The organism is Ruegeria lacuscaerulensis, assembly GCF_013031245.1.
GTDB classification, from domain to species: Bacteria; Pseudomonadota; Alphaproteobacteria; order Rhodobacterales; family Rhodobacteraceae; genus Ruegeria; species Ruegeria lacuscaerulensis_C.
In genome coordinates this window covers 1-54,665 of sequence record NZ_WPZL01000026.1, presented here as the reverse complement: position 1 = coordinate 54,665, position 54,665 = coordinate 1, and the positions used below count along the sequence as shown (strand labels likewise).

General features: G+C 57.2%; 66 protein-coding genes, 1 tRNA gene and 1 pseudogene. 13 read left to right on the top strand and 55 right to left on the bottom strand.

The genetic code is table 11. The features are described 5' to 3' along the window. From GOX66_RS20525 to GOX66_RS20505, 5 genes are all read right to left on the bottom strand, one after another. On the bottom strand, positions 1-1,034 hold a 1,034-nt coding region (locus GOX66_RS20525), incomplete at its 3' end, for a Shedu immune nuclease family protein (protein ID WP_170765022.1). A gap of 181 nt (positions 1,035-1,215) precedes the next feature. Next, positions 1,216-1,292 (bottom strand) — tRNA-Arg (locus GOX66_RS20520). A gap of 64 nt (positions 1,293-1,356) precedes the next feature. Then, positions 1,357-2,742, bottom strand: a complete 1,386-nt coding sequence (locus GOX66_RS20515) for an ATP-binding protein (protein ID WP_170765028.1) — start codon at positions 2,740-2,742, stop codon at positions 1,357-1,359. A gap of 15 nt (positions 2,743-2,757) precedes the next feature. Further along, positions 2,758-4,176 carry a dihydrolipoyl dehydrogenase family protein gene (locus tag GOX66_RS20510; protein ID WP_170765020.1) on the bottom strand — a complete coding sequence of 473 codons (1,419 nt, stop codon included), beginning with the start codon at positions 4,174-4,176 and terminating at the stop codon, positions 2,758-2,760. A 3-nt stretch (positions 4,177-4,179) separates the two neighbouring features. Beyond that, a complete protein-coding gene (locus GOX66_RS20505; protein ID WP_170765017.1) occupies positions 4,180-4,911 on the bottom strand; it encodes a TVP38/TMEM64 family protein in 732 nt (243 codons plus the stop codon). 296 nt (positions 4,912-5,207) lie between these two features. Between GOX66_RS20505 and rpmH the strand changes: the two genes are divergently transcribed. From rpmH to GOX66_RS20445, 12 genes are all read left to right on the top strand, one after another. Next, positions 5,208-5,342 (top strand): 50S ribosomal protein L34, encoded by a 135-nt coding sequence (gene rpmH / locus GOX66_RS20500; RefSeq protein ID WP_005980833.1) that lies wholly within the window; start codon positions 5,208-5,210, stop codon positions 5,340-5,342. A 25-nt stretch (positions 5,343-5,367) separates the two neighbouring features. Continuing rightward, entirely contained in the window at positions 5,368-5,793 is a 426-nt protein-coding gene (gene rnpA / locus GOX66_RS20495) for a ribonuclease P protein component (protein ID WP_170765015.1), read from the top strand. Next, a complete protein-coding gene (yidD, locus tag GOX66_RS20490; RefSeq protein ID WP_170765013.1) occupies positions 5,790-6,035 on the top strand; it encodes a membrane protein insertion efficiency factor YidD in 246 nt (81 codons plus the stop codon). The genes rnpA and yidD overlap by 4 nt, the downstream gene beginning before the upstream one ends. A gap of 66 nt (positions 6,036-6,101) precedes the next feature. Then, positions 6,102-7,718: an acyl-CoA dehydrogenase family protein gene (locus GOX66_RS20485; RefSeq protein WP_170765011.1), complete on the top strand. Its 1,617-nt coding sequence runs from the start codon at positions 6,102-6,104 to the stop codon at positions 7,716-7,718. 43 nt (positions 7,719-7,761) lie between these two features. Further along, positions 7,762-8,655 carry a tRNA 2-thiocytidine(32) synthetase TtcA gene (gene ttcA, locus GOX66_RS20480; RefSeq protein WP_170765009.1) on the top strand — a complete coding sequence of 298 codons (894 nt, stop codon included), beginning with the start codon at positions 7,762-7,764 and terminating at the stop codon, positions 8,653-8,655. 71 nt (positions 8,656-8,726) lie between these two features. Continuing rightward, positions 8,727-10,271, top strand: a complete 1,545-nt coding sequence (locus GOX66_RS20475) for a GGDEF domain-containing phosphodiesterase (RefSeq protein ID WP_170765007.1) — start codon at positions 8,727-8,729, stop codon at positions 10,269-10,271. A 123-nt stretch (positions 10,272-10,394) separates the two neighbouring features. Further along, positions 10,395-12,224 (top strand): membrane protein insertase YidC, encoded by a 1,830-nt coding sequence (gene yidC, locus GOX66_RS20470; protein ID WP_170765005.1) that lies wholly within the window; start codon positions 10,395-10,397, stop codon positions 12,222-12,224. Then, entirely contained in the window at positions 12,221-12,958 is a 738-nt protein-coding gene (locus GOX66_RS20465) for an MOSC domain-containing protein (protein ID WP_170765003.1), read from the top strand. The genes yidC and GOX66_RS20465 overlap by 4 nt, the downstream gene beginning before the upstream one ends. After that, entirely contained in the window at positions 12,955-13,608 is a 654-nt protein-coding gene (gene yihA / locus GOX66_RS20460; protein ID WP_170765001.1) for a ribosome biogenesis GTP-binding protein YihA/YsxC, read from the top strand. The genes GOX66_RS20465 and yihA overlap by 4 nt, the downstream gene beginning before the upstream one ends. Positions 13,609-13,815: 207 nt before the next feature. Beyond that, on the top strand, positions 13,816-14,679 hold the full coding sequence (gene argB, locus GOX66_RS20455) for an acetylglutamate kinase (protein WP_170764999.1): 864 nt from the start codon (positions 13,816-13,818) through the stop codon (positions 14,677-14,679). A 22-nt stretch (positions 14,680-14,701) separates the two neighbouring features. Next, positions 14,702-15,388: a ferredoxin gene (locus tag GOX66_RS20450; RefSeq protein ID WP_170764997.1), complete on the top strand. Its 687-nt coding sequence runs from the start codon at positions 14,702-14,704 to the stop codon at positions 15,386-15,388. Then, positions 15,385-15,882, top strand: a complete 498-nt coding sequence (locus tag GOX66_RS20445) for a SixA phosphatase family protein (protein WP_170764995.1) — start codon at positions 15,385-15,387, stop codon at positions 15,880-15,882. The genes GOX66_RS20450 and GOX66_RS20445 overlap by 4 nt, the downstream gene beginning before the upstream one ends. Before the next feature lie 46 nt (positions 15,883-15,928). On the opposite strand, the gene GOX66_RS20440 is transcribed toward GOX66_RS20445, so the two are convergent. The 44 genes and pseudogenes from GOX66_RS20440 to GOX66_RS20225 all read right to left on the bottom strand — a co-directional run bounded on the left by GOX66_RS20440 (position 15,929) and on the right by GOX66_RS20225 (position 49,534). After that, the gene (locus GOX66_RS20440; RefSeq protein ID WP_039537380.1) at positions 15,929-16,720 is read right to left on the bottom strand and encodes an amino acid ABC transporter ATP-binding protein; all 792 of its coding nucleotides are present in this window, start codon (positions 16,718-16,720) and stop codon (positions 15,929-15,931) included. A gap of 12 nt (positions 16,721-16,732) precedes the next feature. Beyond that, entirely contained in the window at positions 16,733-18,037 is a 1,305-nt protein-coding gene (locus GOX66_RS20435) for an amino acid ABC transporter permease (protein WP_170764993.1), read from the bottom strand. Position 18,038: 1 nt separating this feature from the next. After that, the gene (locus GOX66_RS20430; protein WP_170764991.1) at positions 18,039-19,307 is read right to left on the bottom strand and encodes an amino acid ABC transporter permease; all 1,269 of its coding nucleotides are present in this window, start codon (positions 19,305-19,307) and stop codon (positions 18,039-18,041) included. Between the two features lie 127 nt (positions 19,308-19,434). Then, positions 19,435-20,451 (bottom strand): amino acid ABC transporter substrate-binding protein, encoded by a 1,017-nt coding sequence (locus tag GOX66_RS20425; RefSeq protein ID WP_170764989.1) that lies wholly within the window; start codon positions 20,449-20,451, stop codon positions 19,435-19,437. 209 nt (positions 20,452-20,660) lie between these two features. After that, a complete protein-coding gene (locus GOX66_RS20420; protein ID WP_170764986.1) occupies positions 20,661-21,368 on the bottom strand; it encodes an ATP12 family chaperone protein in 708 nt (235 codons plus the stop codon). Between the two features lie 4 nt (positions 21,369-21,372). Further along, positions 21,373-22,044 carry an HAD-IA family hydrolase gene (locus GOX66_RS20415; RefSeq protein WP_170764984.1) on the bottom strand — a complete coding sequence of 224 codons (672 nt, stop codon included), beginning with the start codon at positions 22,042-22,044 and terminating at the stop codon, positions 21,373-21,375. Further along, the gene (locus GOX66_RS20410; protein WP_170764983.1) at positions 22,041-23,084 is read right to left on the bottom strand and encodes an RluA family pseudouridine synthase; all 1,044 of its coding nucleotides are present in this window, start codon (positions 23,082-23,084) and stop codon (positions 22,041-22,043) included. Before GOX66_RS20410 ends, GOX66_RS20415 begins: the two co-directional genes overlap by 4 nt. A 129-nt stretch (positions 23,085-23,213) precedes the next feature. Beyond that, positions 23,214-24,020 (bottom strand): crotonase/enoyl-CoA hydratase family protein, encoded by an 807-nt coding sequence (locus tag GOX66_RS20405; RefSeq protein WP_170764980.1) that lies wholly within the window; start codon positions 24,018-24,020, stop codon positions 23,214-23,216. 75 nt (positions 24,021-24,095) lie between these two features. Beyond that, positions 24,096-25,406 carry a replication-associated recombination protein A gene (locus GOX66_RS20400; RefSeq protein WP_170764979.1) on the bottom strand — a complete coding sequence of 437 codons (1,311 nt, stop codon included), beginning with the start codon at positions 25,404-25,406 and terminating at the stop codon, positions 24,096-24,098. Between the two features lie 4 nt (positions 25,407-25,410). Further along, positions 25,411-26,796 carry a trypsin-like peptidase domain-containing protein gene (locus GOX66_RS20395; RefSeq protein ID WP_170764978.1) on the bottom strand — a complete coding sequence of 462 codons (1,386 nt, stop codon included), beginning with the start codon at positions 26,794-26,796 and terminating at the stop codon, positions 25,411-25,413. Positions 26,797-26,867: 71 nt separating this feature from the next. Beyond that, on the bottom strand, positions 26,868-27,923 hold the full coding sequence (locus tag GOX66_RS20390) for a TauD/TfdA family dioxygenase (protein ID WP_170764977.1): 1,056 nt from the start codon (positions 27,921-27,923) through the stop codon (positions 26,868-26,870). A gap of 144 nt (positions 27,924-28,067) precedes the next feature. After that, entirely contained in the window at positions 28,068-28,958 is an 891-nt protein-coding gene (locus GOX66_RS20385) for a DUF2950 family protein (RefSeq protein WP_170764976.1), read from the bottom strand. 1 nt (position 28,959) lies between these two features. Further along, positions 28,960-30,312: a DUF3300 domain-containing protein gene (locus tag GOX66_RS20380; RefSeq protein ID WP_170764975.1), complete on the bottom strand. Its 1,353-nt coding sequence runs from the start codon at positions 30,310-30,312 to the stop codon at positions 28,960-28,962. A gap of 140 nt (positions 30,313-30,452) precedes the next feature. Further along, positions 30,453-30,875, bottom strand: a complete 423-nt coding sequence (gene rplQ, locus GOX66_RS20375) for a 50S ribosomal protein L17 (RefSeq protein WP_170764974.1) — start codon at positions 30,873-30,875, stop codon at positions 30,453-30,455. A gap of 130 nt (positions 30,876-31,005) precedes the next feature. Beyond that, entirely contained in the window at positions 31,006-32,022 is a 1,017-nt protein-coding gene (locus GOX66_RS20370; RefSeq protein ID WP_113791474.1) for a DNA-directed RNA polymerase subunit alpha, read from the bottom strand. 115 nt (positions 32,023-32,137) lie between these two features. Then, a complete protein-coding gene (gene rpsK / locus GOX66_RS20365; RefSeq protein ID WP_093965380.1) occupies positions 32,138-32,527 on the bottom strand; it encodes a 30S ribosomal protein S11 in 390 nt (129 codons plus the stop codon). Positions 32,528-32,542: 15 nt separating this feature from the next. After that, positions 32,543-32,911, bottom strand: a complete 369-nt coding sequence (gene rpsM, locus GOX66_RS20360; RefSeq protein WP_008757392.1) for a 30S ribosomal protein S13 — start codon at positions 32,909-32,911, stop codon at positions 32,543-32,545. 202 nt (positions 32,912-33,113) lie between these two features. Further along, positions 33,114-33,758: an adenylate kinase gene (locus tag GOX66_RS20355; RefSeq protein ID WP_170764973.1), complete on the bottom strand. Its 645-nt coding sequence runs from the start codon at positions 33,756-33,758 to the stop codon at positions 33,114-33,116. Further along, positions 33,755-35,119 carry a preprotein translocase subunit SecY gene (gene secY / locus GOX66_RS20350; RefSeq protein ID WP_170764971.1) on the bottom strand — a complete coding sequence of 455 codons (1,365 nt, stop codon included), beginning with the start codon at positions 35,117-35,119 and terminating at the stop codon, positions 33,755-33,757. The genes GOX66_RS20355 and secY overlap by 4 nt, the downstream gene beginning before the upstream one ends. A 109-nt stretch (positions 35,120-35,228) precedes the next feature. Continuing rightward, on the bottom strand, positions 35,229-35,702 hold the full coding sequence (gene rplO, locus GOX66_RS20345; RefSeq protein ID WP_170764969.1) for a 50S ribosomal protein L15: 474 nt from the start codon (positions 35,700-35,702) through the stop codon (positions 35,229-35,231). A 145-nt stretch (positions 35,703-35,847) separates the two neighbouring features. Further along, a complete protein-coding gene (locus tag GOX66_RS20340; RefSeq protein ID WP_237212700.1) occupies positions 35,848-36,762 on the bottom strand; it encodes a hypothetical protein in 915 nt (304 codons plus the stop codon). A gap of 120 nt (positions 36,763-36,882) precedes the next feature. Continuing rightward, positions 36,883-37,089, bottom strand: a complete 207-nt coding sequence (locus GOX66_RS20335; RefSeq protein ID WP_336509508.1) for a DUF1127 domain-containing protein — start codon at positions 37,087-37,089, stop codon at positions 36,883-36,885. A gap of 269 nt (positions 37,090-37,358) precedes the next feature. Then, positions 37,359-38,024: a hypothetical protein gene (locus GOX66_RS20330; protein ID WP_170764965.1), complete on the bottom strand. Its 666-nt coding sequence runs from the start codon at positions 38,022-38,024 to the stop codon at positions 37,359-37,361. A gap of 136 nt (positions 38,025-38,160) precedes the next feature. Beyond that, complete coding sequence (gene rpmD, locus GOX66_RS20325; RefSeq protein WP_170764963.1) at positions 38,161-38,349, bottom strand: 50S ribosomal protein L30; 189 nt, start codon at positions 38,347-38,349, stop codon at positions 38,161-38,163. A gap of 12 nt (positions 38,350-38,361) precedes the next feature. Further along, positions 38,362-38,931: a 30S ribosomal protein S5 gene (rpsE, locus tag GOX66_RS20320; protein WP_058283505.1), complete on the bottom strand. Its 570-nt coding sequence runs from the start codon at positions 38,929-38,931 to the stop codon at positions 38,362-38,364. Between the two features lie 116 nt (positions 38,932-39,047). Then, positions 39,048-39,407, bottom strand: coding sequence for a 50S ribosomal protein L18 (rplR, locus tag GOX66_RS20315; protein WP_010437103.1), 360 nt, complete (start codon positions 39,405-39,407; stop codon positions 39,048-39,050). A gap of 11 nt (positions 39,408-39,418) precedes the next feature. Further along, on the bottom strand, positions 39,419-39,952 hold the full coding sequence (gene rplF, locus GOX66_RS20310; protein WP_170392896.1) for a 50S ribosomal protein L6: 534 nt from the start codon (positions 39,950-39,952) through the stop codon (positions 39,419-39,421). Positions 39,953-39,963: 11 nt separating this feature from the next. Beyond that, entirely contained in the window at positions 39,964-40,356 is a 393-nt protein-coding gene (rpsH, locus tag GOX66_RS20305; RefSeq protein WP_039523381.1) for a 30S ribosomal protein S8, read from the bottom strand. Between the two features lie 13 nt (positions 40,357-40,369). Next, complete coding sequence (gene rpsN, locus GOX66_RS20300; protein WP_010437098.1) at positions 40,370-40,675, bottom strand: 30S ribosomal protein S14; 306 nt, start codon at positions 40,673-40,675, stop codon at positions 40,370-40,372. 19 nt (positions 40,676-40,694) lie between these two features. After that, complete coding sequence (gene rplE, locus GOX66_RS20295) at positions 40,695-41,255, bottom strand: 50S ribosomal protein L5 (RefSeq protein WP_170764961.1); 561 nt, start codon at positions 41,253-41,255, stop codon at positions 40,695-40,697. Next, positions 41,248-41,559: a 50S ribosomal protein L24 gene (rplX, locus tag GOX66_RS20290; RefSeq protein ID WP_170440482.1), complete on the bottom strand. Its 312-nt coding sequence runs from the start codon at positions 41,557-41,559 to the stop codon at positions 41,248-41,250. The genes rplE and rplX overlap by 8 nt, the downstream gene beginning before the upstream one ends. 2 nt (positions 41,560-41,561) lie before the next feature. Beyond that, positions 41,562-41,930: a 50S ribosomal protein L14 gene (rplN, locus tag GOX66_RS20285; RefSeq protein ID WP_008757934.1), complete on the bottom strand. Its 369-nt coding sequence runs from the start codon at positions 41,928-41,930 to the stop codon at positions 41,562-41,564. A 75-nt stretch (positions 41,931-42,005) separates the two neighbouring features. Continuing rightward, positions 42,006-42,236: a 30S ribosomal protein S17 gene (rpsQ, locus tag GOX66_RS20280; protein ID WP_039538279.1), complete on the bottom strand. Its 231-nt coding sequence runs from the start codon at positions 42,234-42,236 to the stop codon at positions 42,006-42,008. Positions 42,237-42,240: 4 nt separating this feature from the next. Next, positions 42,241-42,447, bottom strand: a complete 207-nt coding sequence (rpmC, locus tag GOX66_RS20275; protein ID WP_037311745.1) for a 50S ribosomal protein L29 — start codon at positions 42,445-42,447, stop codon at positions 42,241-42,243. Between the two features lie 998 nt (positions 42,448-43,445). Further along, positions 43,446-44,066, bottom strand: a complete 621-nt coding sequence (locus GOX66_RS20270; protein ID WP_170764959.1) for a 2OG-Fe(II) oxygenase family protein — start codon at positions 44,064-44,066, stop codon at positions 43,446-43,448. Positions 44,067-44,143: 77 nt separating this feature from the next. Continuing rightward, positions 44,144-44,545 carry a YybH family protein gene (locus tag GOX66_RS20265; RefSeq protein ID WP_170764957.1) on the bottom strand — a complete coding sequence of 134 codons (402 nt, stop codon included), beginning with the start codon at positions 44,543-44,545 and terminating at the stop codon, positions 44,144-44,146. A gap of 125 nt (positions 44,546-44,670) precedes the next feature. Continuing rightward, positions 44,671-45,084, bottom strand: coding sequence for a 50S ribosomal protein L16 (rplP, locus tag GOX66_RS20260; RefSeq protein ID WP_085823145.1), 414 nt, complete (start codon positions 45,082-45,084; stop codon positions 44,671-44,673). A 12-nt stretch (positions 45,085-45,096) separates the two neighbouring features. Further along, a complete protein-coding gene (rpsC, locus tag GOX66_RS20255; RefSeq protein ID WP_008758042.1) occupies positions 45,097-45,807 on the bottom strand; it encodes a 30S ribosomal protein S3 in 711 nt (236 codons plus the stop codon). Then, positions 45,807-46,187, bottom strand: a complete 381-nt coding sequence (rplV, locus tag GOX66_RS20250) for a 50S ribosomal protein L22 (RefSeq protein ID WP_039538267.1) — start codon at positions 46,185-46,187, stop codon at positions 45,807-45,809. Before rplV ends, rpsC begins: the two co-directional genes overlap by 1 nt. A gap of 3 nt (positions 46,188-46,190) precedes the next feature. Next, the gene (gene rpsS, locus GOX66_RS20245) at positions 46,191-46,469 is read right to left on the bottom strand and encodes a 30S ribosomal protein S19 (protein ID WP_010437056.1); all 279 of its coding nucleotides are present in this window, start codon (positions 46,467-46,469) and stop codon (positions 46,191-46,193) included. A gap of 3 nt (positions 46,470-46,472) precedes the next feature. Beyond that, entirely contained in the window at positions 46,473-47,315 is an 843-nt protein-coding gene (gene rplB / locus GOX66_RS20240; RefSeq protein WP_008757664.1) for a 50S ribosomal protein L2, read from the bottom strand. 260 nt (positions 47,316-47,575) lie between these two features. After that, positions 47,576-48,811: a serine/threonine-protein kinase gene (locus tag GOX66_RS20235; protein ID WP_170764956.1), complete on the bottom strand. Its 1,236-nt coding sequence runs from the start codon at positions 48,809-48,811 to the stop codon at positions 47,576-47,578. Between the two features lie 59 nt (positions 48,812-48,870). Further along, positions 48,871-48,948 (bottom strand): annotated as a pseudogene (locus GOX66_RS20230) (50S ribosomal protein L23); the annotation flags it as partial. 4 nt (positions 48,949-48,952) lie between these two features. After that, positions 48,953-49,534, bottom strand: coding sequence for a YceI family protein (locus tag GOX66_RS20225; RefSeq protein WP_170764954.1), 582 nt, complete (start codon positions 49,532-49,534; stop codon positions 48,953-48,955). A gap of 149 nt (positions 49,535-49,683) precedes the next feature. Here GOX66_RS20225 and GOX66_RS20220 point away from each other — a divergent pair, with 149 nt between their 5' ends. Next, on the top strand, positions 49,684-50,079 hold the full coding sequence (locus tag GOX66_RS20220) for a MarR family winged helix-turn-helix transcriptional regulator (protein WP_170764952.1): 396 nt from the start codon (positions 49,684-49,686) through the stop codon (positions 50,077-50,079). A gap of 97 nt (positions 50,080-50,176) precedes the next feature. Here GOX66_RS20220 and GOX66_RS20215 read toward each other — a convergent pair whose 3' ends face one another. From GOX66_RS20215 to GOX66_RS20190, 6 genes are all read right to left on the bottom strand, one after another. Next, positions 50,177-50,473 (bottom strand): 50S ribosomal protein L23, encoded by a 297-nt coding sequence (locus tag GOX66_RS20215; protein ID WP_010437040.1) that lies wholly within the window; start codon positions 50,471-50,473, stop codon positions 50,177-50,179. Continuing rightward, the gene (rplD, locus tag GOX66_RS20210) at positions 50,470-51,087 is read right to left on the bottom strand and encodes a 50S ribosomal protein L4 (RefSeq protein ID WP_170764950.1); all 618 of its coding nucleotides are present in this window, start codon (positions 51,085-51,087) and stop codon (positions 50,470-50,472) included. The genes GOX66_RS20215 and rplD overlap by 4 nt, the downstream gene beginning before the upstream one ends. Continuing rightward, a complete protein-coding gene (gene rplC / locus GOX66_RS20205; RefSeq protein ID WP_170574972.1) occupies positions 51,084-51,809 on the bottom strand; it encodes a 50S ribosomal protein L3 in 726 nt (241 codons plus the stop codon). The genes rplD and rplC overlap by 4 nt, the downstream gene beginning before the upstream one ends. Before the next feature lie 18 nt (positions 51,810-51,827). Next, on the bottom strand, positions 51,828-52,142 hold the full coding sequence (gene rpsJ / locus GOX66_RS20200) for a 30S ribosomal protein S10 (RefSeq protein ID WP_008756422.1): 315 nt from the start codon (positions 52,140-52,142) through the stop codon (positions 51,828-51,830). A 189-nt stretch (positions 52,143-52,331) separates the two neighbouring features. Then, complete coding sequence (locus GOX66_RS20195) at positions 52,332-52,922, bottom strand: hypothetical protein (protein WP_170764948.1); 591 nt, start codon at positions 52,920-52,922, stop codon at positions 52,332-52,334. Between the two features lie 299 nt (positions 52,923-53,221). Next, positions 53,222-54,466 (bottom strand): cation:proton antiporter domain-containing protein, encoded by a 1,245-nt coding sequence (locus GOX66_RS20190; RefSeq protein ID WP_170764946.1) that lies wholly within the window; start codon positions 54,464-54,466, stop codon positions 53,222-53,224. Between the last annotated feature and the right edge of the window lie 199 nt (positions 54,467-54,665).

Sequence of the window (54,665 nt, the reverse complement as noted above, 5' to 3'; positions counted from 1 at the left end):
GCTATCATGCTGGATTCACACAGTGAATCCCTCACCCGATTTGTGCAACAAAGCCGCGTTCGCGCCTCAAGTTTTTCCGTTCCGGTACTATTGTAATGATCGCCACTTTGAGCTGAGGCCAACCACTCGGCTTTTTGCTCAAGGACTTGAGAAACAGCACTGGTAAACTCAGAACTAAACTCCCACGTTCCGGCCCTGCCGCCTTTGCCTGATTTGAAAATTCGCGTGTTTGGCCGTTTGATTTCTACCAAAACGGTATAGTCAGTGAAGTTGAGCAGAAAATCGACAACGGGTTTGTTCTGGTTGTCTGTTCCACCTCCTCCAACTGTCATTTCACGATCAAATTGACGCATGATCCGATAATCAAGGCCGTAGCCAAATACCCATTGATGCTTATCAAAAAAGTCTTGCCAGTGGGCTTCGGACCAATTCCCGGAAGCGATCTGTGCTTCAAATTCCTCAACACCCTGACGTCTTCCTAATAGGATATTGATCTCCTCACTTGCGAGGTCGGCCTGCAAAGCGCGAACAACTGATTTTCTCTGGTCATTACTTAATAACTTGATGCGTTCGACTAACCCACGATCAGAAGCGTCAATTATCGCTTTCGGACCTGATTGGGTGGAAATGTCCTCAATTTGGAAGTTGTCTTCGTTGGAAAGATCAATGAACTCAATTTGCCTCAAGAACGACAGCAGGCGGCTGAATTCATCTTGTCGGAAAGTAAACTCGTTCTTCTCGGAAGCTTGGATCCAATCACCCGCGCGCGTTTGAAAGCTCTGCAATGTGATACGACGCACTTGCTTTTCGTCTTGGGTTACTAGTGCCGTTACCTGCGTTTTTTGCTTCTCGCCGGTTAGACGTAAACATGCCGCCCCCTCAACTTCACCAAGTTGTAACCTATCAGAGCCCTCCATCACCATTCGTACCTGTCGTAGTTTTTCAGGTGAGCGGTCACTGTAAGAGAAGACCTTTGAAATGTATGTCTTCGCTTCTTTTCTTAGTTCGAAAAATTTTTGTTCATCATCACTCATGCCGGGAGTTTGCGTTGGTAACCACCACGGCACAAGATTCTATCCTGCGCCGATGCAAACAAAGTGCATTCAATAATAAATGTTGCGGGATTTGTTGCGGGATGGTTTGAATCCCCCCCCTAAATTTTTCGAGTCCGAGCGCGAAAAAGTTGTTTACTTTCAATAATTTAAGGGAAACCAGTGGCGGACCGAGGAGGATTCGAACCCCCGACCCCTTGATTCGTAGTCAAGTACTCTATCCAGCTGAGCTATCGGTCCGCGTTGGTGAGGCGCTATTTAGACCCACCTCCGGGCACGTGCAAGTCGATTCTTCAAAAAAATCTTAAAAAGTCACGTCACCCCGAGGAAGCCTGATTTCAAAGGTCGTTCCCTGCGGTCCGGTCTCTGCCAGAACTAATTCACCACCATGTCCGCGCACCAGTTCTTGCGAAATGGCAAGCCCAAGACCTGAGCCGCCTTTGCGCACACCGCCCTGAAATGGCGTAAACAGGTTTTCACGGGCCTTGGGCGGCAAACCCGGGCCGGTATCCTTGATCTCGACGCACCAGTCATTTTCATGAACACAACCTGCGATCGTGATTTTACCCGGTTTCCGTGCAGCGACCAGCGCCTGTCGTGCGTTGCGCACCAGGTTCATCATGACCCGGAAAATCTGTTCAGGATCGGCGCGGGCAACCAGATCATCCGGCACTTCGTTCACGATCTCGACGCAGGCCTCTGCGACGGCCAGCTTTTCACTGGCCACGACGTCTTCGGCCACATCGCGCAAGGGCACCATGGTCAGTGTCGGGGCGGGCTCTTCCGCCCGGCCAAAGGCCAGCGTGCTTTCGCACAAAGACACCGCCCGCGTGATCGAATTGACCAGCTTGGGCGCCATGCGACGGACCAGAGGGTCGTCGCTCGCCTCGATACGGTCCGTGAACAATTGCGCCGAGGTCAGGATGTTGCGCAGATCATGGCTGACTTTGGCCACCGCACCGCCCAACTGCGCCAGACGCTCGCGTTGTTTCAAAGCTTGCGTCAGTTCGGTTTGCAGCTGCTGCAGCGCCTCTTCTGCTTCGCGCAGCTCGGTCACCTTGGAATTGGGCGAAATGATACCCCGCGCATCTTCGGGGGCGCCTGCATAGCGCTGCATGTAGCCAACGACGCTTTTGATCGGCTTCACCAGAACGACGCGCACGGCGAGAAAAAGAAAGAACGCGGTGATGATCGATATTACGAAAGATAAGCCAAGAATACGCAATCCGTAGTCGGTCATCGCCATCCGCAGCGGCATGGAGTCCATGGTGACTTCAATCAACAGGCCCGCGCCTTTGACCGGCTCACCGATCACGCGAATGACTTCGTTTTCCGGGGTGAACATGCGCGCCAGCGCGTCCCGGATCAAAATCCACGGCCCAGCGTCGCGCAAATCATATGTCTTGGTGATCGGCTCCGGGATTGGAGAGGACAACATCAGCTGACGCACTTCGTCCCGCCGCAGCACCACATTGTAGACACCTGCATTCGCCAGCAATTCGGCCTCAAGTTCTTCGGCCAGCATGTCGTCAGCCAACAAAGCCAGCGAGGCGATCTGGGCGCGCTCAAGCCGATTCAGCAAGAAATCTTCGCGAAACCGCGCAATCGACGGGACAAAAATCAGAACCTCGGCCAACATCACGAAGACCGTTGTCAGGATCAGAAATCGGCCCGACAGCGAGTTCACTATGCGCTCCTTTCCCGGTCAGGGCATCCAGCGCTGGACGAACCTGACCACTCGTTTAACCGTTTGATTCTCAAACAGCCTTGGCGAGAAATAAGCACCCGCCACCCGTTTGTTAAGCTCTCCGATCGTCGGATAGGGCGAAACCATCGCGGCGATCTGCCCCATCTTCAGGTTATTGGCCAGGGCAAGCGACCACAAGTTGATCAATTCGCCCGCCTGATGACCCACGATTGTAGCGCCCACCGGCCGGCCTTTTACAACCATGACCTTAATGAAGCCCTTCGTCTTGCGCTCGGTGATCGCCCGGTCGTTGTGATGGTAGTCAAATCGCGCAACCTCGACTTTTCCGCCATGTTGCGCGCGCGCCTGCGCCTCTGTCAGGCCCACCTGCGCCAGTTCCGGGTCGGTGTAGGTGGCCCACGGTATATGCGCCGTTTTCGCCTTGGATGGCAGGCCGAACAGAGCCGAGCGGATGATGATTCCTGCGTGGTACCCCGCCACGTGTGTGAATTGCAGCCCGCCAGCGACGTCTCCGATGGCGTAGACCTTACGGTTCGTCGTGCGCAGAGACTCGTCAACCTTGATCCCGGTTCGGTCCGGTTCGATCCCTGCGACTTCGATGTTCAGGCGGTCGGTATTCGCTTTGCGCCCCGTAGCCAGCAAAAGATGTGAGCCCGAGAAGATGTCGCCGTTTTCGGTCACGACCTCGACCGCGCCACCCTTGCCTCGAATTTGCGCCACCGTTGCCTGTTCGTGGATCGCGACGCCCTCGGCGCGCAGAGTATCCAGCACGATGGCCGCAGCTTCAGGGTCGTCATTGCCTAGCGCCTGCAAGCCTTCGATCACGGTGACTTTGCATCCCAATCGGACATGTGCCTGCGCCATTTCCATGCCGATGGGACCGCCACCGATGATCAGCAGATGCTCTGGCTGGTCGCGCAGGTCGAAGATTGTCTCGTTGGTATAGAACGGCACTTGATCAAGCCCCGGGATCGGCGGCACCAGAGGTGACGAGCCCGTCGCAATCACCACACGCCGCGCGGTGATCAGATGATCACCCGCCTGTACCTGTGTCTGCGATACAAAGTGGCCATATTCCTGTATGACATTGACACCAAAGCCTTCGAACCGCTCCCGGCTGTCCATCGGTTCGATCTGGGCGATAACGTCATGAACGTGATCCTTCGAGGCGGCGTAATCGACCTGAGGCACCACATTCGCCACGCCCAGCGCAGCAGTGTGCGCCTGCCCGTAGGCGGCCTTGCCGCTGGCGATCAGGGCCTTTGAGGGGACGCAGCCAAAATTCAGGCAGTCGCCACCCATCTTGTGCCCTTCCAGCAGGATGACATCCGCCCCCATCTGGCTGGCTCCGGCAGCTACGGACAACCCTCCCGACCCGGCACCGATCACCAGAATATCGGTTTTCAGTTCTTGCATATATCAGGCGTCCTTTTGGCCGCGGATGGATTTGATGACAATCGGCAAAGCGGCCAGAACACACAAGCCGATGATGGGGCCGATGACAAAAGGCTCCCACAACAGGGAAACATCCGGCGTCTCACCGCGGTCGAATACACCACCCAGCCCAACGCCGATCCAGGTGTAGACTATCCCACCCGGGACAATGCCCAGCGCCGTGGTGAACAGAAAGTTGCGGAACTTCACACCCACCAGCGCCGGCACCAGATTGGCCACGAAGAACGGCACGACGGGCACGAGGCGCAACAGGAACAGTACCGAGATTTCATTTGCGCGCAGGCCATCCTTGAGTTTCTTGACGGTTCCCTCTGAGGCTTCCAGCTTGGCCGTCAGGGATTTCCCCAAACCCCAGCGCGCAACCAGAAATATCGCCGAGGCGCCTACGGTAGCCGCAAACACGTTGAACACGGTTCCGGCGAACAGGCCGAAAAGGAACCCTCCGGTCATCGAGGCAACTGCAGCACCCGGCAGCGAAAACGCGACGATCGCAATGTAGACAGCCATAAATACAGCCGCCATTGCCCAGTAATTCGCGTCACGCCACGACAAAAGTGCCTCACGGTTGTCGCGCAGGGTTTCAAAGGTCAGGTAATCGCCCAGCGTGAAAAACCCCACCACAGCGACGGCGAGAATCACCAGCAATGGAATATGGCGCGCAAGCCCGCTGCGTGGGGCCTGAGTTGTATCGCTCATGAAGCTGTCCGGTTTGTTGCGTTTCATTCTGCTCCCAACATGCGCTGCCAGCCGCCCCTGCAACAGGGGCCTCACGTTGCCTTGATGTTTTTAGCTGGGAATGTGAGGGTTTGGGGCGGTAAACCCGTCATTTTGAAACCTTTTGCCGGACCGGGTTACAGAATTGTTGCAAAAGGCTATAAAACCCCCACCTTGGGGTTTGACTTACCCTCCGCTACCCAGTAGAGGACGGGCTTCGAACACCACGGGCAGGCGAATCCGCGCCGCACCCGACCGCATAGATTGGAGACGGAGCGATGAAACGCACCTATCAGCCTTCGAACCTGGTTCGCAAACGCCGCCACGGTTTCCGCGCGCGCATGGCCACCAAGGCCGGCCGCAAGATCCTGAACGCACGTCGCGCCCGCGGCCGCAAATCGCTGAGCGCGTAAACCGCTCACCGATCAGGTTATGAACATGACGCCGCCGGAGGCCCCTGAGGATGGTAAGAACCAGCCCGGGGATACGCCCCCGGCGGCGTCCGTTTGCGCGGCTGAAACTCTGACGGTTCTCAAGAAACGATCCGATTTCCTGAAAGCTGCCCGCGCGCGCAGGCAGGGTACAGCTTCAATGATGGTGCAGGCGCGAAAGCGTGCGCCGGACGAAGCAACCGGGATTCGTGTTGGCTTTACCTGTTCCAAAAAAGTCGGCAATGCCGTGGCCCGCAACCGCGCCAAACGTCGTCTGCGCGAGGCGGCACGCGCTGTTTTGCCTGTCAACGGCCATGACGGCTGGGATTACGTGCTGATCGGCAGGGCCGAAACTACTGCCGGGCGACCCTTTGAGGCGATGCTGGACGATCTGCGCTATGCGCTGCGCAAAGTGCATGGGCCGCGGAAATGACCCCACTCTCTCATATACTTGCCCTGCCCGTCCGGGCCTATCGGCTGGTGTTCAGCCCCTGGGTTGGATTCAATTGCCGATATCAGCCAACATGCTCGGCCTATGCGCTTGAGGCGCTGGAAAAACACGGTGCAATCAAGGGTGCGTGGCTGGCGGCCCGGCGGATTGGCCGGTGCCATCCCTGGGGCGGCGACGGGTATGACCCGGTTCCCGACCGCAAGGACAACGACAACCCTTCCTGACTCCTGTCAGACTTGACCGGCGCAATCCTCCACTGAACACTTGGACCTGTGCAACCCGAGGTCCAGATGACATCCAAAGCCCGCCATTCCCTGCCAACACATGACGTTCTGAATCAACCGCCGGTGCGCGGCAATTTTGACCTGTGGGCGACTGATCCAGTGTTGCAAAACGCGGTAAACATGGCCGGAGGGCGCACTTCGGAACTAGCCCACTATGGCGCAACGCTCGGTCGTGCCACGGTACGGGAAATGGGGCGCGAAGCCAATTTCCACTCTCCGGAACTGGTGCTGTTCGATCAGGGCGGGCGTCGTCTGGACGAGGTGAGGTACAACGCGGCCTATCACTATATGATGCAACTCAGCCAGTCTTCGGGTTACGCAGCTGTGGCATGGGCTGGCCTGCCAGGTGGCCACGCGACCCATGCCGCAATGGTTTACCTGGCCAGCCAGGTCGAACCGGGCCATTGTTGTCCGCTGACCATGACATACGCAGCCATCCCGACATTGACTGCAAATGAACAGGTTGCTTCGGTCTGGACCCCTCGGTTAACGGAATGGGATCACGATTCCTCCACTTTGCCGATCACCTCCAAAAAAAGCGCCACGCTGGGCATGGCAATGACCGAAAAACAGGGCGGCTCGGACTTGCGTGCCAATACCACGACGGCGACAAGGGACGGAGATCACTGGCGGCTGCGCGGGCATAAGTGGTTCTGTTCGGCCCCGATGTCGGACGGGTTCCTGACGCTTGCGCAGACCCCCGGCGGGCTGACCTGCTTTCTTGTTCCCCGCTGGCTGGAGGACGAGCGCAATACAATCCACCTGATGCGGCTGAAGGACAAGCTGGGTAACAAATCCAACGCGTCCGCGGAAATCGAATACCACGACGCGCTGGCCTATCAGTTGGGCGATGAGGGCGCAGGCGTGTACACCATACTGGAAATGGTGCACCATACGCGGCTGGACACGGCGATGGCCCCGGCGGGCCTGATGCGCGCGGCTCTGACGGAAGCGCATCACTGGGTGACACATCGCAGCGCCTTTCAGCGCCGGCTGATCGACCAGCCGCTGATGCGCGCTGTGCTGGCCGACCTTGCACTGGATTGGGAAGGCGCGCTGACACTGGGAATGCGCGTGGCGCAAGCGTTCGATGGCCAATCGGCCGAGGACAAGGCCTTTGCCCGCATCGGTGTAGCGCTTGCCAAATTCCTGAACAACAAGCGTTGCCCGGTTGTCGTGGTTGAAGCCATGGAGGTGCTGGGGGGCATGGGATATGTCGAGGACACCCCCTTGCCCCTGCTCTACCGCGAGGCTCCTCTGAACGGCATCTGGGAGGGGGCTGGCAACGTGATCTGCCTTGATATCATGCGCACCCTTGCCCGTGACCCTTTGGCCGCGGAAGTCCTGCAATCCGAGTTGGACGCCGCAATGGGCGCAGACCGGGCTTACGACGCGACCCTGATGGCGCATCGCGACCGCTGGCCCGGCATCCCTCCCGAGGCCGAGGCGCGCTGGTTCGCCGAACGCACAGCCCTGTTGCTGACGGCGTCGCAACTGCTGCGTTATGCGCCTGGTGAGGTCGCAGACGGGTTCATCGCCACACGTTTGGCGGGCGACAGCGGGCGCATCCCCGGGTCGGTTGCCGGGCTGGACACCGGTGCTTTGCTGAACCGGCTGGGTTGACCCGCCACTTGCCCGGTTGCACCAACTGCTGTAGGGGCAGCGCATGTTTGACGAAGCTGACGATATCCACCCGCTCTTTGCCGGCGCGCCCTCGACCACCGAGTTCAAGAAGCTGCGCAAACGCATCGTGCGCCAGACCCGAGAGGCCATTGAGCAATTCGGGATGGTGGATCCGTCCGCCCATGACAAAGACGGCAAGCCGCCGCGCTGGCTGGTCTGCCTGTCGGGTGGCAAGGACAGCTATACTCTGCTGGCGGTTCTGTATGAGCTGAAATGGCGCGGTTTGCTGCCGGTGGATCTCCTGGCCTGCAATCTGGATCAGGGCCAGCCGGGGTTTCCCGCCACCGTCCTGCCCGAGTTTCTGGAACGCACGGGAGTACCGCATCGCATCGAATATCAGGACACATACTCGGTGGTGATGGACAAGGTTCCCCAAGGCCGCACCTATTGCGCGCTGTGTTCGTGTCTGCGCAGGGGCAACCTGTACCGTATCGCCCGCGAAGAGGGTTGTTCTGCTGTCGTGCTGGGCCATCACCGCGACGATATCCTTGAGACGTTCTTCATGAACCTTTTCCACGGCGGTCGTCTGGCGACCATGCCGCCGAAACTGGTAAATGAAGAAGGTGACCTGTTCGTCTTCCGCCCGCTGGCCCACGTGGCCGAGGCCGATTGCGAGAAATTCGCCACAGCGATGAAATACCCCATCATCCCCTGCGATCTGTGTGGCAGTCAGGACGGGCTACAGCGCCAGCAGGTGAAACAGATTCTCGACCAGTGGGAAAAGAACAGCCCCGGCCGCCGTCAGGTGATGTTCCGGGCTCTGACCAATGCGCGTCCGTCGCATTTGCTGGACCCGAAACTGTTCGATTTTCAGAACCTTGCCCTGAACCCCGGCAAAAATGACGAAAATTCGGATGAAATTCCTCGGTTGCGTTAACGACTGACTCAGATTGGTTTCCTACGGTTGTCTTGAGCGTGCAATGCCCAAGGTAAAGGCCCAGAAAACCGATGTGGAAACATATCTCTGAAAACCGAATCCTCGATTCTCTTGCCTCAGTTCTGAGCGGCCCTCCGGCACTGGCCTTTGCACCAGCGATCAGTCTGGCTGCGTTCTGGATCGGCGGGGAATATGCCCTTGTGGCTGCCGCGCTGGGATTACCGCTTGTTATCGCCTGCGTCACTGAGTTCGGCGCGCTGGCCCGTCGACGCCTCCGCCGCAGCGCTTCGGAAGGCGGCTTGCTGCCCATCGACATCTTTGCCTCTGAGATGGAAGGAATTTTCAAGGCTTCCAGCGCGAGCGGAGAGAATTCGGCTTGCTTGATTGTCGCGCTGGACGACTATTCCGATTTCCTTGATCTGCACGGCAACGCCGCTGCAAATCACTTGGCAGAGCAATTCGGCAGCCGTGTTCTGTCGGTTATCCGGACCCAGGACATCGTGACACGGCTGGATCAGAACAAAATCGCAATCAGTCTGCACCCGTCGCAGCATCTGGATCTTGAGGCCTGCATTCAGATGTCCGGCAGAATTCAGTCCGTGGTGGAAGAATCCATCACGCTGAACGGCGCAGGCGTTTACGTGTCTTGCTCCATTGGTTTCAGCCTTCTTTCAAGCGTGTCAGATCGGGGATTTGAGGATTGGATCGACGCGGCTTCGGCGGCTTTGGCCGAAGCACAAAGGAACGGGCCTTCCACCATTCGCGCTTTTTCCAGCGAAGCCCGCCGCCGTTCACGCATTCGGGCCAATCTACGCAAGGAATTCGACGCAGCGTTGGACAGCGGCGAAATTCGCCCGTGGTTCCAGCCTCAGATTTCAACGGATACCGGCCGCGTCACCGGATTTGAGGCGCTTGCCCGCTGGGAGCATCCTCAAAAGGGTGTTTTGGGACCGCAGGTGTTCCTGCCCTTTGCCGAGCAGGCGGATCTGATGGAGAGATTTGGTCAAGCCATGCGGCACCACGCGTTTTCAGCCATGCGCGCATGGGATCGGGCGGGAGCTGCGGTTCCCCGGATCGGGGTGAATTTTTCTTCCGATGAACTGAGAGACCCAGCCTTGATCGACCGTGTGAAGTGGGAGTTGGATCAGAATGACCTGACGCCTGACCGGCTGGCCGTAGAGGTTCTGGAAACTGTTTTCTCACGTCGGCCAGACGACGTGATTACGCGGAACGTGACCAGCCTGTCCAATCTTGGCTGTTGTATCGATCTGGATGACTTCGGCACCGGCCATGCTTCGATCGCGTCTATCAAACGCTTTGATGTCTCGCGCATCAAAATCGACCGGTCCTTTGTCGCCAAAGCGGACCGCGACGCCAGCCAGCAGCAACTGGTCAGTGCGATCCTGACCATGGCCGAACGCCTGAATGTCGAAACACTGGCCGAAGGTGTCGAAACCAAGGGTGAACATGCATTGATGGCGCAACTGGGATGCAACCACGTTCAGGGGTTCGGGATCGGCAAGCCCATGCCATTTGAAAAGACACTGGACTGGATTGCGGCACACCAGAACAAGGTCAACAGAGTGCCAAAAATCGGACGCCAGACCGGCTCATAATCTCTGGAATCCGCCACAGAAAAGCGATCCGTGACGAAATAACAGGCGAATCCGCTTGACCTTTGGGCCTGCACTCTGTTGAACCCACCGGGTGTGTTTCACTGCTTAAGGTGGCTGTCCCAGATGGACGATCAGAACAAGAATCTCATCCTCGCAACCGCGCTCAGCTTTCTCGTGATCCTTGTTTGGTTCGTGCTGTTCCCGCCTCCGGAACAAACCACCCCACCCGAGCAGACTGAAATCAGCGCCACCGAGGGCACTGAGGTGCAGACACCCAGCGCTGCCGGCACCGGCACTGTGGGCGAAGCGACGGCTGCCGCCGAAGAAACGCTGCCCGACACCCAGGCCCCACGGGTTGAGATCGACACCCCGCGCCTGAAAGGCAGCCTGTCGCTGTCAGGCGGTCGGATCGACGAGTTGTACCTGAAAGACTACAAAGTATCCATCGCCGCAGGCGCCCCGATCGTCGAGTTGCTGTCCCCGGTTGGATCGGACTCGGCCTATTATGCCCTTTACGGTTGGGCACCCGGCGCTGGTGTTTCAGGTGCCGACGTTCCCGGCCCGAACACTCAGTGGACCGTTGAAAACGGCGAAACGCTGGGGGTCGATGCGCCGATCACATTGAAGTGGGACAACGACAAGGGCCTGACTTTCCGCCGCATGATTTCTGTGGACGAAAACTATATGTTCACCGTCAGCCAGTCCGTCGAAAACAACACTCAGACCGAAGTTGGCATGGCCCCCTATGGCATCCTGGCCCGTCATGGAATCGGAGAGGACGGCGACCTGCCCGAGCTGAAAAATTTCTTCATCCTGCATGAAGGCGTGATCGGGATGGCCGACGGTACTCTGGCTGAAATCGACTACGGCGACGTACGTGACTTCGATATTGACCCTAACGAGCGTGCACAGGCCGAAGTCTTTCAGGTCAAGGAAGATGGCTGGATCGGTTTCACCGACCACTATTGGATGACGACGCTGATCCCCGAGCCTGGAACCGCGTTCAAAGCGGCCGCGAAATATGATGAGCGCCGCAAAATCTATCAGACCGAAACGGTTCTGCCGACCCTGACCGTTGCTCCCGGTGCAACGGAAGAGGTCACTACTCAGCTGTTTGCAGGTGCCAAGGAGTGGGAAACCATCCGCGAATACCAGGCGGAAGGCGTGCAGAAATTCATCGACAGCATCGACTGGGGTTGGTTCTTTTTCCTGACCAAGCCGATCTTCTGGCTGCTTCACAACATCAACGCACTGATTGGTAACATGGGCTGGTCGATCATTGGTCTGACTCTGATTATCAAGGCGATCCTGTTCCCGCTGGCGTTCAAATCCTATGTCTCGATGGCGAAGATGAAGGAGCTCCAGCCACAGATGGAGGCCCTGAAAGAGGCTGCCGGCGATGATCGCCAGAAGATGCAGCAGGGCATGATGGAGCTGTACAAGAAAGAAAAGGTGAACCCGGCCGCGGGCTGTTTGCCGATCCTGCTGCAGATTCCGATCTTCTTCTCGCTGTACAAGGTGATCTTTGTCACCATCGAACTGCGCCAGGCCCCCTGGTTCGGCCCGTTCCAGGATCTCAGCATGCCGGATCCGACCTCGATCATGAACCTGTTTGGTCTGCTGCCGTTTGCTGGCCCGCAGCCTGATACACTGATGGCGCTGATCTTCATCGGAATCCTGCCGCTGTTGCTGGGCATCTCGATGTGGCTGCAACAAAAGCTTAACCCAGCACCAACCGATGCGACGCAGGCGATGATCTTTGCCTGGATGCCGTGGGTGTTCATGTTCATGCTGGGCGGTTTTGCCAGCGGTCTGGTGGTCTACTGGATTGCGAACAACACGATCACGTTCACGCAGCAGTATCTGATCATGCGCAGCCAGGGCTATAAGCCAGATGTCTTCGGCAATATTAAATCCGGCTTCAAGCGCACACCGAAGACGGATGACAAATGAATGCTGAGGTGACTCATCTCTGGCGGCATCCGATCAAAAGCCATGGTCGCGAAGCCATTCAGACCGTAACATTGAACCCCGGGCAGACCATGCCCGGGGATCGCGTTTGGGCGGTCGCGCATGAGGCATCGACGGCAGATGGGTCCGAATGGGTCCCCTGCGCCAATTTCAGCCGTGGATCGAAAGCACCGCAACTGATGGCGATCTCGACCCGTATGGATGGGGATACGATGACTCTGACCCATCCGGAACGCCCGGAATTGCGCTTTAACCCGGACAAGGACCAGCAGATATTTCTGGACTGGGTCAAGCCCCTGATGCCGACTGACCGGGCAGCCTCGGTTCGGATCCTTCGGGTGCCGGGTCGGGGAATGACCGACAGCGAATACCCCTCAATCAGCCTGTGCAACATGGCCTCTCATCGCGCTGTCGAGCAAAAGCTGGGTCAGGACTTGTCGATCCAGCGCTGGCGCGGCAGCATCTGGTTCGATGGCCTGCCCCTGTGGGAAGAATTCGACTGGCTGGGCCGCGAAGTTCAAATCGGCGAGGCTGTGTTCAGCGTGCGCGAGCGCATCCAGCGCTGTCTTGCGACAACCGCCAACCCTGATACCGGCCTTCGCGATGCCGACACGCTGGGCACGCTAAACAGCTGGGGCCATCAGGATTTCGGCGTCTATGCCACTGTTGTTCGAGGCGGCGCAATCTCAGTCGGCGACAAGGTGCAAGTATTATGAGCTCTCTCCCCTTTCCTCTCTCCGAAAACCCGGATGAGTCCGCACTTGAACGCGGGCGCAAACTGTTCGCGGGACCATCCGAGTTTGTCAAAGGGGTCGTTGCCATGAACGGCCTGCCCGCGCCCGATCGTTTGGAGGTTTGCTTTGCGGGCCGTTCGAATGTGGGGAAATCCAGCCTGATCAACGCGCTGACCGGCACCAAAGGACTGGCGCGCGCGTCGAACACGCCGGGTCGCACGCAAGAAATCAACTTTTTCACCCAAGGACCAGAGCTTTATCTGGTCGATTTGCCCGGCTATGGCTACGCCAATGCACCGGTCAAAGTGGTCGAAAAGTGGCAGCGGTTGCTGAAACAATATCTGAGCGGGCGCCAGACCCTGCGCCGCGCCTTTGTCCTGATAGACTCACGCCATGGGGTAAAACCAGTGGATGCCGAGATTATGAAGCTGCTGGACACCAGTGCGGTGACTTTCCAATGCGTGATGACCAAGGCCGACAAGGTTAAGGCAAATGACCGCGAAAAGATTTTGGATCAAGTGCGCGGAGCGTTGTCGAAACATCCGGCAGCCTTCCCTGAAATCGTTCTGACCTCGTCTGAAAAAGGTGACGGAATTCAGACACTACGGTCGATCATCGCGCATTTGGAATGAGTTCTACGAACCGTCCATCACATTTCTGTCCGCACTGATCATTGACTTGCAGCTGATCCGCAATACTCCGGCTACGAAACGTGCCATGAGTTGATACATCCGGCCCGTCCAACCCAAGTGCGGCCAATCAGAACCACTGTTTACACTATCCGGTCTTGGCAGCACCTTCCAAACGCCCTAACACGGGTTCCCAGAGGGACTGCAGCCATGAAGACACGAGATATGAACCGGGATTGGATCGCCACCGCCGCCACCTTGAACAGCGCATTGCCATATCTGCAACGCTATGACGGCGCGATTGTCGTTATCAAACTGGGCGGCCATGCCATGGGCAGCGACGAAGCGATGGAGAGCTTTGCCCGCGATGTCGTCCTGATGCGTCAGGTCGGTGTGAACCCGGTAGTCGTGCATGGCGGCGGCCCGATGATCAACGCGATGCTGGACAAGCTGGACATCCAGTCCGAGTTTGTGAACGGCAAACGTGTGACCGACAAGGCAACCGTCGAAGTGGTCGAGATGGTGCTGTCCGGTCTGGTGAACAAGCGCATCGTTCAGGCCATCAACGATCAGGGCGGCATGGCCGTCGGCCTGTCGGGTAAGGATGCACATCTGATGCTGTGCGACGAGACGGACCCCTCGCTGGGGTTTGTCGGTTCTCCCTCCGAGATGAATCCTAAAATTCTGCGCGATCTCTTCGCGCATGATGTGATCCCCGTGATTGCACCGCTGGGCGCCGGGCGCAACGGTGAGACCTTAAATGTCAACGGCGACACCGCTGCGGGGGCAATTGCCTCGGCGCTCAAGGCGGATCGCCTGCTGCTGTTGACCGATGTCTCGGGTGTGAAGAACGCGGGCGGCGAGGTCGTGACCGAGCTGAAGGCAGGCCAGATCCGCGAGATGACGCTGGACGGCACGATTGCGGGGGGAATGATCCCCAAGACAGAAACGGCGCTGGACGCCCTGCACAGCGGAGTTCGTGCCGTTGTTATTCTTGACGGGCGCGCACCAAATGCGGTGCTGCTGGAACTGTTTACTGAACACGGTGCAGGGTCGCTGATCCGGCCCGACTAAGTTCCCACGCGACGGAGGAGACATGACAGGAACTACGCCTACCTCCTCTGAATTGACTGTCGCCACATTTGATGATGTGGAGCGAGCCGCGCAGGAGGCCGGTCTGATCGTCATGGGCGCGCTGCATCCAAGACGTTCTGCCGCCAAGCAACTGGATGGCGGCACCTTGATCCTGTTGGGCGCAGGTTCCGCATTCTGGCCTGCACTGAAATCCTCGCCTGAATGGCAACGCGAAGACCCGGTGGATCGCTGGTCATCGCGCGTGATCGGGCAATTGGCGCAGAACCTGGGTGCTCAGGCGCATTTCCCGTTCGGTGGTCCACCTTATGCACCTTTCATTGACTGGGCTCTGAAATCCGGCCGTACTTTCAGCAGCCCTGTGGGCGCTTTGGTGCATGACTCGGTTGGTATGATGATCTCTTTTAGAGGGGCGCTGCATTTTGCTGCAGAATTCGCGATCCCCGAGGCAACAGACCCATCACCCTGCACTAATTGCCCTGCCCCTTGCGCTCAGACCTGCCCCGTGGACGCGCTGAACACCCAGAGCTTCTATGACGTGGATGCCTGCCACAGCCACCTTTCGACTGTTGAAGGGCAGACCTGCATGACAGGCGGCTGCCTCGCGCGGTTGTCATGTCCGCTCAGCGTTGGCGCAGGACGCGACCCGGAACAATCTGCCCACCACATGAATGCCTTTCACCCATCATGACCCGCACGCTGATCCTGACCCGCCACGCGAAATCAAGTTGGGGCAGTCCCGCGCTCAGCGATCATGACCGGCCATTGAACAAACGCGGACGCAAGTCGGCCCCGGCGATTGCGACGTGGCTGCGCGGTAATGGCTGGCTGCCGGATGAGGTGCTGAGTTCAAGCTCGGCCCGAACGCGCGAGACCTGGGATCGAATGGGATTGCAGGCCGACAAGGTTAGTTTTCACCGCACACTCTATCATGCCAGCGCCGAAGGGATGCTGACCGAATTGTCCGAGGCTACCGAACAGACAGTCCTGATGCTGGGCCATAACCCCGGCATTGCTACCTTTGCCAACCGACTTGTCAGAAAGGCACCGGACCACGTCCGGTTCTACGACTACCCCACGTGTGCGACAACCGTGATCCGCTTCGAAATTGACGATTGGGCGGATATTCAGTGGCACAGCGGTGACGTTCAGGGCTTTGTCATTCCACGCGAGTTGCCGGAATAGAAAAAGGCGGGGCCAGCCCCGCCTTTCCTTACTTTCGTAATTGGGATCAGTGCCCCAGAATCTGGCTAAGGAACAGCTTTGTCCGCTCGCTTTGCGGGTTGTTGAAGAACTCTTCCGGTTCGTTCTGTTCCACGATCTGACCGGCATCCATAAAGATCACACGGTTGGCGACCTGACGGGCAAAGCCCATCTCGTGCGTCACGCACAGCATGGTCATGCCTTCCTCGGCCAGTTCGATCATGGTGTCGAGCACCTCTTTGATCATCTCAGGGTCGAGCGCCGATGTCGGTTCATCGAACAACATGATCCGCGGCATCATGCAGAGCGAGCGCGCGATCGCCACACGCTGCTGCTGACCGCCCGAAAGCTGACCGGGGTACTTGTCGGCCTGCTCGGGGATTTTTACCTTTTCCAGGAAATGCATCGCGCGCTCTTCGGCCTCTTTCTTGGGCGTCTTACGCACCCAGATCGGGGCCAGCGTGCAGTTTTCCAGAATGGTCAGGTGCGGGAACAGGTTGAAGTGCTGGAATACCATGCCAACCTCGGACCGGATCTTGTCGATGTTCTTGAGGTCATTCGACAACTCGGTCCCGTCCACGACGATCCGGCCCTGCTGGTGTTCCTCCAGCGCGTTCAGGCAGCGGATCAGAGTGGACTTGCCCGACCCGGACGGCCCCGCGATCACGATCCGCTCGCCCTGATTGACGGTCAGATTAATGTCGCGCAGCACGTGGAAGGCCCCGTACCACTTGTTCATGTTGGAGATTTCGATGGCGACCTCGTCGCTCACCTGCATCTTGGAGCGGTCGATTTCGCGTTCAATTGCAAGTTCAGACATGTGTTGAACTCCTTAACGGTGGCCAGTCTGAAGCTTGCGCTCCAGATACATGGAATAACGGGACATGGAGAAGCAGACGACGAAGAACAGTGCGCCGATAAAGGCGAACAATTCCCAGTAGATGCCATTCCACGCGGTATCAGCGCGGATCGCGTTGGCTAGGCCAAGCACGTCGAACAGCCCGATGATCGACACCAGAACCGTATCCTTGAAGATCCCGATGAAGGTGCTCACTATGCCCGGAATTGAGATTTTCAGGGCTTGCGGCATGATGATCAATCGCTGGGCCTGCCAGTAGTTCAACCCCAGACTGTCGGCACCTTCGTACTGACCCCGTGGCAGGGCAGCCAGGCCACCGCGGATCACTTCGGCCATATAGGCGGCCGAAAACAGGGTCATCATGATCATCACCCGCAGAATGATGTCAAAGTTGGTACCCGGTGGCAGGAACAGGTTCAGCAGCAGCGACGCCACAAACAACAGTGTGATCAGCGGCACACCACGGATGAACTCGATAAAGCCCACGCACATGTATTTGACGATCAGCAAGTCGGACTGGCGGCCCAGCGCCAAAAGGATACCGATCGGCAGCGAGACACCGATGGCCACAACGCCCAGGAGGATCGCCAGCATGAAGCCACCGAATTGACGGCTCTCCACGGATTCGATGCCAATAGGCAGGATCGAGTCCATTGCACCGGTGAAATAGCCGGACAGCACCAGCCACCAGATCACTGCAGCCACTGCGGCACCGATCATCCCGATCAGCTCGCTCAGTTGCTTGCTGAGGATAGTGTAAGCACCCCAGCCGACGACAAACCCTATCGCAGCTGAAATCGGACCCCAGACGGTACCGCCCCACATCAGGAACGGCATCAGGAACGGGTAGATCGCGGTGAAGATCAGCATCTTGCTCGGCACGCGGTCCGAATACAGAACCGGCGCCAGCGCAACCAGCAACAGAACAAGCGCCAGAATCGGGCGCCAGTACAGATGGCTGGGGTAGAAGCCGAACAGCAACTGCAGCCAGCGGTCGTTGATGACGGCCCAGCAAGCATGACCATGGGTAGAGCCCCAAGTCGCCATCATGATCTCACGACACTCTGTCAGTGAATTGGCGTTCCAAACGGATTGGAACGTCCATGGCAGAACGCCCGACAGCACGTAGTAGATCGCATACAACGAAACGATCGTCAGGATCGAATTGAGCCAGCTTGAGAACAGGTTGTGCCTGATCCAGCCGATCGCGCCGACTTCGGAAGCTGGCGGCGCCTGTTCCGGCAGCATCTCTGTGCGGACAAATGAAACATCACTCATATTACCGCTCCACCAGTTTGACACGGTTGTTGTACCAGTTCATCACCGCCGAAATGCTCAGCGAGATGGACAGATAGACCAGCATCAGCAGCAGAACGCATTCCAGCTCACGCCCGGTCTGATTCATGGTGATGCCACCTAAAGTACCTGTGATGTCCATATATCCGACCGCAATCGCCAGCGACGAGTTCTTGGTCAGGTTCAGATAGTTCGAGATCATCGGCGGAATGATCACCCGCAGCGCCTGCGGCAGGATCACAAGCCGCATGGTGCGGCCCGGGCGCAGGCCCAGCGCGGACGCAGCCTCGGTCTGACCTTTCGAGATGGCCAGAATACCGGCGCGCACGATCTCGGCGATGAAAGCTGCCGTGTACAGTGACAGGGCCAGCCACAGCGCAATCAGCGAGTTGCGCATATGGGTGCCGCCGCTGAAGTTGAAGCCCTTCAGCTCGGGATATCCAAGGTGAAAACCCAGAATGGTCAGCAGGATGATCATTGGAACGAACAGGATGCCCAACTGGATATGCCAGATTTTCGGGCGGTCACCTGTCGACTCTTGCCTTGCCTGAGCCCAGGCTGAAACCTTGCGCATGGCAAAGATGCTGCTGCCCAGCACGATGAGAAAGGCGATCAAGTCCAGAGAAATGTCGAACCTCAGGCTCGACGTGCCAAACAGATGGATATCGCCCAAGCTGCGCGAGAACAGGAATTCTGGGATATAAACTCCACGATTGGTCACGGCGACTGTGTCAAACAGGTTCATCGACGCCGTCGCGTCCTCGCCCCGGAATGCCCGTGGTGCAGGCAGGCTTTCGATCAGGATGGCCATGGCCAGCACGATCCACAGCAAGACCGGCACGTTGCGGAACATCTCGACGTATACGGTCATGATCCGCGCGACCAGCCAGTTGTTGGACAGACGCAGAACACCGACCAGAACGCCGACAATCGTGGCCGTGATACAGCCTAGAACGGCCACAACCAGAGTGTTCAGCAAACCGATAAAGGCCGCACGCAGGTGGCTGTCGCGCGACGTGTATTCCAACAGGCGCTGGTTGATATCATAGCTCGCCGGTTCGCCGAAAAAGCCGAATTCGACCGGTTTTCCCAGCGCCTCGAGGTTCTGAATGGTGTTCGAAATGATCCAGGCTGCCAAAAGCATGAAACTAATCAAAGCGATGACCTGAATGGTCGCAGATCGGTACCGCGTATCGTAAAGGAGCATGGACAGCCGGAACTGCTCCTTCGGCGGGTCAGTGAGTGTCGTCATGACCTATGTATATCCCCGTGCATCCCGGTTTTTGGCGGCAGAGTTTGTCTCTGCTCAGAACTCTCCGGGCGTGTTTCTTATTGATGGAAAAAGGGCGCAGGTTGCCCTGCGCCCTTTTCCGTGGGTTTTAACGGAACGGTGGCGAGTACAGCAAACCGCCATCGGTCCATTGTGCGTTCAGGCCACGAGCCAGACCGATCGGAGTTTCCTCACCGATGTTCTTGGCGAATACTTCACCATAGTTACCACCGGCTTTGATCGCGTTTGCAGCCCAGTTGGCGTCCAGGCCCAGCATCTCACCCAGAGTGCCCTCGCTGCCCAGCAGACGATTCACTTCGGGGTTGTCGGTGCCGGCGGCCATCTCGTCGATGTTGGCCGAGGTGACGCCCAGCTCTTCAGCCGAGATCATAGCATTCAGGGTCCAGCGGACAACGTCGCCCCACTCGTGATCACCGTGACGGACCAGCGGGCCCAGCGGCTCTTTCGAGATGATTTCGGGCAGCAGGACGTGGTCACCGGGGTTTTCGAACGTGGCGCGGGTTGCGGCCAGGCCCGATGCGTCAGTGGTGTAAACGTCACATGCGCCAGCAAGGTACTGCTGCTGCGCTTCGGCGTTGGTTTCGATCGGAACCGGTTCGTAGCTGATGTTGTTCGAGCGGAAGAAATCCGCAAGGTTCAGCTCGGTGGTGGTACCGGTCTGGATGCAGACAGTGGCGCCGTCCAGTTCCTTGGCCGAGCTTACGCCCAGCGCCTTGGGAACCATAAAGCCCTGACCGTCATAATAGTTGACGCCAACGAATTCGAACTTAAGGTCAACATCGCGGCTGAAGGTCCAGGTAGTGTTCCGGGCCAGCATGTCGATTTCACCTGAAGCCAGCGCGGTGAAGCGTGTCTTACCGGTGGTCGGAACGAATTCAACTGCGTTTGCATCGCCGAGTACAGCAGCGGCAACCGCGCGGCATACGGCCACGTCAAAGCCCTGCCATTCGCCATTCGCGTCCGGCGCCGCAAAGCCGACCAGACCGGTGGTTACACCGCAGTTCAGCTTACCGCGCGCCTTGACGTCGTCCACAGTACCCGCCGCGGCTGCACCAGCGGCCAGACCGGCAACTGTGGCCGCGCCCAAGATTACGGATTTTTTCATTTTTACCTCTTCCTGATTTTCCACCCCGGTTCGGGGGCAGTTCTGTCCGGCACCTCTGGCACCAGAAAGGTTTCCCCAAAGGTGTCTCCCCTTTAGTGGGCTTGAGTTTGGTCGCATTCATAAACAAACGTCAAGGGTCGGATCAGGGAAAACGATGAGTCAATCCTGAGATGACTCGCTCAAGATCGGAAAAATCAGGTCGTGAGGGCTCAATCCGAGATATCGAAAAACCGTTTCGCGTGCAAAAAGGCGGTAAATTTGGTTTCAGCCACCGCCTGTGCCTCTTCATCGTGGCCCCATTGTTCGATCTGCCACAGCTCATCCAGCCTGGAAATTTGCCAGATTTCTTCCACTTTGCGCCAGTTTTGCGCGGCGGCAAAACCTAGAATGAGAGACCCCGACATGCTGACAAGGTCATGGAAAGCGGCAAGCTGATAGTCATTTAGCCCGTGCACACGCTGTCTGAGGGTTGTCAGAGCCTCCTCAGGCTGCGGTTGGTGCAATACCCCGGCCACCGGCAACAGCCGCGCGGAAAGCGCATCCGCAGCCCAATCCAACACCGGGTCCCATTGCTCGGCCTGCCTTTGCTGCAACTCCTGCGGGTGAGTGGCCCGGTAACACAGCAGGTCCGAATCGCCGTAATCGGCCAGCATGTCCGCAACCTCAGCGTGCTGCTGGCGCACTTTGTCGATCGCGGCATTTGCCGAACGGGTGAATGGCATTGACGTCGGGTCAACCAGTTTTTCCTGCGCGTCCCATTCGGCGGCGACCGCGCTGGCCATCGCTCGGGTCGGCAGAATCAACGAAGCCTTCGCCGGGGTTTTCACACGACGACCATCCAGTTCAACGGTAAATCCGCCGTCGGCTTCGACCACCGCGCTCTCCGTCCAAAATCGTTTCGGCTTCCAGTCGCTCATGTCGTCAGGTCCAGATGTTATCCAGCGCGCGCGGCAGCTGGTCAAAGGTTTCGATTACGCAGACAGCGCCGCCCAACGCGGATCGGTGATGATAGCCCCACGTCACGCCAATTCCTGCCACACCGGCCGCTTTGGCCATTTCCATGTCAAACCGGGTGTCACCGACCATGGCCGTCGCGGCCGCGTCTATGCCAGTTTCTGCACGCGCCGTGTCGATCATCGAAGGATGCGGTTTCGACGGGTGATGATCCGCTACCTGCCGGGTGACAAAAAAGCGCTCCAACCCGTGCGCTTCGATCAACGCGTCCAGACCGCGCTGAGACTTCCCGGTGGCCACCCCCAGCAATACTTCGGGCACGGCATGCAGCCCCTCGATAACCTCTCTGGCCCCAGGATAGAGCGGAGAGCTTGCCGCTCCCTGTTCCAGACGGTGTGCGTGATAGGCCTGTTTATACCCCTCAACAAGGCTGTGCTGAACGCTGTCCGATTGCTCAGGTGCCAATTGCGCCATCGCGTTCGGCAGGGACAGGCCCACGATGGACAATATCGCCTGCCGTTCCGGCACCGGCAGCGACAACGCATCGAAACTGGCCGTCATGGCCGCGACGATGCTGCCCTGGCTGTCGACCAGAGTTCCGTCCACGTCGAACAGCACCAGTCGCAGTGGTGCGCTCATTGCAGTTCCTCAAACGGGTCATCTGCGGCCAAATCCTCGGTCCAGCCGAACGTGTCCCAGCTGTGCTTCATATGCTCGGGCAAAGGTGCGGTGACGGTGATTGACTTGCGGGTCACCGGATGCTGGAACGAGGCCTGCCGCGCGTGCAGGTGCAGTTTCTTGCTGATGATCCCGCCCAATTGCGCGCCCCAGCCATCGCCCAGATTTTCCTGACCCGAGCCGCCATATTTACCATCGCCGATGATCGGATGACCAATCGCGGCCATATGCGCCCGCAACTGGTGCGTGCGTCCGGTAATCGGCTCCATCGCTACCCACGCGGCGCGCCCGGCCACCCGGTAGAGCGTCGCATACAGTGTGTGCGCGCGTTTCGCTCCCGGGTTGTCGTCAATTTCGTTCAGGTGCACGGCGACCATCTTTTCGCCCTCACCGTGCTTGCCGTGGCCGGGTGCTTTGACCAGCCCGGTCTTGATCTCACCCAGATACGGGGTCGGCACCCCGGCCACCAGGGCCCAGTAAATCTTGCGCGTGTCGCGGTGACGGAATGCTGCCGTCAGCCCCTTGGCCGCCTCGCGCGTGCGGGCCATCAGCAGAACGCCCGAAGTGTCCTTGTCCAGACGGTGCACAAGGCGGGGGTTTTCGTCGTATCCGAACCGTAGCGCCTCAGACAGGCTGTCCACATGGCGGGTCTGGCCGCTGCCACCCTGCACAGGCAGGCCGTGGGGTTTATTGAGGGCCAGCACGTGGTCATCGCGATAGATCACGCAGGACTGGATCATCTTGGCGTCGGCATCCGAGACACGTCGCTGGACCTCGACAGGCTTATGATCAGCGTCCGGCAACGGCGGAACGCGCACGACCTGACCGGTCTCCAGGCGGGTCGATGCCTTGACCCGGCCGCCTTCAACACGCAACTCGCCCTTGCGGCACATCTTTTCGATACGGCCCTGGCTGACATGGGGGAACAGGCGGCGCAGCCAGCGGTCCAGTCGCTGGTCGCCGTCACCCTCTGCCACGGTGATCATCTGTACGCCGCTCATGCCGATATCCCCTGCTCCGCGCAGAATGCCCGCGCGGCAAACGTGTCTGTAAGTGCCCTAGAAAACATGCGCGTCTGTGGCGTGCTGCAGCGCAAGAGTCAAGCCGGGACAGCCCAGTGAGACGGGCCGTCAGATGTTTGAAAAATCCCCGTGCCGCCCAGCCCCATCGCGGAACCGTCCCGCGCCTGCAGTGCCTTCGCGGCGAATTGCTTCCAGCCCATTGGCCCATTCGACCTTCAGCGCATCGCGCACGGGCAGGCCCCGCGTCTCGATGATCGAACGGCGGTCGGCACGAACGGCCTCCTGCGGAAAGCGGGCGATCTCATGGGCCATGGCTTCGGCGGCGGCGCGGGACTCGCCATGGGGCACGATTTTCTCGGCCAGACCGATGCGATAACATTCCTCGGCCTCGACCTTGCGGCCGGTCAGAGCAATCTCCAGCGCCTTGCCTTGCCCGACCAGACGCGGCAGGCGCACTGTTCCGCCATCCATCAGAGTGATCCCCCAACGGCGGCAATAGACGCCCAGATAGGCGGTTTCGGCCATCACCCGGATGTCACACCACAAGGCAAGCTCCATCCCACCCGCCACAGCAGCGCCTTCGATCGCGCCGATCACCGGCTTGGACAATTCCAGGCGCGACGGGCCCATCGGGCCAAGTGTCGATGGCGCCGATCCGATAGGGAAGGCATGTTTTTCATAATATGCCTCGCCCAGTTCCGGGTCTGAATGAGTGGCGGCCAGTTTCAAATCCCATCCAGCGCAGAAGTTGCCGCCCTTTCCCCAGAACACCGCCGCTTTGGCCGGACTGTGTTCAAAGTCGAGAAACGCCGCAACCAGAGCCTCCGCATGCTCGGGATCCACGGCGTTACGAGCTTCAGGCCGGTCATGGATGATTGTCCAGACATCGTCCGTTTTGTCGATTGAAACGGTCATCGCGTTCCTCCCTCGAATCTCATGACCCGAGGGAAGCGCGATTTTGGCCACCTGTCGCTTCTGACGCTACGGAATTTAGCTGTTGCGCTGCGCCCGCAGCCTGGCGAAATAGTCCATTCGTTTTTTCAGCTCACGCTCAAAACCGCGCTCGACCGGCTGGTACAGAATGGGCCTTTTCATGGTCTCAGGGAAGTAATTCTGACCGGAAAACCCGTCATCCTGATCGTGGTCATACTTGTACCCGGCCCCAAACCCTTGATCCTTCATCAGAGTCGTGGGCGCGTTCAGGATGTGCATCGGCGGCGGCTCGCTACCTGAACGCCGGGCCAGTTCGCGGGCCGCCTTGTACCCCGCATAGGCTCCGTTCGACTTGGGCGCCAATGCCAGATAGACAACCGCCTGCGCCAGAGCCAGTTCCCCCTCGGGGCTACCGATCCGTTCGTAAACTTCCCACGCATGCAGGGCCAGCGCCTGCGCCTGCGGATCGGCAAGGCTGATATCCTCGACCGCCATGATTGTCAGGCGGCGAGCAATATAACGAGGGTCTTCACCGCCCTCCAGCATCCGCGCGAACCAATACAGAGCCGCATCCGGATCCGAGCCCCGAACGGATTTGTGCAGGGCCGAAATCAGGTTGTAATGCTCGTCACCCGACTTGTCGTATTTCGCCGCACGCCGCATCAGCCGGGTAGAGAGGGCCTCGGTGTCCAAAGGCGCATCGACCTTCCATGCCGCGATCTGTTCGATCAGGTTCAACAGCGCCCGCCCGTCGCCATCGGCCATTTCCTGCAGCGCCTCTCGTGCAGCACCCGTCAGAGGCAGTGGGCGGTCCAGTTCTTTTTCCGCGCGCTGGGTCAGGCGCTCCAGATCGGCCAGGCTGAGCCGTTCCAGAACTAACACCTGCGCCCGGCTAAGCACTGCGGCATTCAGTTCAAAGGACGGGTTTTCGGTCGTCGCCCCGACCAGCAGGATCGTGCCGTCCTCCATATGCGGCAGGAACCCGTCCTGCTGCGCCTTGTTGAACCGGTGAATTTCATCGACAAACAGTAATGTCCCCTGCCCGTTCTGACGCCGGATCTTCGCCGCCTCGAACACTTTCTTCAGATCCTGCACGCCCGTGAAAATCGCGCTGATCTGAACGAAATGCAGATCGGTTTCCTGCGCCAGCAACCGAGCGATGGTGGTCTTGCCCACACCCGGCGGTCCCCAGAACACAAGGCTGGACAGACTGCCCGAGGCCAGCATGACACCCAGCGGCCCGTCCGGGCCCAGAACTTGCTCCTGCCCGACCACTTCGGCCAGCGTTTGCGGCCGCAGACGATCGGCCAGCGGACGATGTGCTGCCGGCGCGGGCTCAGTTGCCTCGGTGTCGAACAGGTCGCTCATGGGATCACAGCCGGAACCGCAGGGAAACGGGCCGTCCACCCCGGAGAATATCCAGATTCACCCTGCGGCCAGGGTCGGTCAGGGCATCTACGACGTCGTCGGGGCGCTCGATCTCCGCGCCGTTGATACTGTTGACCACATCACCTGCGCGCAGCCCAGAACGGCCCCCATAAGGGCCAGCATCCACCACAACCACGCCTGTCTGCGACAACAAAAGCCCCATCCGCGCGATAACCGCCGGGTTCACCCGTGACACGGTCAGCCCTGGCATCACGGTCTTGTCGTCCAGCGTGGTTTCCTCGGCTTCCGGAGATTCCGGCGCCCTGATAAGAGCGATCGGTACATCCGTACGGCCATCTCCGCGCAGCCGGGTCACGACCGAAGTGCCGCCTACGCCTGCCACCGACATGCGAAACTTCATCTCAGCCGGAGAATTCACCTCATCCCCGTCCACATGCGTCACAACATCGCCAACGCGCAACCCGGCCTCAGCCAGAGGGCTGAGCGGATGCAGGTCCGAGATCACAACGCCCATGGGGATTACCAATCCCAATGACTCGGCGATGTCCGCGCTCATATGCTGGCCCGCCATTCCAGCCCAAGGGCTGACAAAGCTCTCATTCCCGTTCTGTGCCTGTCGCAGAAACTCTGCAACCAGATTGGCCGGGATTGCAAAGCCGATACCGTTCGATCCCCCCGAACGTGTCAGGATCGATGTGTTGATCCCGATCAGATCACCATTCACGTCTATCAGCGCCCCACCCGAATTGCCGGGATTGATGGCGGCGTCGGTCTGAATGAAGTATCCCCGCGCGTTACCCGTCGCCGTTCCGGTCCGCGCCAGTCCCGAGATGATGCCCGACGACACGGTCTGCCCCACCCCGAACGGGTTGCCGATGGCCAGCGCCAGTTCGCCCACTTCGACATGATCTGAATCGCGTAATTGCAGGAAGGGCAGCTCTTCAGCCTCTTTCAGGCGCAATATGGCAATATCGCTTTCCTTGTCCCCCAGAACCACTTGAGCCGAGTATTCCCGCCGGTCCGTTGTCACAACGCGGATTTCCGTAGCCGTGCCGACGACGTGATAGTTGGACACCACATAGCCGTCATCGGACAGGATCACGCCCGAGCCCAAAGAATTCTGCACCCGGGGGCGGGGCGCGCCAAATCCTCCGCCAAAGAAATCCTGAAAGAACGGGTCAGAGAAAAACGGGTTGGCCCGCCCTTGCCGCACAATCTTGGCATAGATGTTGACGACCGCCGGAGACGCCTCTTTGACCACCGGCGCAAATCCCAACGATATCTCGGCCTGTGATTGCGGCACGCGAGTTTCAGCAGTGGCAACCGAGGCGCATGCAAAGGAAAGAGCGATAAGTGTCGCGCGGAACATATGGACCTCAACTTGCAGAGTTGCGTTGGATATGCGCCCCCGCGAAACGTAATGCAAGCATCCGGTCGCGGTCAGTCCAGAGGAGCATGTAGACGAGTGCCCTTCGTGATGATCCCGCCGCGATTGCCCACACCTATCGTTCCATAGCGCTGCCTGAAAACCTCGGGCAATTCACGGTCGCCCTCGGGCGAAAGCCAGAGGCGGAACAAATGGCGACGTTCGGCCGGGTCTGGCCAGTCGGTGTAACCTGTCCGATCGTGCAATTGCGAGTGGTTGTAGACGAACTGCATGTCGCCTGGCTGCAACCGCATGGTCAGGTAGAGGTCAGGATCGTTGGCCAGCGCATCGAACCTGTCTAATGCCGCGACGTGATCGGGCGTCAGGCGCATAGCCTCGGGGAACCTTTGCGCGCTGTCGATGTACTGCCGTTGATAGAACACCGTAAGTTTACCATCGTGCCAGCAAAACGGTGGAATCGTCATATAGGGTTGCATCCCTTCGGGAACTTCGCCGCGCCGGTCGGTTGCAATGGGATCGAATAATCGTTCCAGCAATTCGGGGCATTCGGCACGCATCCGGTTGTAGATCGTTTCGGCGCTGACCAACAGTGAATCGCCGCCCTCCTTGGCATCACGCAGACACAGCAAACCCACGATGTCGGCGCTGTCCGTGTGAAACGTCTGACGTTCGTGGGTCTGGTAAATTCGCGTGTTCGGATCCTTCGCATCCGCGCCGATGTCCCGCACATGCCCCAGAATATGCCCCTGTGCATTCTGCGAGCGGGCCGACCCTAGATGAGCGCCGACCCCGCAAAAAATCGCCGCGGCCATTTCCTGAGAGTATGTCTCTACCGGAAGGCCCCGGATTACTTCGAAACCGATCCCGCTGATCAGCTTGTCGCGCAGTGTCTCCAGATGCCGATCAAACCTCAGTAGCGGAAAGTCGGCCATTGAGATTTCACCGATATCCCGCCCCAGGCTCAGATAGTGGCGGGCAGCTTGCTCAATATCAGCGATGTCCTGTGATGACAGATCGACAATCCATTCGTCTTGCCGCGCAACCATTTCCCGGCCGGTCCAGGCGGATGGACCCGCAAGTTCGCTCGGTATCTCAGAAAGTGTCGTCATCATCTGCCTTCCGCGCACGCTTTATAGCGTGACGCGAGATTGCCGGAACTTCACCCCCGAATTTCGCCGAAAATGACGTAACTGCGACACCTGGATTGCAATCAATAGTTACAAACCCGGATCCAGCACGTAGTTTATTGTGCGTCACTCAACCGGCGACCAGTCTGAACCGGGATCGTATGTTGAAATTTCAGCCGTTAGATCCAGTGTCTCCGGGCCAAAATCTGCTTCAAAAACGATCCCGTTTTCGCCGACCAGAAATGAGTGAATACCGGTTTCACCATAATCCGAAGGCACCGCAAGCAGCGCGTGCCCAGCAACGAATTTGTCACCTACAAAATAGGAATAGGCTCCGCCAGGTGCGTTTGGACCCTGGCTCTGCAAGATGGTGTAGTAATAGCCAAGGAAAGGTTCGGCTTCATAATCAGCCTCGCCATCGCTCCACCCCGAGGCGGCAGCACGGGCCAGCGCTGCACCGACAAAGCTGTCTTCCTCGGGCCAGAACAGCCCGTTTTTGACACCCGGGTCGGCGATGATCGTCTGTGCAAATTCCATGACGCCATCGCCATTGTGATCGACCAGCCTGAACGCGGCCTGAAGGTCGACATAGGCTTCGAGCAAATCGATCACTTCAAGCTCGTTCAAACCAATTTCGCGGGCCGAGAGTTCTTCGATCCCAGCGTCGAGGTCAAATTGCCAGCCGTCTTCACCACGTGAAATCGGGATTGGGAAGGGCCAGCTGTCTTCGCCCAAAACAAGAACCACCCCGTCATCTTCAGGCTGAAAGCGGTAGCCCTCGGCGTACATGCCAAGAACTTCCTGTCGTCTTTCCTGATCCTCGGCAGGATCTCCTGTCCCAATCAGGTCTTCGGCCTCGGACCCGAAGATTTCCAACAGCTTGGCCTGATCATCCGCCCTCAAAGCTTCCACAAAGGCGTCCAGAGCAGATTGCGGCGTGTCAAACCGGGAACCGTCTGCCAGTGCAGGGCTTGCAGTTGCGATAAGGAATAGAAAAGAAAAAACCGATTTACGCATCCTACCGTCTCCGCTTTCCCTTGGCCGCGTGCCCGCGTTTGGACGCGCTGTGGGTTCGATTTCCTGACGCATTTTTCTTCATCGCCTGACCTTTGGACGCAGACGGTCTGTGCTGAGCCGTTGCCGGTTTCTTGGCCTGAGGTTTCTTGGCGGCTTGCGGCTTTTGTTTCACAGGTTTTTTCGCCGCATCCGGCCTTTGTTTGGTGCGGTCAATGGCCTGTTGCTTGGCTGCGGCCTTATCTCCGTCCACGTTGCCCCGGTTCACCTGAGGCAGTTTCTTGTTACCATTGCCCCGGTTGGCAAGAGCGCCCCCCGCCACAGCGCCAGCACCCGCGCCTGCAGCGGCTGCCGCCACCTGATTCCGCGCTTCGCCGTCCCGACTTATGTCCGCCGCCCCGGACTCGCGACTTAACTTGGCGCGCAGTTCGTCCGTGCGGCCTTCGGGGCGGCTTACTGGCAAATCACCGCGACCACCCTCGAGTCTTTTGCGGTCTGAAATTTCATTCTGAGCCTGCTTTTTCCGGTCGGGATCAGGCTTCCATCCAATATCCGTCCGGTCGCCCAGATCAATCTCGTTGCCAATATTGACGTTGCCGTCGACATCAATGTCGATATCGGGGTTCCGGATGATCGGCTGACCGTTCCAGCCGCCGCAGTTCCGGCAACCCCAGTAGCCATACCAATCATCGTCGTCATCAAAAATTTCGTTAATCAGCGCAACAGTGCCAAAGGTCAGCAGGGCCGCGCCCACCACATCCCCAGTCGACGGACCGGTATAGACGGTCTCGGGGTTGTATTGCGGCACGTATACGGTTTCGGGATCTGTGGGAGTGATGACAACTGTGTCGTCATCAGACACCTCGACGGTCTGCTCGGGGCCGGAAACCAGGGCGCCACTGTCGATCGCCTGATCCCGCATGACCTGCACCGCATCCATCACATCATCGGATTGGGCCAGCATCGCGGTGCCCATGGTTTCGGTCCAGTCGATATGCGTCGCCATCTGGCCAACAACCTCGGGAAAGGCTGTTGCCAATACGCTGACCGACGGATCCCACCCCATGGCTTCGATTTCAGGCTCCAGTTCCGCGGGGTCGCGGTCAGCGTTATCCAGCAAGTAACGCTCCGCCTTCACAATCTCCAGCGGTTGAGTCGCGGCGACAAAAATCTGAATGAGCAAGGTGTCCGGATAAAGAGCCACCGGAGCAACCAGCGTTTGCAACTCTGCATCTGTCAAAAGGTCGGGCTGCTCCGCTGACGTCTCCTCAGCCGCTGTAGCATCGTCGGAGGCTTCTTGCGCATCAAGCACTGTGGCTGCGCCAATACCGAGCGCAAATATTAGATACCTAAACATATTGCGATCCTTCAATTTCTTAAAGGATCACCCAAGTTTGCGATTCTGGCAACAGGAGGGCTTATTGGCTACTTGGCCCACAGAATCAAAAAACCCCCACGTCCGGGACGTGGGGGCCAAATTCAGAAAGCCGGGCTTTCTTATTCTTCTTCTGCGGCCTCTTCGGCAGCGACGCGAGCTTTGTCAGCCGCGCCTTTGGCGTCCAGGTCCCGATCAACGAATTCGATGATCGCCATCGGCGCCATGTCACCATAGCGGAAGCCAGCTTTCAGGATGCGGACATAACCGCCCTGACGCTCGGCGTAGCGGGGGCCCAGAACTTCGAACAGCTTTGCGACGTCTTTGTCTTCTTTCAGCTGCGATGCGGCCTGACGGCGGGCGTGCAGGTCGCCGCGCTTGCCCAGAGTGACCAGCTTTTCGATGATCGGGCGCAGTTCTTTTGCCTTGGGCAGAGTCGTCTTGATTTGCTCATGTTCGATGAGCGAGCCAGCCATGTTCGCAAACAGCGCCTTGCGGTGCTCATGAGTACGGTTCAGGCGGCGGTAACCACGTGCGTGACGCATTTTCTAGTTCCTTCTTTCGCGTTTTGCTTTGTCTGGCCGGCGATGCGTGTCACCGGCTCTCCTTGGGGCGGAAGTGCCCATATTGTCCCCGGATAGTCCCAAATTGGGCCGGGCATTGGGGAAGACGCGCCTAGAACGCGTCTTCGAATTTCTTGGCCAGATCTTCGATATTGTCGGGCGGCCAGTCCTCGACATCCATGCCGAGGTGCAGACCCATGCCGGACAGCACTTCTTTGATCTCGTTCAGCGACTTGCGGCCGAAGTTCGGGGTGCGCAGCATCTCGGCTTCGGTCTTCTGGATCAGGTCGCCGATGTAAACGATGTTGTCGTTCTTCAGGCAGTTTGCCGAACGGACCGACAGTTCCAACTCATCCACTTTCTTAAGCAGCAGCGGGTTGAATTCCAGACCATCGTCCTCGTCCTGACGGCCAGCCGCTTCGGGCTCGTCGAAGTTGACGAAGATCGACAGCTGATCCTGCAGGATTCGAGCGGCAAAGGCCAGCGCGTCTTCAGGTGTAATCGAACCATCGGTTTCGATCTTCAGGGTCAGCTTGTCATAGTCCAGAACCTGACCTTCACGGGTCGGCTGAACGTCATAGGCAACCTTTTTGACCGGCGAATAGATCGCATCGATCGGGATCAGGCCGATAGGTGCGTCTTCGGGCTTGTTCTTCTCAGCCGAGACGTAACCTTTGCCGGTGTTAACGGTCAGTTCCATGAACAGGTCGGCGCCATCGTCCAGGTGGCAGATGACGTGATCGCGGTTCAGAACCTCGATACCGGCGCTCTCGCTGATGTCACCGGCGGTTACAACTGCGGGGCCTTTGGCATTGATCGACAGGCGCTTGGGGCCTTCGACTTCCATGCGCAGCGCAACCTGCTTGAGGTTCAGGATGATGTCGGTGACGTCTTCACGAACGCCTGCAACCGACGAGAACTCGTGCAATACGTTGTCGATCTGAACGCTGGTGATGGCCGCGCCTTGCAGCGAGCTCATCAGAACGCGGCGCAGAGCGTTACCCAGGGTCAGACCAAAGCCACGCTCCAGCGGTTCAGCAACCAAAGTTGCCTGACGCGCAGGATCGTTGCCCGGCTTGCCTTCCAGCTGGGTCGGCTTGATCAATTCAGCCCAATTCTTATGGATCATGTAATCCCTCCATTCCTGTCCGCGCCCCATGACCAACAAGGTGCAGACGCCCGAGGTTCAAAATGACGTGCTGGGGCCGTGCAGAAACACTGGCCCCAGCTCAATTCAAAATCGCTTAGACGCGACGACGCTTCGGCGGGCGGCAGCCGTTGTGAGCAATCGGAGTCACGTCGCGGATCGACGTGATGTTGAAGCCCACGGCAGCCAACGCACGCAGAGCCGATTCACGACCCGAACCGGGGCCCTGAACTTCGACTTCCAGCGTTTTGACGCCATGTTCCTGCGCCTTCTTGCCTGCATCTTCTGCAGCCATCTGAGCGGCGTAGGGGGTCGATTTCCGCGATCCCTTGAAGCCCATGGTACCGGCAGACGACCATGCAATGGCGTTGCCCTGTACGTCCGAGATCAGGATCTTGGTGTTGTTGAAGGTCGAGTTCACATGGGCAACGCCCGATGCGATGTTCTTACGCTCTTTGCGCTTAACGCGAGTCTTGTCACGTGCCATCGGTCAGACCCTCCCTTATTTCTTCTTACCGGCAATGGCCTTTGCGGGGCCTTTGCGGGTACGAGCATTGGTGTGGGTACGCTGACCGCGAACCGGCAGGTTGCGGCGGTGACGCAGACCGCGATAGCAGCCCAGATCCATCAGGCGCTTGACGTTCATCTGAACTTCACGGCGCAGGTCACCTTCGACGGTGAAGTTTGCGTCGATATGTTCGCGGATGGCCAGAACTTCGGCATCCGACAGTTCATTGACGCGGCGATGCGCTTCAATGCCCACGGCTTCGCAGATCGCTTTGGCCGAGGTGTTGCCGATACCGGTGATATATGTGAGGGCGATAGGTACCCGCTTTGCAGTCGGGATGTTTACGCCGGCAATACGTGCCACGTGTCACTTTCCTTTTTTGTTGCGGTTCCGTAGCTCCGGAACCTTTTTTCACAACACTTGACCGTGGCAGTGACGCCAGAGGGTCCAGCATTTATTCGAGGTGGTCGGGGCAAACGGGACGAATCCCGCATGCGGTCTTGATTCCCATAGGGATGTGGGTCGATATGGGCTTTTGAAGGGGCCGTCAAGCCCCTACCTAAAGTCAGCCAAGTACCGCCTCAATCGAAGCGGTGACTTCCTTGATATCCGCCAGACCATTGACCGGGCGCAGGTCACCTTTGGCGTAGTAGTAGCCAATCAGCGGCGAGGTCTTTTTGTAGTACTCCATCAGGCGCGTACGCAGGCTGTCTTCGTTGTCATCGGCGCGGCGGGTGAACTCTTTCTTCTGGCCGCAATTGGTGCAGATACCATCGGCCGGGATCGGTTTGGTCTTGTCGTTATAGACCTCACCACAACCCGAACAGGTCGAACGTGCAGTGATCCGGTCGACCAGAGCGTCGTCGTCCACGCGCATCTCGATCACGGTGTGCAGCGACTGACCCAGCTTGGACAGCAAAGCGGCGAGCGCGTCGGCTTGCGCCAGCGTGCGCGGGAAACCGTCAAAAATGAAGCCAGCGCCCGTTTCCGTGGTCAGCTTCTCTTCGATCAGGCCGATCACGATCTCATCTGTGACCAGCTTTCCTGCGTCCATGATCGCGGCAACCTTCCGGCCCATCTCTGTGCCCGAGGTCTTGGCTTCGCGCAGCATGTCGCCAGTGCTCAGCTGGATCATGCCGCGTGTCTCGACCAGGTGACGCGCCTGGGTGCCCTTACCTGCCCCCGGGGGGCCCAAAAGAATGATGTTCATCGACGAGCGGGTCCCTTCCTGCCGCGTTTCTTACCTTTGCCGCGCAGTTGTGACTTTTCGATAAGCCCTTCGTATTGGTGCGCCAGCAGATGGCTCTGGACCTGCTGGATCGTGTCCATGGTCACAGAGACGATAATCAGAACCGAGGTACCGCCGAAATAGAACGGAATGGCGAACTGGCCGCGCAGGATTTCAGGCAGCAGACAGACAGCCGCCAGATAGGCTGAACCCAGAACCAGCACGCGATTGACCACGTATTCCAGATATTCGGCGGTTTTCTTACCCGGTCGGATACCCGGCACAAAACCGTTCTGCTTTTTCAGGTTGTCCGCCACGTCATCCGGCTTGAACGAGACGTTGAACGTGTAGAAATAGGCAAAGAACACGATCATCGAGGCGAAGAACAACAGGTAGAGCGGCTGTCCGGGGCCGAAGTTGGCCAGCAGCCACGACATGACCGGCCCGCTGGTCGCCCCCGATGAGAAGGTCGAGATCGTCACCGGCAGCAGCAGCAGCGAGCTGGCAAAGATCGCCGGGATCACGCCCGCGGGGTTGACCTTGACTGGCAGGTGGCTCGAGCCGCCCTCATAAATTTTCATACCGGCCTGACGGCGCGGGTACTGGATATGGATCTTGCGCAGCGCACGTTCCATGAACACCACGAAGGTAATCACGGCGATCACCATGACGATGACGCCGACGATCACGGCCGGGCTGATCGCGCCCGAGCGGCCCGAGGCAAAGAACTGTGCCAGAGCGGCCGGAACCTCGGCAATGATGCCGACGAAGATGATCAGAGAGATACCGTTGCCGATGCCGCGAGCGGTGATCTGTTCACCCAGCCACATCAGGAACATGGTGCCGCCGACCAGTGTGATCATGGTCGACATGCGGAAATAGAGACCCGGATCGGTCGCCAGATCGCCCGATTCCAGTGACACGGCCAGACCATATGCCTGAACGGTGGCCAGCGCCACGGTGCCAAAACGGGTGTACTGGTTGATCTTCTTGCGGCCTTGCTCACCCTCTTTCTTGAGTTGTTCGAGCGCCGGAACCATCGATGTCAGCAACTGCACGATGATAGAGGCCGAGATATAAGGCATGATGCCGAGGGCAAAGATACCCATCCGCCCCAGCGCCCCGCCGGTGAACATCGAAACCATGCCGCCGATGCCCTGCCCCGCCTGTTCCATGAACTCGCGCAGCGCCTGCCCGTCGATCCCCGGCACCGGAATGAAGGTGCCCAGACGATAGACGATCAACAAACCCAGCGTGAACAGGATGCGGTTGCGCAGATCGGTGGCTTTGCCAAGGGCAGCCCAGCTTGTGTTGGCCGCCATTTGTTCTGCTGCTGATACCATAAATCGGTCTCTCTTATGCAAACGCCGCCCGGAACCGTTTTCCGGCTCGGACGGCGTCTTGGAAAACTCTGAGGTCTATGTAAGCGGGTCTTCGCCCGCTCACAAGCGCTTACTCTGCCGCAGCAGCTTTTGTGACCGTCAGTGAGCCGCCCGCTTTTTCGACTGCCTCAACGGCAGCTTTCGAAGCACCGGTAACTTCCAGGTTCACTTTGGCGCTGATTTCGCCTTTGGCCAGAACGCGGATACCGTCCAGTTTACGGCGGACCAGCCCGGAGGCAACCAATGCGTCCTCTGTGATCGCTGCTTTGGCGTCCAGCTTGCCGGCATCAACGAATTTCTGGATCAGGCCCAGGTTGATAACAGCAAATGCCTTGCGGTTCGGCTTGCTGAAGCCACGCTTGGGCAGGCGCTGGTACAGCGGCATCTGGCCGCCTTCATAGCCATTGATTGCCACACCCGAACGGGATTTCTGACCTTTGATACCACGGCCACCCATTTTACCTTTGCCGGAACCAGGACCACGGCCAACGCGGGTCCGTTTCGGTGTGGCGCCAGGATTGTCGCGCAATTCGTGCAGTTTCATTTCGCTTCTCCTAAGCCGGATGTGACCCCCGAAGCGTGATGGGCCAAACGCGGCATTTCTTGGTTTTGATTCGTGTGGCGCAGGGCCACCGCAGGCGTATAGGCTTGTTGACTTCAGTTGGCAAGCCCACGGGCCGACGATGCAGTCAGCCCTCGTCTCCAGGGCCTTCGTCCCCGGTAAAGGCTTTCGGCATGATTGGCGCAGCGTGCGGGTCAATGCCGTGCTTTTCTACCAGCCTGCCGACCATGCTTTCGGGATGGGGCACGCCACCGAACCTGTTTCGGATAAACGAGCGCATACGCCGCCCGTAGAAGTGAATCGACATAGTTTCATCCGTGACAAACCGGTCCGCATCGCCGGACGCCCGACTCATAACGCGCCGTTCCTTGAACGAGACCGGATAAAGAACCTCGCTGGGAAACGAGAACTGCGCTTCGCCGTTTTGCCGCAACAACCAGGTCAGCGCCCGGGGCCCCCAAACGCCCCACAGCATTTCCCCCGCATGTTTGGGGTTTCCGTCCAACGCGTCACGGATCAGTTCCCTGCGAAACTTTGTCGGCAACCAGGGAGGAATGCGATAGGGATTTTCTGTATAGTCGATCAGGTCGTACAATGTCGGGCTGTCCGGTGGCAACCTCAGAACTCCGTTGTTGATCTCATTCGGCGCGAGATGGCCATGGAAATGCCCGTTATCTGTCGTGAACGGCTTTACACAATACGCATCCGTATCCGCCCAGATCATGTCCGGCTGCTGCGCCAGCATACGATAGCGGAACTTGTCCGCATGAACCGCCGGGCTGCCGGTACGTTTATGCGTGATGATGTTTTCGCCCGACAGAACCTCACACGCGTCGCGCCGTTCTGTTCCTTCCGGGATGTTGGCTACATCGCCATAGGTGTACAGGCACACATGCTGACCCACATCCAAAAACGACTTGATGCAGAGCTGTTCCAGAAAACTCAGCGGGCCGTCGACCCAAAGCATCCCAATCTGAAATTCGCGCACGTGCCCGGCCTTTCCTGTCGCCATTCGAGCGGTCTGAGACGCCCGGTCCGTCATGACTTGGCCTATTCCGTGCGCGGCTTCAACAGGACCCGCCAGAATTTATAGGATTGGTGTCCCCCGGACGCAAAAGAGGCGCCAAACGGCGCCTCCGAGTGAACGGTTCAAACTGTCTGATTACGAGCAATACACGTGGTCACGTACGATATCACTGATATCGCAGCGACGTACGCCGATGTCGTGCAGTTCGCGGTCGGTCAGGCTTTGGAGTTCCGTGTAGGTGCGGTTGTACTCCGCGCGCAGCGCATATGCCTCTTTGATCTTCGCGACGTAGTCGGTGAATCGAGCGACCAGATTGATGCCGCCATGAGTAGCCGTTGCCATGTGTGCCATTTCTGAATTCCTTTCATAATCGGGGCGTATTCCCCAACGTTGCTTTGTTTGTTCCTGTTTGGGACAGAGATCAGATAGGCGCAGCAGATATCGCTAACAACCGAAGTTTCGTTCTAGCCGATATGCATGGAAGGAATGGCGGAGCGAGTTTTCCACTTGATGCAAAATGTGGTTAGTGTCCGTTTTGCGGACAATGCGGACCTTTGATTGCATAACGGCCATCATACCTACAAATCAAAATGATGCGCGATTCACTGGTGTCAGTTCGCTTTAATCTGGTCGAAAAATACGCCGTGTTTAGTTTGCCAATCAGGTGTCATGGCAACATTACCTAGCAACATTCCTGCTTCTAAGCTGAGCAAAGCCTCTTCGTTGATCGCAGCGCCGTTGTTCCTTTTGATACTCTTTCTGACAACCATCACAGGATAGTTGCAGTTTCCTATTTTAAGGGTAGTTTGGCGAACTGTTTCAATCTCATATGACCCGCGGTCAACTTCGCTGCCATTTACCAAAATGGAAACTGGTATCGTGTAAGTCTTGGCTACAACTTCCAAGTTTAGCGTCTTTGCCTTTTTGCTCATTTTCAGTTGGATGCGGCTGGAAGACGACTTCCTGTCGATTGGAATTACACCGTTCCAATAGGTCGTTGACACTTTTTGGGTCGAGCCGTCTTTTTGCATTACCCTTTCTTCTTTGACCGTTCCGTCATTCATGACTTTGTTCGTTACCTCGAATAACGGGTCATTTCGCGTCAAAGTAAAAGAGTTACCCATTGAAAGATCGATACACGCTCCAATGGCCATTGATGTCGAAGACACCAGAAAGAGCAAAAAACCCAAGAACGTTAATCCACTCAAATTAAAAATCCCTTCGTTGCTTTTGCCGATACGAACAAATCCTATTGCTGTCGCACTACTAGGCTGCACCAAGAAAACTGAATGTGGGCCAATGAGCAAGCAAATGAGTAGATCGGGCTCGAAGCGGACAAACGGAAAACTCCAAGCACTAAAAAACGCCCCCGACCATGTCGAGGGCGTTCCTAATTCTTCAAAGAACTCGCGCTTAGCTGCGCTCTTCGACGATCTCTACCAGATGCGGGATCTTGTTGATCATGCCGCGAACCGAAGGAGTATCTTCCAGCTCACGGGTCTTGTGCATCTTGTTCAGGCCCAGGCCGATCAGGGTTGCGCGCTGTTCGGCGGGGCGGCGGATCGGGGATCCGACCTGCTTGACGACGATGGTTTTTGCCATGGGTCGCTCTCCTTATGCTTCTGCTTCAGCAGCAGCCGGTGCTTCGTCCCGCTTGGGCAGGATGTCAGCAACCTTTTTGCCACGACGCTGTGCGACCGAACGCGGGCTCTGCTCTTTCTGCAGGCCGTTGATGGTGGCGCGGATCATGTTGTACGGGTTCTGCGAGCCCAGCGACTTGGACACAACGTCCTTGACGCCCAGCATTTCGAACACGGCACGCATCGGACCACCGGCGATGATACCGGTACCTTCAGGTGCGGTGCGCATAACCACTTTACCGGCGCCGTGACGGCCCTCGATATCGTGGTGCAGGGTACGACCTTCGCGCAGTTGCACGCGGATCATCTGACGCTTGGCTTGCTCAGTCGCCTTACGAATGGCTTCAGGTACTTCTTTCGCTTTACCTTTGCCAAAGCCGACGCGGCCTTTCTGATCGCCGACAACCACCAGAGCGGCGAAGCCAAAGCGCTTACCACCTTTTACGGTCTTCGACACACGGTTGATCGCAACCAGGCGATCTGCAAATTCCGGTGCTTCGTCGCGGTCGCGGCCACGGCCCCGACGGTTTTCACGTTCTGCCATCTTGGCATCCCTTTTCTCTAGAGGCGCTCTCGGCGCCGTTTATTCAATCCAAGTGAGCCCCGACTATCGCCGAGGCCCCCGGATCATCGGGGCAGCCGCAAAGCTGCCCGCAGGTCTTAGATCTTCAGACCACCTTCACGCGCAGCGTCGGCGACAGCCTTCACTTTGCCGTGGAACAGGAAGCCGCCACGATCGAAATAGGCCTCTTCGACGCCTGCCTTCTTGGCACGCTCGGCGATGGCCGCGCCCACTTTGGTGGCCGCTTCGACGTTGTTCTTGCCAACAACACCCAGATCTTTTTCCAGGGTCGAGGCCGAGGCCAGGGTCACGCCACGTACGTCGTCGATCAGCTGAACAGAGATGTTCTTGTTCGAACGGTGTACGGACAGACGCGGACGACCCGCGTTGACCTTGCGAAGTTTGTTCCGAACGCGCAGGCGGCGCTTCAGAAACAGGGTTCTTTTGCTGTTTGCCATTGTCTGCGTCCTTACTTCTTCTTGCCTTCCTTGCGGAAGATGAACTCGCCCTTGTAGCGGATACCCTTGCCTTTATACGGCTCGGGACGGCGCCATTCGCGGATTTTGGCCGCAACTTCGCCCACCTGCTGCTGGTCGATACCTTCCACAACGATCTCGGTCTGCTTCGGTGCGGTGATGGTGACACCTTCCGGAGCAGTGAAATCAACATCGTGGCTGTAACCCAGGTTCAGTTTCAGGGTGTTGCCCTGCATCTGCGCCCGGTAACCAACACCTTGGATCTCCAGCTCTTTTTTGAAGCCGTTGGTCACGCCTTCAACCAGATTGGCAACCATGGTGCGGCTCATGCCCCACTGCTGGCGCGCACGCTTGGACATGCCGCGGGGGTCGATCTTGACCACGTTGTCTTCAACCGACAGCGTCACGTCGTCGGTTGCGGTGAAGCTGCGGGTGCCTTTCGGACCTTTGACTTCGATGGTCTGGCCGGACACAGAGGCGGTAACGCCGCTGGGCAGCTCGACCGGTTTTTTACCAATACGAGACATTGCAGACCTCCTTAGAAGACGGTGCAGAGCACTTCGCCGCCAACATTGTTGGAGCGTGCGTTCTGGTCCGACATCACACCTTTCGGAGTGCTGACAATCGACACGCCCAGACCCTGACGGACCTGCGGGATGTCATTGACGCCCATGTACACGCGACGACCGGGTTTCGAGACCCGCTTCAGTTCACGAATGACAGGGGTGCCTTCGTAGTATTTCAGGCTGATTTCGATGGCCGGATGACCGTTTTCACCGGTCGTCTTTTCATAGCCACGGATGTAACCTTCGTCCGCCAGCACGTCCAGAACCCAACCGCGCAGCTTGGAAGCCGGGGTGGAAACGGTGGACTTGCCGCGCATTTGCGCGTTGCGGATGCGGGTGAGCATATCGCCGATAGGATCGTTCATATCTATGTCTCCCTTACCAGCTCGATTTCACCATGCCGGGGATCTGACCAGCAGAACCCAGCTCGCGCAGCGCGATACGGCTGACCTTCAACTTACGGTAGTAAGCGTGGGGACGACCGGTCAGCTGACAGCGGTTGTGAAGACGGGTAGCCGAGCTGTTGCGCGGCAGTTTCGCCAGTTTCAGACGCGCCTTGAAACGCTCTTCCATCGGCTTGCTCTCGTCATTCGCGATTTCTTTCAGCTCGGCACGCTTTGCGGCATATTTGGCCACCAGGCGCTCGCGCTTCTTCTCGCGTTCGATCATTGCTTTTTTAGCCATGTCTCAATCCTCCCGGCGCTTACGCGTTGAACGGCATGTTGAAAGCTTTCAACAGTGCCTTTGCTTCAGCGTCGGTTTTCGCTGTGGTGGCAATTACGATGTCCATGCCCCAGACCTCGTCGACCTTGTCGAAGTCGATTTCCGGGAACACGATGTGCTCTTTCATGCCCATGGCAAAGTTGCCACGACCATCGAAAGACGGCTTCACACCGCGGAAGTCACGAACGCGCGGCATCGCGATGGTGATCAGACGGTCCAGGAATTCGTACATCCGGTCACCGCGCAGGGTCACTTTTGCACCCAGCGGCATTTCTTCACGGACGCGGAAACCCGCGATCGACTTTTTCGCCTTGGTTGCAACGGCCTTCTGGCCGGCAATCGCAGTCAGATCCTCGACGGCAGCTTTCGCTTTCTTCGAGTCTTTGACCGCTTCAGCACCACAACCGATATTCAGAACGATTTTTTCCAGCTTGGGCAGCTGCATGTCGTTCTTGTAGCCGAACTCTTCTTTCAGAGCGGCACGGATGGTTTCAGCGTACTGAGCTTTCAGACGCGGGGTGTAGGTTGCGTTATCAAGCATCGATCACGTCCCCCGTGGTCTTGGCGAAGCGCACTTTCTTGTCACCTTCCATGCGGAAGCCAACGCGGGTTGCTTTGCCGTTCTTGTCCAGCAGAGCCAGGTTCGACAGTTCGATCGGGTTTGCCTGAGGCAGGCGACCACCCTGGCTGTTCTGGGTCTGGCGGGTGTGGCGGATGGCGATGTTGATGCCGTCGACAACAGCTTTACCGGCTTTCGGGTCAACCGAGGTGATGGTTCCCTCTTTGCCCTTGTCCTTGCCGGCCAGCACGACGACCTTGTCGCCTTTGCGGAGTTTAGCAGCCATGATTACAGCACCTCCGGAGCCAGCGAGATGATTTTCATGAAGTTCTTGCCGCGCAGTTCACGAACAACCGGGCCAAAGATACGGGTACCTACGGGCTCGTTGTTGTTGTTCAGGATGACGGCGGCATTGCGATCGAAACGGATCGCGGTGCCGTCTTCGCGACGGACTTCCTTGGCGGTGCGTACGACGACGGCCTTGCGGACGTCACCTTTCTTCACGCGGCCGCGCGGGATGGCTTCCTTCACCGAGACGACAATGATGTCGCCGACGGAGGCGTATTTACGCTTGGAACCACCCAGGACCTTGATGCACTGAACTCGGCGAGCGCCGGAGTTGTCAGCGACATCCAGATTGGTCTGCATCTGGATCATGTGGTTTCTCCCGACCTGTGGGGGCTGGTCTGGTTAGATCCCCCAGGGTTTCGACAAATGAAAAATCCCGGAAGCTTACGCTTCCAGAACTTCCCAACGTTTCGTCTTCGATTTCGGCGCGCATTCGATGATGCGTACGGTGTCGCCGACCTTGAAGGCGTTCTTTTCGTCATGAGCCCGGTATTTCTTGGACTTACGAACGGTTTTGTGCAGCAGCGGGTGCTTGAAGCGGCGTTCAACCGAAACGGTCACGGTCTGCTCGTTGGCGTCGCTGGTTACGATTCCGGACAGGATACGCTTGGGCATCTGATTACTCCTCGGATGCCGCAGCAGCGGCCTTTTCGTTCAGAATGGTTTTAACGCGGGCAGCATTGCGGCGGGCCGCTTTGATGCCGGCGGTGCTTTCCAGCTGACCGGTGGCCTGTTGAAAGCGCAGGTTAAAGCTTTCTTTCTTCAGGTTGGCCAGTTCCTCGCGGAGCTGGTCCGGGGTCTTGTCACGCAGTTCTTGGGCGTTCATCGCCTTTTTCCTTTGCTCAAAACACCAGAAGGCCCCGTACACGGGTCACCTTGGACCTGGTGGATGAATGATAGACATACGAATCCCCCGACTCAGCCGGGGGAACGCAGGATGCCGCCGTATAAGGGTTTGGGGGGTGGGTGACAAGGGAAAGTTTCAAGCAGCCGTTCTGCGATATGCCGATCATCAGTTTTAAAGCAAATTAATAAGACAGGTAGATTAAATCGAACAAAAAATCCTACAATCGATTCTATGGAACACGCCAGTACATATTCAATTGCCGGGTTTCCGGAAGCGGTGGGCATAATATTTGTCATTGTTACGTTGAGTTTCGCGCTCGCTCCATGGTTTGGGGGCGCCGAAATCGCCAGTTACAAAATCCCCGAGCTTAAACCAGACGCAACCCGACGCCTACGCGTTTTCGGACCACTATTTTTTGTTTTATCGTTGGCGGCATTCTATCCATTGTGGCCAATCGATGACACGGATTTTTCAGCTCCAAGAAGTATCGGAGTGGGTGTTGAGTCTGCTAATCACAGCGAACGTCGAAATGAAACACAAAATGAGGGCTCAACGGCGCCAGCAGTGATCCAGAAAAGTCCCGTTAAACCGGACGTGGCGTACTCCACAGCGGTTCGGGAGGAAAAAGTAGTTTATGGATGTATCGGGGAAAGCTTGGGAGCTTGCCGTCAGTTATATGGTAGCCTCCCTGGCGAAATTGAGTATCATCGCGACTGCCGGTGGTTCAGGGCCAATTCTGGGTCAAACCAAAATCAAACTTTTGCAGACGAGGTTTGCCGGGATCTTGCTTCCAGTGTTGAATCCTACACCGGCTCTCGAATTGCCACGGAAGCAGGTGGAGTTTGCGGTTTCGGATACGTTAAAATAGTTTGTACAATTGTGTCGAATTGATTAAACGAAAAATCGTTGAGGCTAGCCGTCCTAACCTCTCAAATAAATTTCCACTAGTTTTCTGAGATTTTCGGAGACCTTCTACTCTAATCCCACTTATAATTAAAACTCACTGAAATCCGCTCTTCCTCGGCCATGTTCATCGGCACCTCATGGCGCAGCCAGCTTTCCCACAGCAGAACATCGCCTACCTGAGGCTTCATGTAGATGAACGGCTGCAAATCCCGCCGCCCGCCCTTAAGCCGCGTCGGTGCGGCCATCATGCGGCCTGAACGAGGGTCTTCCAGTTTCAGAGCACTTGCGCCTTCAGGCATCGAGACATAGGTGGTGCCCGAAATCACGCTGTGCGGGTGCAGGTGGCTGGAGTGCATGCCGCCTTCGGGCAGGATGTTGATCCACAGGTCCTCGAGCTTCAGCTCGCCCTCACCCAGATCGAACTCCAGATCCTTGGCAAAGGCCGCCACGTGGCTGTCCAGCGCCGTGACCAGATCGGCAAAGATCGGGAACCGCCACGGCAGATCAGTCAGCGAGGCATAGCTGGTGTAGCCGGGATAGCCGTTCTCTTCACACCATTGCTGCCCGGCCTCATCATCTTCGGCGATGACAAGGCAGGAACTTTCCAGCTCTTCCTGGTCGATCTTGGGATCAAACTCGGACAAAGCTGCGCGATAAAGACGGGTAACGAAGAGTGATTCAATCTGTGCCATAGGCGTCCCTTACCCCAATTGGCAGCAAGGTGCGATAGCCGAAACGGTTCGCGCCTTTGTCGACGCGATACCCGTATTCACAGATCAATATAGGGAAGCGGATCAGAGTGATGCACAATCAGTTTCCAGACGCCATCCTCGTTACGATAAATGTTAGTGCCGCGCATCCGAATACTTGAACCATCACCCTGCCCCGTTACCTCGGAGAAATGGTGCACGGTGGCGAGGCTATCCGCCACGAAGATATGCCTTTTGAGAACCTTGATCGAACCGCCCAGATGCGCCTGCCCCTGCGCAACCCAATCCTGATCCGTGACTTTCCACCCAACGTGAAACAAACTTGAGGACGGCCCCATGTATATGACGTCATCCGCGTGAGACCAAAGCGCCTCCATCGGCCCTATATCACCTTCGAACATCGCATTCAGTGCGGAGAAGAAGCTTTCGTCAATCGATTCAATCTCTGATTTGGAAACCATTTGGAAACTCCCTGTTTTGAAATCGCTCGCTGAAATGTGCGACAGGGTGAAGAGTAACGCATCTTGTCAGAAAACAAAAAACCCCGCCGGATAGGCGAGGTTTTCTAAATTTGTCAAAGACAGGCTTACCAGTCTTCGCGGACCACGACGCGGGTCTTGATCGGCAGCTTCATCGCGGCCAGGCGCAGGGCCTCGCGGGCGATGTCGTCATTGACGCCATCGATCTCGAACATCACGCGGCCAGGCTTGACTTTACATGCCCAGCGGTCGACCGAACCCTTACCTTTACCCATACGAACTTCGATCGGCTTTGCAGTGACCGGAGTGTCGGGGAAGATGCGGATCCAGACACGACCCTGACGCTTCATGTGACGCGTCATGGCACGACGTGCAGCTTCGATCTGGCGCGCGGTTACACGCTCAGGCTCAAGAGCTTTCAGGCCGTAGGTGCCAAAGTTCAGATCAGAGCCGCCCTTGGCTTCGCCCTTGATCCGGCCTTTGTGCATCTTGCGGAATTTAGTACGCTTTGGTTGAAGCATATCTTTCCCTCCTTAGCGACGACCGCCACCAGCACCACGAGGTGCAGGGCCGTCCTGGAGTTCCTGTGCTTTACGGTCACGTGCCTGCGGATCGTGCTCCATGATCTCACCTTTGAAGATCCAGACCTTGATCCCGATGATCCCGTAGGGGGTCATCGCTTCGGCATGTGCGTAATCGATGTCGGCACGCAGGGTGTGCAGAGGCACGCGGCCTTCGCGATACCACTCGGTCCGTGCGATTTCGGCGCCGCCCAGACGGCCAGCGACGTTCACCCGGATACCCAGGGCGCCCATGCGCATGGCGTTCTGAACCGAGCGCTTCATTGCGCGACGGAACGAAACACGACGTTCCAGCTGCTGAGCGATGGACTCGGCAACCAGCTGCGCGTCAAGCTCGGGCTTGCGCACTTCGACGATGTTCAGGTGCAGTTCGCTGTCGGTCATTCGAGCAAGCTTTTTGCGCAGAACTTCGATGTCTGCACCTTTCTTGCCGATGATGACACCGGGACGTGCAGTGTGGATCGTCACGCGGCACTTCTTGTGCGGACGTTCGATGATCACACGGGCAACACCGGCCTGCTTGCACTCTTTGTTGATGAACTCACGGATCTTGAGGTCTTCCAGCAGAAGATCACCGTAGTCCTTGGTGTCGGCGTACCAGCGGCTGTCCCAGGTGCGGTTGACCTGCAGGCGCATGCCGATCGGATTTACTTTATGACCCATTAGGCTTGCTCCTCAACTTGACGCACCTTGATGGTGATCTCCGAGAACGGCTTCATGATCTTGCCGAACCGACCACGGGCACGCGGGCGACCGCGCTTCATGACCAGGTTTTTGCCAACCCATGCTTCGGCGACGATCAGCTCGTCGACGTCCAGGTTGTGGTTGTTCTCGGCGTTGGCGATTGCGGACTGCAGGCACTTCTTGACGTCCTGCGCGACACGCTTGTTCGAGAAAGTCAGGTCGGTCAGAGCCTTCTCGACTTTCTTGCCGCGGATCATTTGCGCAACCAGGTTCAGTTTCTGCGGGCTGGTGCGAAGCATGCGGGTTTTCGCCATTGCTTCGTTTTCAGCCACGCGGCGGGGGTTCTTTTCCTTGCCCATGACTTACTTCCGCTTCGCTTTTTTGTCTGCGGCGTGGCCATAATAGGTACGGGTCGGCGAGTATTCACCGAACTTCTGACCGATCATGTCTTCCGAGACGTTGACGGGGATATGCTTATGGCCGTTGTACACACCAAAGGTCAGACCCACGAACTGGGGCAGAATGGTGGAACGACGCGACCAGATCTTGATGACTTCGTTGCGGCCCGACTCGCGCGCTGCTTCGGCTTTTTTCAGCACGTAAGCATCGACGAAAGGACCCTTCCAAACAGAGCGAGACATAGATTAACGTCCCTTCTTCTTGGCGTGCCGCGAGCGGATGATCAGCTTCTGGGACGCTTTGTTCTTGTTGCGGGTACGCTTACCCTTGGTGTCCTTACCCCACGGAGTAACCGGCGTACGGCCACCCGAGGTACGACCTTCACCACCACCGTGCGGGTGATCGATCGGGTTCATTGCAACACCACGAACCGACGGACGAACGCCTTTGTGGCGCATACGGCCGGCTTTACCGAGGTTCTGGTTCGAGTTGTCGGGGTTGGACACGGCACCAACGGTGGCCATGCATTCCTGACGGACCATGCGCAGCTCGCCCGAGCTCAGACGGATCTGAGCGTAGCCGCCATCGCGACCAACGAACTGAGCGTAAGTACCGGCCGCACGTGCGATCTGACCGCCTTTGCCAGGCTTCATCTCGATGTTGTGGACGATAGTACCGATTGGCATGCCCGAGAACGGCATTGCGTTGCCCGGCTTGATGTCAGCCTTGGCGGATGCCACGACTTTGTCACCAACAGCCAGACGCTGCGGAGCCAGGATATATGCCTGCTCGCCGTCTTCGTATTTTACCAGTGCGATGAATGCGGTCCGGTTCGGGTCATATTCGATCCGCTCGACGGTTGCCGCGACATCAAATTTATTCCGTTTGAAGTCAACGATCCGGTAGAGACGCTTTGCGCCACCGCCGCGGCGGCGTGAAGTGATCCGTCCGGTGTTGTTCCGGCCGCCCGATTTGGTCAAACCCTCAGTGAGAGACTTGACCGGACGTCCTTTCCAAAGCTCCGAACGGTCGATCAGCACCAGCCCGCGCTGGCCCGGCGTCGTCGGCTTGTACGACTTGAGTGCCATGCTTTCTGTCTTCCGTTTAGCAAGTGCAGGGGGTTTCCCTGCTATGTGATAGGCCCCCGTAGGTGCCAAGGGTATAGGGCCCCGAAGGTCCCCGGTTACAAATATCAGAGGCCCCGGAACGAATCCGAGGCCGCAAGATTGGGTGCATTTAGCAGTGTTGGGGGTGGGTGTCTATAGGGTTCCTTGAGATTCCCAGTAGACTCGATTGCTCACCACAAGCGCTGTACAAATCTGTTGATTTCTTAAAGTAAATCCAGGCTTCAAAAGGGTATGTCGTCGTAATCAATTTTAGGCTCTGTGCGTTCACATGCCTCTAAGCGCAGAATTAGATTTTCCAAAACTATGCTACGCTTTTCCTCCGATAGCCCTCGCATCAGCTCGATGAATTTGAGTAGCGTCTCAACCTCGACTTCGGTGCTCGTCCAAAATCGGAAAGAGCCCAATACAAAAACAGATACCAACTTGTTTGGAGCAGCAAGCGTTTCTTCGAGCATTGTCTTTCGATAAAGTTCCTCGAGTTTATTCAGCACTTTCGCAGGCTCTCTGTCAAAACGCGCATCAGATTGAATTGACGAAACCACTTCAGATAAAGCCTTGGCAAAACTTCGATACGTACCAATTTCCCCTTCGGAGAAGGCGAGTTCAGAGAACTTGCCCTCATTTATCGAGCGTTTGACGTCCTCGAATGATGCAGTGCGACTAGCACGATCCGGGTTACACATTGAGATCAAGAGCAGCCTATACTTGAAGTCGCTTAAACCACATTCCTGAATTGCCAGCTGAAAGAGCTTTCCAACAAAATAAACTTCAGTCTGAAAATCATATTTTGCATCAGAGAACTCGGGAGGAGTTTCACACCACCAATTAAGAGAGATACTCTTTCTATCATCCCCAGATTTTCCGATGTCGATTTCTTTTCCGAAACCAAAATCTATAATCTTGGGTGTGCCCGTCTCTTCGATGAGAATGTTGGCGGGGCGAATGTCGCGATGGAGAATCCCTCGCGACTGCAAATGCGCAAACCCATCGACAACACCCTCGAACACTCTGTCCGCTTTAGCTGGGTATTGCTTGAGGTAGTCCAGTAACTCCGTACCCGAAACATATTCCATCAGAATGTACGACGTTTTGTACTCACTGTAGTCAAAGTAGTTGAAAACTCGGACGATGTTTGGATGATTGAGCCTAAACAGTATCCGCGCTTCGTCACGGAACCTTCCAAGCAACTCTGAAAAAAGATCTGGATCGTCTTTCTCCGCAATTATCGGCAGATACTTCTTCGCAACGAAGTCGGCATCCATTCCTTCGTCTCGAAGGTGGACCGTCTCGCCACAAGCACCGTTTCCTAGAACTTCTAACAAAGTGTACTTAGTTGGACGATTGAATTCGATCTTACTAGATTTGTTCATAAGGGGTTTAGCCAATTTCGTTATCTCAACTAATTGGAGCAGAGTTTGCCTCAAAACGAAACCAATCCCGACAAAAATCTCCCGCATAACAAACAAAAACCCCCGCTTTCGCGGGGGCCTTTATTTCTCTCCAAAGACGGGTTCGATCAGAGACCGGTGGACACGTCGATGGTGTTCCCCTCTTCCAGGGTCACATATGCTTTCTTGACGTCTTTCCGACGCACTGGCTTACCCGTCCGCCTTCATCTCAGTATCAATCATGATAGTGATCGGCCCGGTCGAAAACGGACCCACGCCAAATTCCATGTGGTCGATCTCAGTCGTCGCCGAGAAGGCCACCCAATCGCCCTGATAATAGTCAAGGATGCTGCCCATCGGGTGTTCGCCCTGATGCGTTATTGTGGTTTTCAGAGTCACGGGCTTGGTCACGCCATGGATAGTCAGGTCGCCGGTTACATCCGCCGTGGTGTCACCGGTCCGTTTAATCCCGGTGCTGACAAAGGTGATCTCGGGATAGGTTTCAACCTCCAGAAAATTCGCGGACTTCAGGTCGTCGTCCAGAGGTCCGAATCCCGAAGCCAGGCTACTTGCGTCAATCGTCACGTTCAGCGTCGAGGCCTCCACATCTTCTGCGTTCAGGTTCAGCACCCCTTCAACCTTGGTGAACTCTCCGTGCTGCGTCGAAACTCCGGCATGGCTCCAGTTGAACCGGACTTCTGTATGCCCTTGGTCGGTTTTGTAGGTCTGCGCAAAGGCCGGCGTCACAGCGATGGTCAAAGCAACTGCGGCGATCGTAGATTTGAATGTCATGGCGATATTCCTTTCATCCGATTGGCACTGGAATTTAGATGAATTTTCATCTAAATGAGCCAACATAAACCTGCAAATAGTTTTGGAGTAAACACGAAGTTGTGAAGCGCAATCTGCCGACACCGTTGGAAACAGATATATGGGTGGCCATGAACCGGACCACCCGGATCATCCAATCGGACATCAGCGCAGCCCTGAAAGATGCCGGTCTGCCACCGTTGAAGTGGTACGACCTGCTGTGGTCCATAGAACGGCACGGAGGAAGATTGCGTCCTTACGAGCTGGCGCAGGACGTCATCTTTGAACAGTCAAACTTGTCTCATATGAGCCGGCGCCTGGCTGCGGAAGACCTGATTGAAATAATCGAACACGACGGCGACCGGCGCGGCAAGGTCCTGCAACTCACCGACAAGGGAAGAGACCTGCGCAAACGTATGTGGGCTATTTACGGGCCTTTGCTGCACGAAAAGATGAGCGCCTTCGCCAATTCCGACGGCTGGAAGGTTTTCATTGATACCGCCCGGGCTCAAGCAGCGTCAGATTGAAATCACCTCAGGCAATGTACAGAGTACCATGCGCAGGTAGTGACAAAAAAACCCCCGCTGACGCGGGGGTTTTGTTTCTCTCCAAAGACGAGTTCGATCAGAGACCGGTGGACACGTCGATGGTGTTGCCCTCTTCCAGGGTCACATATGCTTTCTTGACGTCTTTCCGACGACCCAGCTGGCCGCGGAACCGCTTAACCTTGCCTTTGGTCACGGTGGTGTTGACCGCCTTGACCTTTACACCAAACAGCGCCTCAACGGCCTCTTTGATCTGCGGCTTGTTGCTGTCGATCGCCACTTCAAAGACAACCGCGCCATTTTCGGACGCCATGGTCGACTTTTCGGTGATGACCGGCTTGCGGATCACGTCGTAGTGTTCTGCCTTCGCGCTCATTTCAGACGAGCCTCCAGTGCTTCGACAGCCGCTTTGGTGAGCACCAGAGTGTCACGCTTGAGGATGTCATAAACATTTGCACCCATCGACGGCAGGATATCCAGACCTTCGATGTTGCGCGACGCCTTCAGGAAACCTTCGTTCACGGTCGCACCGTCGATGACCAGAGCGCGTTTCCAGCCCAGGTTTGCAACCTGTTTGGCCAGAGCGGCGGTCTTGCCTTCAGCTTCAGCGTTCTCGATCACGACCAGTTCACCTGCCTTGGCTTTTGCCGACAGAGCGTGGCGCAGACCAAGCTTGCGGAACTTTTTCGGCAGGTCATGACCATGCGAACGCACCACGGGGCCTTTGTAGATACCACCACCGCGGAAGATCGGCGCGTTACGGTCACCATGGCGTGCGCCACCGGTGCCCTTCTGGCGATAGATCTTCTTGGTCGAGTAGCTGGTTTCCGAGCGGGTCTTGACCTTGTGGGTGCCGGCCTGCGCGTTGTTGCGCTGCCAACGGACCACACGGTGCAGGATGTCCGCGCGCGGCTCCAGGCCGAACAGGTCCGCATCCAGCTCGATGTTGCCGGCTTTGCCGCCGTCCAGTTTGATTACATCAAGTTTCATGCTTCACCACCTTCCGCGGGTGCTTCTTCCGCAGGTGCTTCGGTTGCAGCCGATTTCACAGCAGCCGGGAAAGGCAGGCCTTCCGGTGCTTTCTTCTTGACGGCGTCCTTGACGGTGACCCAGCCCGATTTCGGTCCGGGAACGGCGCCTTTGATGAAGACCAGGTTCCGGTCGGCGTCGGTTTTGACGACTTCCAGGTTCTGGGTGGTGACACGGGCAGCACCCATGTGACCGGCCATCTTCTTGCCTTTGAACACCTTGCCCGGGTCCTGACACTGACCGGTCGAACCGTGCGAACGGTGGCTGATCGAAACACCGTGCGAAGCACGCAGACCACCGAAGTTGTGGCGCTTCATCGCACCGGCAAAGCCTTTACCGATCGATGTGCCGGAAACGTCAACCTTCTGACCTTCCAGGAAGTGTTCAGCCGAAATCTCGGCGCCCACTTCGATCAGGCCATCTTCGGAGACGCGGAACTCGGCCAGCTTACGCTTGGGCTCAACCTTGGCAGCGGCGTAGTGACCGCGCATGGCTTTCGAGGTGCGTTTTGCCTTGGCAGCACCGGCGCCCAGCTGAACGGCGGTGTAGCCGTCTTTGTCAGCGGTACGCTGTGCAACGACCTGCAGGTTGTCTAGGTGAAGAACGGTCACAGGGATCTGCTTGCCGTCTTCCATGAACAGGCGGGTCATGCCGACTTTTTTTGCGATAATACCAGAGCGCATAATCTATACCCTCCGATCTTACGACTGCAACTTGATCTCGACGTCCACACCAGCAGCGAGGTCGAGCTTCATCAGCGCGTCAACGGTCTGGGGGGTCGGATCAACGATGTCGAGCAGACGCTTGTGCGTACGGATCTCGAACTGGTCGCGGGACTTCTTGTCAACGTGAGGGCCACGGAGAACCGTGAACTTCTCAATCTTGTTCGGCAGCGGGATCGGGCCGCGCACGTTCGCGCCGGTCCGCTTGGCAGTGTTGACGATCTCTTGCGTGCTGGCATCCAGAACGCGATAGTCAAATGCCTTCAGCCGAATACGGATGTTTTGGCTTTGCATATTAACAGCCTTTTATCAGGCGTTGAGGTTGAGAGGAGGACAGACGCGCATCGCCAACCCTCATCGAACCCAAAAGGCGGGAATCACCCCGCCTTGATGTTCTTATTGAGAACTCGCGCGGCTTACAGGGGTTGGTGGGGTTTGGCAAGCGGGAAATGAAGCTAAGCTGCCAATGTCGGAGCCGCCACTTCAACGACCTGCATAATCGACATCGTCCAAAACTCTGCGCGCATTCAGCATCGATAAATGTCGCTCGACATCATAGCTTAAACTACGAATTCTGTCCGCCTCTACACCCATAACAACGATCATAAGTGCATGGGCGAATGGGAGACGCTCCAAAAGTTTGTCATCAACGACGCTTTCGAAATGATCCACAAACTCTTTCACGTCTTCGTCGGACACCCTAAAATCCAGCTCATGCGCCAGTTTATTCCGAAGGCTGTTTACCTTCTTCGCCCAGTACAGTTTTTCACTGGAAAGAATACCTAGAGAATACAGCAACTCAGCCTTTTGGTTGAAGGCCATTCTATCAGTTCTTACGGTCGCATCTGAGATGAACTGATCATTCAAGAAAACGCTCAAAATATGATCCAATGCCAAGTGAGCATTTAGAACCTGCGTTCCTCGATTGTTTAGCCGAAGACGTTTTCCTACTTTATTTTCTTCAAAACAGGTCTTCCGGCACAACTCTTTCACTCGGCCTTTTGGTGCATCCAATGGGTTTAGATAACCTTCGCTTTCGATTTTCCTCATTATTGCGGTAATCGCTTGTTTCAATTCTCGCTCCTCAATCGGATTTTGGGAATCCACTATCTTCATACAAACGCTTTGAATGTGATCAATAATGTTTCTCAATGGTTGCTTAGTTTAATCCTAGAACAGCTTTTCTGCTTCACCCCAAATCTTTTTGAAAATCTCAAGGCAAAAAAAGCCGCCCCGGATTGGAGCGGCCTTCTTTAGTTCAACCGAGTGGACTCTCATTGCTCCTTCAGAGCAACTGCCGGCCACCAGTCGGCAGAGCCGACCTACTCGATGATTTTCGACACGACGCCGGCGCCGACGATGCGACCACAACTTTAGCTCTCTGCCGGTTCTTTAGGCAAGTATCGGGGCGCAACGACCTTGTCGTAAAACACAAAAAACAACGGCGTCAGCACCATCGACAGGGCAACGACAATGATCAGCGTGTTCGCTAGATCGGCACTCAGCACATGCGTTGCAACCGAGAAGGACAGCAACACAAACCCGAACTCTCCTGCCTGCGCCATTCCCAGCGCAAACAGCCAATTGTTCCCGCCAGAGACGCCAAATAGCCGACCAAGAATATACAAAACCACGGCCTTAATGGCCATCACGCTAAGGGTCAACGCGACAACGAAACCCAAGTGTTCCATCATTAATCCAAAGTTCACCGAGGCGCCGACGCTCACAAAGAACAAGCCCAGAAACAAACCCTTGAACGGAGTGATCTCCTTTTCGAGCGTGTGCCGATACTCGCTGTTTGCCAGTACGACGCCGGCAATGAACGCCCCCAGCGCGGGCGTCAGGCCAACCGCCATCATCAGTACGGCGACGCCGACAACGATGGTAAGGGCCATGGCAGTCAAAAGCTCGGGCAGATTGGCGGACTCGACATATCGAATAACCGGTCCGGTAAAATATGACCCGCCTACGATGACCAGGATGATCGAGCCAAGCGTCACAACCGCCCTGAGCCATTCGGGCAAGGCCTGAACAAGGTTCAGTGAAAACCCGGAACTGACAGCAGGCCCGTGGCTGACCGTGTTGATACCCGTGGCCGCAAGATCAGGCAGCGCCAACAGCGGCAGTAACGCCAAAATAGGGATCACCGCGATGTCCTGCATCAGCAAAACAGAAAAGCTCGCCTGCCCTCCGCTACCCATGAGCAAACCTTTTTCGTGCAGGGTTTGCAGCACAATTGCCGTAGACGACAGCGAAAAAATGAGCCCGATTGTTAGTGCCGCCTGCCAATGCTGACCCAAAGCGATCGCCAACCCCATAATGGCAAGAGTCGTACAAATCAGTTGCAACCCGCCCAACCCCAACAACCTGTGCCGCAGGTCCCAAAGCTTTTTGGGCGCAAGCTCCAAGCCTATTAAGAACAGCATCATGACAACGCCAAATTCGGCAAACTGCTCCAGGTTCTCTACATCAACGTTCAAGGCTGACAAACTTGGGCCAAGTAGCATGCCCGCGATCAGGAACCCCAGAGCCGAACCAAGCCCAAGCCAAACGGCGATGGGGACAATAGCGATTCCCGACCCAAGGAGGATAAAGGACAGAAGAAGAAAACTTTCCATTTAAGTTTAGAAACCGCTCCTACGTCTTTCTTCAAAAAAAGCACCGCATCTATGGGCCGGGCTAACCAGTGCAGCATACATTCACCTCATCCCACCGTCGAGGCAATTGGGTTAGCACCGATATGTTTGCCAACGGAGGTTCACAAAAAAGGGCGTCCCGAGGGACGCCCTTTCCACAAGTTCTCGCGGGTGCGAATTA

Coding starts and splice junctions, on each gene's coding strand:
- GOX66_RS20510 (WP_170765020.1), bottom strand. CDS start 4,176: ATGCAAGAACTGAAAACCGATATTCTGGTGATCGGTGCCGGGTCGGGA.
- GOX66_RS20505 (WP_170765017.1), bottom strand. CDS start 4,911: ATGAGCGATACAACTCAGGCCCCACGCAGCGGGCTTGCGCGCCATATT.
- rpmH (WP_005980833.1), top strand. CDS start 5,208: ATGAAACGCACCTATCAGCCTTCGAACCTGGTTCGCAAACGCCGCCAC.
- rnpA (WP_170765015.1), top strand. CDS start 5,368: ATGACGCCGCCGGAGGCCCCTGAGGATGGTAAGAACCAGCCCGGGGAT.
- yidD (WP_170765013.1), top strand. CDS start 5,790: ATGACCCCACTCTCTCATATACTTGCCCTGCCCGTCCGGGCCTATCGG.
- GOX66_RS20485 (WP_170765011.1), top strand. CDS start 6,102: ATGACATCCAAAGCCCGCCATTCCCTGCCAACACATGACGTTCTGAAT.
- ttcA (WP_170765009.1), top strand. CDS start 7,762: ATGTTTGACGAAGCTGACGATATCCACCCGCTCTTTGCCGGCGCGCCC.
- GOX66_RS20475 (WP_170765007.1), top strand. CDS start 8,727: ATGTGGAAACATATCTCTGAAAACCGAATCCTCGATTCTCTTGCCTCA.
- yidC (WP_170765005.1), top strand. CDS start 10,395: ATGGACGATCAGAACAAGAATCTCATCCTCGCAACCGCGCTCAGCTTT.
- GOX66_RS20465 (WP_170765003.1), top strand. CDS start 12,221: ATGAATGCTGAGGTGACTCATCTCTGGCGGCATCCGATCAAAAGCCAT.
- yihA (WP_170765001.1), top strand. CDS start 12,955: ATGAGCTCTCTCCCCTTTCCTCTCTCCGAAAACCCGGATGAGTCCGCA.
- argB (WP_170764999.1), top strand. CDS start 13,816: ATGAAGACACGAGATATGAACCGGGATTGGATCGCCACCGCCGCCACC.
- GOX66_RS20450 (WP_170764997.1), top strand. CDS start 14,702: ATGACAGGAACTACGCCTACCTCCTCTGAATTGACTGTCGCCACATTT.
- GOX66_RS20445 (WP_170764995.1), top strand. CDS start 15,385: ATGACCCGCACGCTGATCCTGACCCGCCACGCGAAATCAAGTTGGGGC.
- GOX66_RS20440 (WP_039537380.1), bottom strand. CDS start 16,720: ATGTCTGAACTTGCAATTGAACGCGAAATCGACCGCTCCAAGATGCAG.
- GOX66_RS20435 (WP_170764993.1), bottom strand. CDS start 18,037: ATGAGTGATGTTTCATTTGTCCGCACAGAGATGCTGCCGGAACAGGCG.
- GOX66_RS20430 (WP_170764991.1), bottom strand. CDS start 19,307: ATGACGACACTCACTGACCCGCCGAAGGAGCAGTTCCGGCTGTCCATG.
- GOX66_RS20425 (WP_170764989.1), bottom strand. CDS start 20,451: ATGAAAAAATCCGTAATCTTGGGCGCGGCCACAGTTGCCGGTCTGGCC.
- GOX66_RS20420 (WP_170764986.1), bottom strand. CDS start 21,368: ATGAGCGACTGGAAGCCGAAACGATTTTGGACGGAGAGCGCGGTGGTC.
- GOX66_RS20415 (WP_170764984.1), bottom strand. CDS start 22,044: ATGAGCGCACCACTGCGACTGGTGCTGTTCGACGTGGACGGAACTCTG.
- GOX66_RS20410 (WP_170764983.1), bottom strand. CDS start 23,084: ATGAGCGGCGTACAGATGATCACCGTGGCAGAGGGTGACGGCGACCAG.
- GOX66_RS20405 (WP_170764980.1), bottom strand. CDS start 24,020: ATGACCGTTTCAATCGACAAAACGGACGATGTCTGGACAATCATCCAT.
- GOX66_RS20400 (WP_170764979.1), bottom strand. CDS start 25,406: ATGAGCGACCTGTTCGACACCGAGGCAACTGAGCCCGCGCCGGCAGCA.
- GOX66_RS20395 (WP_170764978.1), bottom strand. CDS start 26,796: ATGTTCCGCGCGACACTTATCGCTCTTTCCTTTGCATGCGCCTCGGTT.
- GOX66_RS20390 (WP_170764977.1), bottom strand. CDS start 27,923: ATGACGACACTTTCTGAGATACCGAGCGAACTTGCGGGTCCATCCGCC.
- GOX66_RS20385 (WP_170764976.1), bottom strand. CDS start 28,958: ATGCGTAAATCGGTTTTTTCTTTTCTATTCCTTATCGCAACTGCAAGC.
- GOX66_RS20380 (WP_170764975.1), bottom strand. CDS start 30,312: ATGTTTAGGTATCTAATATTTGCGCTCGGTATTGGCGCAGCCACAGTG.
- rplQ (WP_170764974.1), bottom strand. CDS start 30,875: ATGCGTCACGCACGTGGTTACCGCCGCCTGAACCGTACTCATGAGCAC.
- GOX66_RS20370 (WP_113791474.1), bottom strand. CDS start 32,022: ATGATCCATAAGAATTGGGCTGAATTGATCAAGCCGACCCAGCTGGAA.
- rpsK (WP_093965380.1), bottom strand. CDS start 32,527: ATGGCACGTGACAAGACTCGCGTTAAGCGCAAAGAGCGTAAGAACATC.
- GOX66_RS20355 (WP_170764973.1), bottom strand. CDS start 33,758: ATGAACATCATTCTTTTGGGCCCCCCGGGGGCAGGTAAGGGCACCCAG.
- secY (WP_170764971.1), bottom strand. CDS start 35,119: ATGGTATCAGCAGCAGAACAAATGGCGGCCAACACAAGCTGGGCTGCC.
- rplO (WP_170764969.1), bottom strand. CDS start 35,702: ATGAAACTGCACGAATTGCGCGACAATCCTGGCGCCACACCGAAACGG.
- GOX66_RS20340 (WP_237212700.1), bottom strand. CDS start 36,762: ATGACGGACCGGGCGTCTCAGACCGCTCGAATGGCGACAGGAAAGGCC.
- GOX66_RS20335 (WP_336509508.1), bottom strand. CDS start 37,089: ATGGCAACGGCTACTCATGGCGGCATCAATCTGGTCGCTCGATTCACC.
- rpmD (WP_170764963.1), bottom strand. CDS start 38,349: ATGGCAAAAACCATCGTCGTCAAGCAGGTCGGATCCCCGATCCGCCGC.
- rpsE (WP_058283505.1), bottom strand. CDS start 38,931: ATGGCAGAACGTGAAAACCGTCGGGGCCGTGGCCGCGACCGCGACGAA.
- rplR (WP_010437103.1), bottom strand. CDS start 39,407: ATGGCAAACAGCAAAAGAACCCTGTTTCTGAAGCGCCGCCTGCGCGTT.
- rplF (WP_170392896.1), bottom strand. CDS start 39,952: ATGTCTCGTATTGGTAAAAAACCGGTCGAGCTGCCCAGCGGCGTTACC.
- rpsH (WP_039523381.1), bottom strand. CDS start 40,356: ATGAACGATCCTATCGGCGATATGCTCACCCGCATCCGCAACGCGCAA.
- rpsN (WP_010437098.1), bottom strand. CDS start 40,675: ATGGCTAAAAAAGCAATGATCGAACGCGAGAAGAAGCGCGAGCGCCTG.
- rplE (WP_170764961.1), bottom strand. CDS start 41,255: ATGCTTGATAACGCAACCTACACCCCGCGTCTGAAAGCTCAGTACGCT.
- rplX (WP_170440482.1), bottom strand. CDS start 41,559: ATGGCTGCTAAACTCCGCAAAGGCGACAAGGTCGTCGTGCTGGCCGGC.
- rplN (WP_008757934.1), bottom strand. CDS start 41,930: ATGATCCAGATGCAGACCAATCTGGATGTCGCTGACAACTCCGGCGCT.
- rpsQ (WP_039538279.1), bottom strand. CDS start 42,236: ATGCCCAAGCGTATCCTGTCCGGAATCGTAACCAGCGACGCCAACGAG.
- rpmC (WP_037311745.1), bottom strand. CDS start 42,447: ATGAACGCCCAAGAACTGCGTGACAAGACCCCGGACCAGCTCCGCGAG.
- GOX66_RS20270 (WP_170764959.1), bottom strand. CDS start 44,066: ATGGCACAGATTGAATCACTCTTCGTTACCCGTCTTTATCGCGCAGCT.
- GOX66_RS20265 (WP_170764957.1), bottom strand. CDS start 44,545: ATGGTTTCCAAATCAGAGATTGAATCGATTGACGAAAGCTTCTTCTCC.
- rplP (WP_085823145.1), bottom strand. CDS start 45,084: ATGCTTCAACCAAAGCGTACTAAATTCCGCAAGATGCACAAAGGCCGG.
- rpsC (WP_008758042.1), bottom strand. CDS start 45,807: ATGGGTCATAAAGTAAATCCGATCGGCATGCGCCTGCAGGTCAACCGC.
- rplV (WP_039538267.1), bottom strand. CDS start 46,187: ATGGGCAAGGAAAAGAACCCCCGCCGCGTGGCTGAAAACGAAGCAATG.
- rpsS (WP_010437056.1), bottom strand. CDS start 46,469: ATGTCTCGCTCTGTTTGGAAGGGTCCTTTCGTCGATGCTTACGTGCTG.
- rplB (WP_008757664.1), bottom strand. CDS start 47,315: ATGGCACTCAAGTCGTACAAGCCGACGACGCCGGGCCAGCGCGGGCTG.
- GOX66_RS20235 (WP_170764956.1), bottom strand. CDS start 48,811: ATGCGGGAGATTTTTGTCGGGATTGGTTTCGTTTTGAGGCAAACTCTG.
- GOX66_RS20225 (WP_170764954.1), bottom strand. CDS start 49,534: ATGACATTCAAATCTACGATCGCCGCAGTTGCTTTGACCATCGCTGTG.
- GOX66_RS20220 (WP_170764952.1), top strand. CDS start 49,684: ATGAACCGGACCACCCGGATCATCCAATCGGACATCAGCGCAGCCCTG.
- GOX66_RS20215 (WP_010437040.1), bottom strand. CDS start 50,473: ATGAGCGCGAAGGCAGAACACTACGACGTGATCCGCAAGCCGGTCATC.
- rplD (WP_170764950.1), bottom strand. CDS start 51,087: ATGAAACTTGATGTAATCAAACTGGACGGCGGCAAAGCCGGCAACATC.
- rplC (WP_170574972.1), bottom strand. CDS start 51,809: ATGCGCTCTGGTATTATCGCAAAAAAAGTCGGCATGACCCGCCTGTTC.
- rpsJ (WP_008756422.1), bottom strand. CDS start 52,142: ATGCAAAGCCAAAACATCCGTATTCGGCTGAAGGCATTTGACTATCGC.
- GOX66_RS20190 (WP_170764946.1), bottom strand. CDS start 54,466: ATGGAAAGTTTTCTTCTTCTGTCCTTTATCCTCCTTGGGTCGGGAATC.